This window comes from Halostagnicola sp. A56, assembly GCF_000691505.1.
Taxonomy (GTDB): Archaea; Halobacteriota; Halobacteria; order Halobacteriales; family Natrialbaceae; genus Halostagnicola.
On the sequence record NZ_JMIP02000015.1, the window covers coordinates 222,696 to 277,715 of the forward strand.

At 63.4% G+C, this 55,020-nt stretch carries 58 protein-coding genes, 1 tRNA gene and 1 pseudogene (2 of these 60 running past the window's edge); 35 read left to right on the forward strand and 25 right to left on the reverse strand.

Annotated elements, in window-relative coordinates; all coding sequences use genetic code 11:
• The 5 genes from dph2 to EL22_RS06495 all read left to right on the forward strand — a co-directional run.
• Window positions 1-170: the end of a diphthamide biosynthesis enzyme Dph2 gene (gene dph2, locus EL22_RS06475; RefSeq protein WP_050050714.1), read on the forward strand. 880 nt of this gene lie to the left of the window's left edge; only the last 170 of its 1,050 coding nucleotides appear in the window; its start codon lies off the left edge, out of view; the stop codon is at window positions 168-170.
• Between the two features lie 134 nt (window positions 171-304).
• The gene (locus tag EL22_RS06480) at window positions 305-1,015 is read left to right on the forward strand and encodes a hypothetical protein (RefSeq protein WP_050050715.1); all 711 of its coding nucleotides are present in this window, start codon (window positions 305-307) and stop codon (window positions 1,013-1,015) included.
• Between the two features lie 127 nt (window positions 1,016-1,142).
• On the forward strand, window positions 1,143-1,973 hold the full coding sequence (locus EL22_RS06485) for an MBL fold metallo-hydrolase (protein ID WP_050050716.1): 831 nt from the start codon (window positions 1,143-1,145) through the stop codon (window positions 1,971-1,973).
• A gap of 141 nt (window positions 1,974-2,114) precedes the next feature.
• On the forward strand, window positions 2,115-4,016 hold the full coding sequence (locus EL22_RS06490; protein ID WP_082146695.1) for a hypothetical protein: 1,902 nt from the start codon (window positions 2,115-2,117) through the stop codon (window positions 4,014-4,016).
• Between the two features lie 56 nt (window positions 4,017-4,072).
• Window positions 4,073-4,996: a hypothetical protein gene (locus EL22_RS06495; protein ID WP_050050718.1), complete on the forward strand. Its 924-nt coding sequence runs from the start codon at window positions 4,073-4,075 to the stop codon at window positions 4,994-4,996.
• Between the two features lie 46 nt (window positions 4,997-5,042).
• Here EL22_RS06495 and hpt read toward each other — a convergent pair whose 3' ends face one another.
• Window positions 5,043-5,639, reverse strand: a complete 597-nt coding sequence (hpt, locus tag EL22_RS06500) for a hypoxanthine/guanine phosphoribosyltransferase (RefSeq protein WP_050050719.1) — start codon at window positions 5,637-5,639, stop codon at window positions 5,043-5,045.
• A gap of 175 nt (window positions 5,640-5,814) precedes the next feature.
• Here hpt and EL22_RS06505 point away from each other — a divergent pair, with 175 nt between their 5' ends.
• On the forward strand, window positions 5,815-7,197 hold the full coding sequence (locus EL22_RS06505) for a uracil-xanthine permease family protein (protein WP_050050720.1): 1,383 nt from the start codon (window positions 5,815-5,817) through the stop codon (window positions 7,195-7,197).
• A 76-nt stretch (window positions 7,198-7,273) separates the two neighbouring features.
• Window positions 7,274-7,654, forward strand: coding sequence for a Rid family detoxifying hydrolase (locus EL22_RS06510; RefSeq protein WP_050050721.1), 381 nt, complete (start codon window positions 7,274-7,276; stop codon window positions 7,652-7,654).
• A gap of 6 nt (window positions 7,655-7,660) precedes the next feature.
• Here the strand turns inward: EL22_RS06510 and EL22_RS06515 are convergent, their stop codons facing one another.
• Window positions 7,661-8,989: a 5'-deoxyadenosine deaminase gene (locus EL22_RS06515; protein WP_050050722.1), complete on the reverse strand. Its 1,329-nt coding sequence runs from the start codon at window positions 8,987-8,989 to the stop codon at window positions 7,661-7,663.
• Window positions 8,990-10,787: 1,798 nt separating this feature from the next.
• Between EL22_RS06515 and EL22_RS17935 the strand changes: the two genes are divergently transcribed.
• A complete protein-coding gene (locus tag EL22_RS17935; RefSeq protein ID WP_197075860.1) occupies window positions 10,788-10,946 on the forward strand; it encodes a hypothetical protein in 159 nt (52 codons plus the stop codon).
• Window positions 10,947-11,176: 230 nt separating this feature from the next.
• Here the strand turns inward: EL22_RS17935 and EL22_RS06520 are convergent, their stop codons facing one another.
• Together EL22_RS06520 and EL22_RS06525 are read right to left on the reverse strand one after the other, a co-directional pair.
• A complete protein-coding gene (locus EL22_RS06520) occupies window positions 11,177-11,548 on the reverse strand; it encodes a 30S ribosomal protein S8e (RefSeq protein ID WP_050050723.1) in 372 nt (123 codons plus the stop codon).
• Window positions 11,549-11,683: 135 nt separating this feature from the next.
• Window positions 11,684-13,939 (reverse strand): NADP-dependent malic enzyme, encoded by a 2,256-nt coding sequence (locus EL22_RS06525; RefSeq protein ID WP_050050724.1) that lies wholly within the window; start codon window positions 13,937-13,939, stop codon window positions 11,684-11,686.
• A gap of 141 nt (window positions 13,940-14,080) precedes the next feature.
• Between EL22_RS06525 and EL22_RS06530 the strand changes: the two genes are divergently transcribed.
• Window positions 14,081-14,554 carry a phosphopantetheine adenylyltransferase gene (locus EL22_RS06530; RefSeq protein WP_050050725.1) on the forward strand — a complete coding sequence of 158 codons (474 nt, stop codon included), beginning with the start codon at window positions 14,081-14,083 and terminating at the stop codon, window positions 14,552-14,554.
• 146 nt (window positions 14,555-14,700) lie between these two features.
• On the opposite strand, the gene EL22_RS06535 is transcribed toward EL22_RS06530, so the two are convergent.
• Complete coding sequence (locus tag EL22_RS06535; protein ID WP_050050726.1) at window positions 14,701-15,009, reverse strand: cyclin; 309 nt, start codon at window positions 15,007-15,009, stop codon at window positions 14,701-14,703.
• Between the two features lie 284 nt (window positions 15,010-15,293).
• Between EL22_RS06535 and EL22_RS17940 the strand changes: the two genes are divergently transcribed.
• From EL22_RS17940 to EL22_RS06545, 3 genes are all read left to right on the forward strand, one after another.
• Window positions 15,294-15,470, forward strand: a complete 177-nt coding sequence (locus EL22_RS17940; protein WP_175507110.1) for a hypothetical protein — start codon at window positions 15,294-15,296, stop codon at window positions 15,468-15,470.
• Window positions 15,471-15,540: 70 nt separating this feature from the next.
• A tRNA-Leu gene (locus tag EL22_RS06540) sits at window positions 15,541-15,625 on the forward strand.
• Window positions 15,626-16,096: 471 nt separating this feature from the next.
• Window positions 16,097-17,083, forward strand: a complete 987-nt coding sequence (locus tag EL22_RS06545; RefSeq protein ID WP_050050727.1) for an aldo/keto reductase — start codon at window positions 16,097-16,099, stop codon at window positions 17,081-17,083.
• 40 nt (window positions 17,084-17,123) lie between these two features.
• Here EL22_RS06545 and EL22_RS06550 read toward each other — a convergent pair whose 3' ends face one another.
• Window positions 17,124-17,594, reverse strand: a complete 471-nt coding sequence (locus EL22_RS06550; RefSeq protein WP_050050728.1) for a hypothetical protein — start codon at window positions 17,592-17,594, stop codon at window positions 17,124-17,126.
• Window positions 17,595-17,704: 110 nt separating this feature from the next.
• The gene (locus EL22_RS06555) at window positions 17,705-17,956 is read right to left on the reverse strand and encodes a hypothetical protein (RefSeq protein WP_050050729.1); all 252 of its coding nucleotides are present in this window, start codon (window positions 17,954-17,956) and stop codon (window positions 17,705-17,707) included.
• Between the two features lie 137 nt (window positions 17,957-18,093).
• Between EL22_RS06555 and dacZ the strand changes: the two genes are divergently transcribed.
• Together dacZ and EL22_RS06565 are read left to right on the forward strand one after the other, a co-directional pair.
• Complete coding sequence (gene dacZ, locus EL22_RS06560) at window positions 18,094-18,906, forward strand: diadenylate cyclase DacZ (RefSeq protein ID WP_050050730.1); 813 nt, start codon at window positions 18,094-18,096, stop codon at window positions 18,904-18,906.
• Between the two features lies 1 nt (window position 18,907).
• Window positions 18,908-19,672 (forward strand): mechanosensitive ion channel domain-containing protein, encoded by a 765-nt coding sequence (locus EL22_RS06565; protein WP_050050731.1) that lies wholly within the window; start codon window positions 18,908-18,910, stop codon window positions 19,670-19,672.
• A 33-nt stretch (window positions 19,673-19,705) separates the two neighbouring features.
• Here the strand turns inward: EL22_RS06565 and EL22_RS06570 are convergent, their stop codons facing one another.
• Entirely contained in the window at window positions 19,706-20,527 is an 822-nt protein-coding gene (locus EL22_RS06570; protein ID WP_050050732.1) for a nucleoside phosphorylase, read from the reverse strand.
• 59 nt (window positions 20,528-20,586) lie between these two features.
• On the opposite strand from EL22_RS06570, the gene EL22_RS06575 reads away from it, so the two are divergent.
• Both EL22_RS06575 and EL22_RS06580 read left to right on the forward strand, forming a co-directional pair.
• Entirely contained in the window at window positions 20,587-21,015 is a 429-nt protein-coding gene (locus EL22_RS06575; protein ID WP_082146696.1) for a DUF488 domain-containing protein, read from the forward strand.
• A 290-nt stretch (window positions 21,016-21,305) separates the two neighbouring features.
• Entirely contained in the window at window positions 21,306-22,148 is an 843-nt protein-coding gene (locus EL22_RS06580; RefSeq protein ID WP_231587898.1) for a DUF6498-containing protein, read from the forward strand.
• A 63-nt stretch (window positions 22,149-22,211) separates the two neighbouring features.
• Here the strand turns inward: EL22_RS06580 and cdd are convergent, their stop codons facing one another.
• From cdd to EL22_RS06595, 3 genes are all read right to left on the reverse strand, one after another.
• The gene (gene cdd, locus EL22_RS06585; RefSeq protein WP_050050734.1) at window positions 22,212-22,604 is read right to left on the reverse strand and encodes a cytidine deaminase; all 393 of its coding nucleotides are present in this window, start codon (window positions 22,602-22,604) and stop codon (window positions 22,212-22,214) included.
• 83 nt (window positions 22,605-22,687) lie between these two features.
• A complete protein-coding gene (locus EL22_RS06590; protein WP_050050735.1) occupies window positions 22,688-22,876 on the reverse strand; it encodes a hypothetical protein in 189 nt (62 codons plus the stop codon).
• Window positions 22,877-22,908: 32 nt separating this feature from the next.
• A complete protein-coding gene (locus EL22_RS06595) occupies window positions 22,909-24,312 on the reverse strand; it encodes a phosphomannomutase (RefSeq protein ID WP_050050799.1) in 1,404 nt (467 codons plus the stop codon).
• Between the two features lie 327 nt (window positions 24,313-24,639).
• On the opposite strand from EL22_RS06595, the gene EL22_RS06600 reads away from it, so the two are divergent.
• Both EL22_RS06600 and EL22_RS06605 read left to right on the forward strand, forming a co-directional pair.
• On the forward strand, window positions 24,640-25,290 hold the full coding sequence (locus tag EL22_RS06600; RefSeq protein WP_050050736.1) for a proteasome subunit alpha: 651 nt from the start codon (window positions 24,640-24,642) through the stop codon (window positions 25,288-25,290).
• 2 nt (window positions 25,291-25,292) lie between these two features.
• On the forward strand, window positions 25,293-26,063 hold the full coding sequence (locus EL22_RS06605) for an archaeal proteasome endopeptidase complex subunit alpha (RefSeq protein ID WP_050050737.1): 771 nt from the start codon (window positions 25,293-25,295) through the stop codon (window positions 26,061-26,063).
• Window positions 26,064-26,186: 123 nt separating this feature from the next.
• Here the strand turns inward: EL22_RS06605 and EL22_RS06610 are convergent, their stop codons facing one another.
• Window positions 26,187-27,236: a helix-turn-helix domain-containing protein gene (locus EL22_RS06610; protein ID WP_231587899.1), complete on the reverse strand. Its 1,050-nt coding sequence runs from the start codon at window positions 27,234-27,236 to the stop codon at window positions 26,187-26,189.
• A 135-nt stretch (window positions 27,237-27,371) separates the two neighbouring features.
• Window positions 27,372-28,076: a MaoC family dehydratase gene (locus tag EL22_RS06615; RefSeq protein ID WP_050050738.1), complete on the reverse strand. Its 705-nt coding sequence runs from the start codon at window positions 28,074-28,076 to the stop codon at window positions 27,372-27,374.
• Window positions 28,077-28,402: 326 nt separating this feature from the next.
• On the opposite strand from EL22_RS06615, the gene EL22_RS17945 reads away from it, so the two are divergent.
• Window positions 28,403-28,741, forward strand: coding sequence for a hypothetical protein (locus EL22_RS17945; RefSeq protein ID WP_050050739.1), 339 nt, complete (start codon window positions 28,403-28,405; stop codon window positions 28,739-28,741).
• A gap of 180 nt (window positions 28,742-28,921) precedes the next feature.
• On the opposite strand, the gene EL22_RS06625 is transcribed toward EL22_RS17945, so the two are convergent.
• The 5 genes from EL22_RS06625 to EL22_RS06645 form a co-directional block, all read right to left on the reverse strand.
• Window positions 28,922-30,460: a hypothetical protein gene (locus EL22_RS06625; protein ID WP_050050740.1), complete on the reverse strand. Its 1,539-nt coding sequence runs from the start codon at window positions 30,458-30,460 to the stop codon at window positions 28,922-28,924.
• Window positions 30,461-30,575: 115 nt separating this feature from the next.
• Complete coding sequence (locus tag EL22_RS06630; RefSeq protein WP_050050741.1) at window positions 30,576-31,328, reverse strand: ABC transporter ATP-binding protein; 753 nt, start codon at window positions 31,326-31,328, stop codon at window positions 30,576-30,578.
• Window positions 31,329-31,561: 233 nt separating this feature from the next.
• The gene (locus EL22_RS06635) at window positions 31,562-32,500 is read right to left on the reverse strand and encodes an alpha/beta fold hydrolase (protein WP_050050742.1); all 939 of its coding nucleotides are present in this window, start codon (window positions 32,498-32,500) and stop codon (window positions 31,562-31,564) included.
• Window positions 32,501-32,609: 109 nt separating this feature from the next.
• Entirely contained in the window at window positions 32,610-33,713 is a 1,104-nt protein-coding gene (gene meaB, locus EL22_RS06640; RefSeq protein ID WP_050050743.1) for a methylmalonyl Co-A mutase-associated GTPase MeaB, read from the reverse strand.
• Window positions 33,710-34,126, reverse strand: a complete 417-nt coding sequence (locus EL22_RS06645; RefSeq protein ID WP_050050744.1) for a cobalamin B12-binding domain-containing protein — start codon at window positions 34,124-34,126, stop codon at window positions 33,710-33,712. The genes meaB and EL22_RS06645 overlap by 4 nt, the downstream gene beginning before the upstream one ends.
• 225 nt (window positions 34,127-34,351) lie before the next feature.
• On the opposite strand from EL22_RS06645, the gene EL22_RS06650 reads away from it, so the two are divergent.
• From EL22_RS06650 to EL22_RS06670, 5 genes and pseudogenes are all read left to right on the forward strand, one after another.
• Window positions 34,352-35,026, forward strand: a complete 675-nt coding sequence (locus EL22_RS06650; protein ID WP_050050745.1) for an HD domain-containing protein — start codon at window positions 34,352-34,354, stop codon at window positions 35,024-35,026.
• A gap of 184 nt (window positions 35,027-35,210) precedes the next feature.
• A complete protein-coding gene (locus EL22_RS06655; RefSeq protein WP_050050746.1) occupies window positions 35,211-36,191 on the forward strand; it encodes a transcription initiation factor IIB family protein in 981 nt (326 codons plus the stop codon).
• 22 nt (window positions 36,192-36,213) lie between these two features.
• Complete coding sequence (locus EL22_RS06660; protein WP_156184068.1) at window positions 36,214-36,459, forward strand: MarR family transcriptional regulator; 246 nt, start codon at window positions 36,214-36,216, stop codon at window positions 36,457-36,459.
• Between the two features lie 158 nt (window positions 36,460-36,617).
• A pseudogene (locus tag EL22_RS06665) lies at window positions 36,618-37,522 on the forward strand (SDR family oxidoreductase).
• A 74-nt stretch (window positions 37,523-37,596) separates the two neighbouring features.
• The gene (locus EL22_RS06670) at window positions 37,597-38,802 is read left to right on the forward strand and encodes a bifunctional oligoribonuclease/PAP phosphatase NrnA (protein WP_050050748.1); all 1,206 of its coding nucleotides are present in this window, start codon (window positions 37,597-37,599) and stop codon (window positions 38,800-38,802) included.
• 88 nt (window positions 38,803-38,890) lie between these two features.
• Here the strand turns inward: EL22_RS06670 and EL22_RS17950 are convergent, their stop codons facing one another.
• Window positions 38,891-39,061, reverse strand: coding sequence for an HVO_0758 family zinc finger protein (locus EL22_RS17950; RefSeq protein WP_197075861.1), 171 nt, complete (start codon window positions 39,059-39,061; stop codon window positions 38,891-38,893).
• Between the two features lie 113 nt (window positions 39,062-39,174).
• Between EL22_RS17950 and EL22_RS06675 the strand changes: the two genes are divergently transcribed.
• The 5 genes from EL22_RS06675 (at window position 39,175) to EL22_RS06695 (ending at window position 44,291) form a co-directional block, all read left to right on the forward strand.
• Window positions 39,175-40,392 (forward strand): MFS transporter, encoded by a 1,218-nt coding sequence (locus tag EL22_RS06675; RefSeq protein WP_082146697.1) that lies wholly within the window; start codon window positions 39,175-39,177, stop codon window positions 40,390-40,392.
• 142 nt (window positions 40,393-40,534) lie between these two features.
• On the forward strand, window positions 40,535-41,659 hold the full coding sequence (locus EL22_RS06680; RefSeq protein ID WP_050050749.1) for a glycosyl transferase family 2: 1,125 nt from the start codon (window positions 40,535-40,537) through the stop codon (window positions 41,657-41,659).
• A 94-nt stretch (window positions 41,660-41,753) separates the two neighbouring features.
• Entirely contained in the window at window positions 41,754-42,257 is a 504-nt protein-coding gene (locus tag EL22_RS06685) for a hypothetical protein (RefSeq protein ID WP_050050750.1), read from the forward strand.
• A 4-nt stretch (window positions 42,258-42,261) separates the two neighbouring features.
• Window positions 42,262-42,849: a CoA pyrophosphatase gene (locus tag EL22_RS06690; RefSeq protein ID WP_050050751.1), complete on the forward strand. Its 588-nt coding sequence runs from the start codon at window positions 42,262-42,264 to the stop codon at window positions 42,847-42,849.
• Between the two features lie 233 nt (window positions 42,850-43,082).
• Entirely contained in the window at window positions 43,083-44,291 is a 1,209-nt protein-coding gene (locus EL22_RS06695) for an FAD-binding oxidoreductase (protein ID WP_050050752.1), read from the forward strand.
• 134 nt (window positions 44,292-44,425) lie between these two features.
• On the opposite strand, the gene EL22_RS06700 is transcribed toward EL22_RS06695, so the two are convergent.
• Window positions 44,426-44,938, reverse strand: a complete 513-nt coding sequence (locus EL22_RS06700) for an Hsp20/alpha crystallin family protein (protein ID WP_050050753.1) — start codon at window positions 44,936-44,938, stop codon at window positions 44,426-44,428.
• Between the two features lie 184 nt (window positions 44,939-45,122).
• The gene (locus EL22_RS17955; RefSeq protein ID WP_197075862.1) at window positions 45,123-45,281 is read right to left on the reverse strand and encodes a hypothetical protein; all 159 of its coding nucleotides are present in this window, start codon (window positions 45,279-45,281) and stop codon (window positions 45,123-45,125) included.
• A gap of 147 nt (window positions 45,282-45,428) precedes the next feature.
• Between EL22_RS17955 and EL22_RS06705 the strand changes: the two genes are divergently transcribed.
• Together EL22_RS06705 and EL22_RS06710 are read left to right on the forward strand one after the other, a co-directional pair.
• On the forward strand, window positions 45,429-47,180 hold the full coding sequence (locus tag EL22_RS06705) for a radical SAM protein (protein WP_050050754.1): 1,752 nt from the start codon (window positions 45,429-45,431) through the stop codon (window positions 47,178-47,180).
• A 230-nt stretch (window positions 47,181-47,410) separates the two neighbouring features.
• A complete protein-coding gene (locus EL22_RS06710; RefSeq protein ID WP_050050755.1) occupies window positions 47,411-47,815 on the forward strand; it encodes a TRAM domain-containing protein in 405 nt (134 codons plus the stop codon).
• A 214-nt stretch (window positions 47,816-48,029) separates the two neighbouring features.
• Here EL22_RS06710 and EL22_RS06715 read toward each other — a convergent pair whose 3' ends face one another.
• The 3 genes from EL22_RS06715 to EL22_RS06725 all read right to left on the reverse strand — a co-directional run bounded on the left by EL22_RS06715 (window position 48,030) and on the right by EL22_RS06725 (window position 50,129).
• Window positions 48,030-48,782 carry a YkgJ family cysteine cluster protein gene (locus tag EL22_RS06715; protein WP_050050756.1) on the reverse strand — a complete coding sequence of 251 codons (753 nt, stop codon included), beginning with the start codon at window positions 48,780-48,782 and terminating at the stop codon, window positions 48,030-48,032.
• Window positions 48,783-48,867: 85 nt separating this feature from the next.
• Window positions 48,868-49,674, reverse strand: a complete 807-nt coding sequence (locus tag EL22_RS06720; RefSeq protein WP_050050757.1) for an MBL fold metallo-hydrolase — start codon at window positions 49,672-49,674, stop codon at window positions 48,868-48,870.
• A 173-nt stretch (window positions 49,675-49,847) separates the two neighbouring features.
• Window positions 49,848-50,129: a helix-turn-helix domain-containing protein gene (locus EL22_RS06725; protein ID WP_050050758.1), complete on the reverse strand. Its 282-nt coding sequence runs from the start codon at window positions 50,127-50,129 to the stop codon at window positions 49,848-49,850.
• A 137-nt stretch (window positions 50,130-50,266) separates the two neighbouring features.
• Between EL22_RS06725 and EL22_RS06730 the strand changes: the two genes are divergently transcribed.
• The 3 genes from EL22_RS06730 to EL22_RS06740 all read left to right on the forward strand — a co-directional run bounded on the left by EL22_RS06730 (window position 50,267) and on the right by EL22_RS06740 (window position 52,608).
• Window positions 50,267-50,668, forward strand: a complete 402-nt coding sequence (locus tag EL22_RS06730) for a PPOX class F420-dependent oxidoreductase (RefSeq protein ID WP_050050759.1) — start codon at window positions 50,267-50,269, stop codon at window positions 50,666-50,668.
• A 237-nt stretch (window positions 50,669-50,905) separates the two neighbouring features.
• On the forward strand, window positions 50,906-51,613 hold the full coding sequence (locus EL22_RS06735) for a class I SAM-dependent methyltransferase (RefSeq protein WP_050050760.1): 708 nt from the start codon (window positions 50,906-50,908) through the stop codon (window positions 51,611-51,613).
• Window positions 51,614-51,705: 92 nt separating this feature from the next.
• Window positions 51,706-52,608 (forward strand): glycosyltransferase, encoded by a 903-nt coding sequence (locus EL22_RS06740; RefSeq protein WP_050050761.1) that lies wholly within the window; start codon window positions 51,706-51,708, stop codon window positions 52,606-52,608.
• A gap of 30 nt (window positions 52,609-52,638) precedes the next feature.
• Here the strand turns inward: EL22_RS06740 and EL22_RS06745 are convergent, their stop codons facing one another.
• Window positions 52,639-53,460, reverse strand: a complete 822-nt coding sequence (locus EL22_RS06745) for an amidohydrolase family protein (protein WP_050050762.1) — start codon at window positions 53,458-53,460, stop codon at window positions 52,639-52,641.
• A gap of 189 nt (window positions 53,461-53,649) precedes the next feature.
• Here EL22_RS06745 and thsA point away from each other — a divergent pair, with 189 nt between their 5' ends.
• On the forward strand, window positions 53,650-55,020 hold the 5' portion of the coding sequence (gene thsA, locus EL22_RS06750) for a thermosome subunit alpha (protein WP_050050802.1). Its footprint extends 174 nt past the window's final position; 1,371 of the gene's 1,545 nt are visible here — the first part of the coding sequence; it begins with the start codon at window positions 53,650-53,652; its stop codon lies off the right edge, out of view.

Below are 55,020 nucleotides of genomic sequence, written 5' to 3' on the forward strand. Positions count from 1 at the left end.
TCCGGAACTTCGACATGGACGCCTTCGTCAACACCGGGTGTCCCCGGATCACGACCGACGACGGCCCGCAGTTCCACAAGCCGATGCTCACCCCCGGCGAGTACGAGATCGCCGTCGGCCACGAACCGCTCGACAGCCTCGAGTTCGATACGTTCCACGGCACCTGGTAATCTCCTGTGAACACGCGTTTTGCTGGATTCGCAGATATCACTGGGAGAAGCGTTCTATTCCCGTGACTGTCCGCTCTCACAGTCCTAAGAGGTTTGGGAACGCGCTTAATGAGATCGCGCGCCCAGAGCAGGTAATGACGAACTATGCGTACGGTCCGACGAGTAAACCCGCAACTGGCGACGAGAAACGCCTCGATGCGACGCTCGAGGCCCTCGCCGACCCCGTTCGACGCCGTCTCGTCGCGTTCGTACTCGAGGCTCCGCGATCGACGCGGACGGCCGCGGAACTCGCGAACCGACTCGAGGGTATCGACGGTCTTCCTGTTGCCTCCTTCGAGACGCTGCTCCTGGATCTGCACCACCGCCACCTTCCGATGCTCGCCGACGCGGGGGTGCTCTCCTACGATCCGGAAACGAAACGTGTCGACACAGCCATCGGCGCTGCAACCCTCGAGGAGAAGACGCCCGACGCGTTCGAATCGGGACTCCTCGAGCACCTCGAGGGTCTGGATCGGAACGCCGACGAGACGGACGCGCTGTTCGAGGCGCTCGCCGATCCGCGCCGGCAACGGATCGTTGAGACCCTCGCCGACCGCTCGCACGCCGTCACAGTCGAGTCGATCGCGATGGATCTCACCCGGGAACCGAACCACGGGAACACCCGGTCGGTCGCGCCTGGCGACTGGCGACACGTTATGGGAGCCATCGTACACACCGATCTGCCGCTCCTCGAAGACGCCAGCCTAATCGAGTACGACCCCGACGAAAGCAGCGTTCGCTATCGAGACGGGGCAGGCCGAGACGACGAGACCGCCGCTATCGTCGAACTCTCGGCTTCGTGTTGAGGTCTGGATCTCGAGTATTCTGATTCGTCGTCGTTTTGGTCTCGGTCACACACCGCGTTTCGCGCCGGCTCTCACGGTTTGAGGCGAAACGGTAACACTTACCCGCACACTCCGAGCACCCACACGTATGACAACGAGCGACTGGGGCGAGTGGCTTGTTCGCGCGATCGAAGACGCCGAGCCGGACGGCGTCGCCGTCTGGTACTTCGGCTGTAACGGCTTCGCGTTGAAAGGCAACGAGGGAACGACCGTTTTCATCGATCCCTATCTCGGAACGGGGAGTCCCCCGCGGACGATACGCATGATCCCCGTTCCCTTCGATCCGGCGGACGTCACCGAAGCGGACGCCGTGCTCGCGACCCACGAGCACACGGACCACGTCGACGGCCCGAGTCAGGCCCCGATCCTCGAGACCACCGGGGCGACGATGTACGGCCCCGACGACAGCCTCGCCGTCACTCGAGAGGAGGGCTGGACCGACGAGTGGGGCCTCGCAGACGACCAGTTCGAGGAGGTGTCCGAGGGCGACACGTTCGAAATCGGTGAGTTCACCGTCAACGTTGAGCCCGCGAACGACGCCGACGCGACCCATCCCGTCAGCTACGTCATCGAACACGACGCCGGGACGTTCTTCCACGGCGGCGACTCGAAACCCGCCGAGGAGTTCGAGCGAATCGGCGCGGAGTACGACATCGACGTGGGCGTGCTCGCCTTTGGAACCGTCGGAAACGTCCCCGATAAACAGACCGGCGAACCGAAGCGAACCCGCTGGTACAACGACGAGAACCAGATCGTCGAGGCGGCGAACGCGCTCCGACTCGAGACGCTCTGTCCGAGCCACTGGGACATGTGGAAGGGACTGACAGCCGACCCGAAGGCGCTCTCTCACCACACGAATAGTTTCGAGTATCCGATAAATCTCGAGATCATCGAAATCGGGGACCGCGTCGACCTCTAGGAACCGCCGACCAGCCCGAGGTGGGCGCGTTCAACCGCTTGCTACTCCCGTTATCGGGGTCATACGAGCCTGTACGGCGTTCGATAGGCGTGTTGGAAACTGCCGTGCATTTTATAGTAATGGTAAGTTAATACTGCGCTTATGAGTTCAGCCGCCGACACAGATCAGGTAATTGAAGCCAGTGCTGACGGGGTGACAGTTCGGAAGCTCTTTGCCGCCGACGAGTTCCCGGTTCCCGCAATTCGGTTCGAAATCGACTCGAGTCGCGACGAAGCGGTGACCGTCACCGTCTCCGAGACCATCCCCGAATCGTTCCCGATGGACGGCGTCGGCTTTCATCCGAACTACTACAGTGAGAACTGGACCGCGTTTCAGGACCACCACGTCGAATTCACCCGGACGCTCTCCCCGGAGGAAACGCTCGTCACCGTCTACGGCATCCGAATCGGTGACGATTCCGAAGCTGCGCCGTTTCTGACCGACTCGATCTCCGTCGAAGTCGAACTGCCGGCGGATAGCGAAGACGACGGATCGGCCGACGACGGAGAGACTCAGGAAACGGGGGCAGACGCCGTCGGCACGTCGGGGACCGAAGTCGACGACACCATGATCGACGAGATCATCACCGACGACCGAAACCAGGTCGTCAAAGACATGATCGCCGGCGAATCCGACTCGGTTCCCGGCCTCGACGCGGATACCGCACAAACCGATTCGGCCGAGGACGAAACGGCCGAAGCCGAGACGACCGGCGAGGACGCCGACGATCTCGGTCTCGATCGGGCGGCCGATACAGACGAATCGGACAGTGAGGGGGATGTGCTAGCGGACAACACGGAAGACGATGTGGCGGCCGAGTCCGACGGCGTCGACCTCGAGTTCGAGGAAGACGACGTTCCCAACTCCGAAGACGAATCGGCGGTCGACGACGCCGACGACCTCGGCCTCGGTCCCACAGATACGACCGAAGATGACAGCGAGGAAGACGGCGGTGAGCTAGACGCCGGGACCGCAGACGACGGCGACGAACCAGCCGATACCGACGAACCAGACGCTGATTCGGACGACGGCGACGAATCGGCCGCTGAACCGGATTCGGACGACTCCGAGAACGATGTCGGCGTCGATACCATCCCCTCGTTCGAAGGCGAGGGGGGCGTCGACGACGCCAGTTCGCTTAGCACACGACTCGCGGCCGAACTCCGTTCTGGATCGGTCAGCGACGAAGATCTCGAGGTCCTCCGGTCTGAACTCGATGTCGAGATGAACGGTCCCGACCTCGCGCGGGTCGATCACCTCCAGTCGCGGGTCGAAGAGGTCGCCGCCTACTCCGGGGCGATCGAATCGTTCCTCGACGAGTACGGAACCGGCGAACAGATCATCGAGCAGTTCCGATCCGAACTCGAGAGTGTCGAATCCGAACTTGACTCGATCGATACGCGGATCGATGCGACCGAGTCGGAACTCGAGTCCGTCGTCGCGGACGTCGATCATGTCGAGTCGGAGACGGCACTGTTCGGCGAAGAGTTACACTCGGCGACGGATCGACTCGACGAGGTCGCCGACGACGTCAAGGGAATCGACAGCAGATTCGAAGCCGTCGAATCCGAGATCGGCGCGGCCCACACCGTCGTCGAGGACCTTGAGGAAACGGTCGAAACGAACACGTCCGATATCGACGACCTCGAGAGCGAGGTCGACGGCGTCACCGAGGATGTCGAAACCGTCGAAGCGACCGTCGAGACGGTCGAAGAAACCGTCGGGGACGTCGAAGTGTCCGTCGAAGGAGTCGAAACGTCCGTCGCCGAAGTCGAGGAGACGGTCGCAACCGTCGAAGAAACCGTTGGCGCGGTCGAAGGGACCGTCGACGACGTCGAAAGTACGGTCTCTGCGGTCGAGTCGTCGGTCGAGGACGTCGAGGAGACCGTCGACGATGTCGAGCAAACGGTTTCGGACGTCGAGGCCGAAGTCGAGACGCTCTCTGCGGAAGTCACTGATCTGAACGAGTGGCGCGACGAGCTGGGTTCGATGTTCTCGAACTAACTCGCGAGCGCGACGAAACGCAACTCGTTTAGTTCTCGATTGCTGTTTTTCGGTCAATGGGCGAGACGATCCCGATCGCGATTCCTCGAAAAGGACGGCCACTCGAGTCGGTCCTCGACCGATTGGCGGACCAACTGGGGATCGACGACCTCGCGGACGACATCAGTTCGACGCTCCGCCACGAGAAGGCGCTCACGAAAGGGTCGCTCTCGAGCGATCGCGATGTCTACCATCGTCTCGCAGCCTACAGTAACGTCGACGAGCCGACCGAGCCGGAGTACACGCTGTTTCGCGACGACCGAGCCGGCAAGCCGCGGCGGATCGTCTTCGATAGCGTCACCATCCCGCTCGAGGGCGTCGACGCCGTTCCCGACGGGACGTCGATCCAGCTCGTCGGGCGAGAGGAGCCGTTTCGGGCCCTCCGAACCCACGAGTTCGCACTCGGGTTCGACAGCGCCGACCTCGTTCTCGAAGAGGTCGTCGAACTGCGCCCGGACCCCCTCCACCGAATCGCAGACGTCAACGCTCGGATCGATCCGACCGACACCGACGTCAGGGTCGTCACCGGGCTCGGCGATACGGTCTATCACACGCTGATGGCGACGCCGGACGCGACGCCACCGTCCGAATCGATCGACCGGGCGTTCCTCGAGGAGTACACCGGATCGCTCTGTATCGTTCCACGATACGAGCGACTCGTGCAAGCGGTTCTGGGCACGGACATCCTCGACGGTATCGAGTTCGAGTATCCGACTCCCGCGGTCGAAGAGGAGGCCGCTATCGCCGACGCGGGCGTGGGGGTGTATCTCACCGTGACCGGATCAACCGCTCGAGAGCACGGGCTCTTGCTCGGCGAGCAACTGTTCCCGAGTGAGACGGTGCTGATGGAAAACGCGGCGGAAACGACAGCGCCGATCGACGCCGTCCGAGCGCTACTGGCCGACGGCGAAACCGAGACCGAACTCGCGCTCGGTCGATAACGGACCGAATCGCAGTTCTGGTCACACCGCAGTCGAAGTTTCCTCGCTACTCGTCGAACTGCTCGGTAACAAGCTGTCGCTCTTCCTCGTCGCGGATCACCGTGACTTCGCCGTCGCGGACGACGATATCGAGCAGCGACGACACGTCGTACTCGCTGTCGACCATCGCGTCGCCGCCGTCGACCTTTCGCATCGCAACGACGATGTCGACGATGTTCGTGCCGATCGACTCGAGCGCCTCGGTGATCGCCCGGAGCGTCCCGCCGGTACTGAGCATGTCGTCGAGCAGGAGGACGTTGTCGTCCTGGTCGACGTCGTTGATGTACATCTCGCTTTTCGAGTACCCGGTCTCCTGCGTCAGCGAGACTTCGCCCTCGAGCCCGTACTCGCGTTTTCGGATGACGACGAGCGGGATATCCGTCGTCAGCGAAACCGCGGTCGAAATGTGAATCCCCATCGCGGCGGGGGTCACGATCTTGTCGACGTTCTCGAGGTCCGCGGCACGGACGATCCGAGTGACGACCTCGCGCAGCAGGCTCGGCTCGAGCACCGGGACGCAGTTGCTGATCGGGTGGACGAGATACTCGTAGTCGTCTTTCTCGATGATCGGCGCGTCGTGGACCGACCGCTCCAGTTGTTCCATGCCGATACTTCTTGTGGCGCGAATAAAAGCTATTGATCGATGTTCGGTTCAGGTATTTCTTGGTATCATGGGTTCATGCCCCTTGACGTCGCCGTTTCGGGCGTTCTCGAGCCTCGTCTTTTCTCGAGAAGACAAGGTATAAATGGGAAATTCGAGAGGTGAGAGACAACGCTTCATGTCTGGACAGAGGGACAGCGAAATAGAGCTCGCGTACGAACTCGACGAAAAACCGCCGATATCGGAGGCGGTTCCGCTCGGCATTCAACACGTTCTGGTAATGATCGTTCCGTCGACCGCAGTCGCGTTTCTCGTTGCCGGCGAGGTCGGATTGGGGGCCGCCGATACGGGGTATCTCGTCCAGATGGTCCTTCTGTTCTCCGGACTCGCGACGATCGTTCAGGCGTACACGATCGGTCCGGTCGGTGCCAAACTCCCGATCGTTATGGGCACGAGCTTTACGTTTTTAGGGGCGGCGAGCGCCATCGGAAGCCAACAGGGATTGGCGGCCGTCTTCGGTGCGGTACTGGTCACCGGACTCATCGTCGAGGGACTCATCGGCTGGCAGTTCAGACGCATTGAGCCGTTTTTCCCGCCGCTGGTAACGGGGCTCATCGTGATCATCATCGGATTGTACCTCATCCCGACGGGGATGGAGTACGTCGGGGGCGGCGATCCGACCGCGGCGAGTTTCGGCTCCGTACAGAATCTCGGACTCGCGGCGCTCGTGTTGCTTATCGCGGTGTTGTTCAACCTCTTTCTCGAAGGCGTGGCGCGAATCCTGAGCGTCTTCATCGGGATCGCCGTCGGCTACGCGGTCGCGATCGCGTTCGGCGTCGTCGACTTCAGTCCGATCGCCAACGCGTCGCTGGTCGAGGTCCCGACGCCGGGCGAGTTCGGGTACTCGTTCGATCCCGTCGCGATCGTCACGTTCGCGTTCCTCTTTCTCGTCTCGGCGATGGAAACGGTGGGAGATATGTCCGGCATTACCGCCGCTGAAGGCCGAAACCCCGACCAGGAGGAGTTCCGCGGTGGCATCTTCGCAGACGGACTCATGAGTTCGATCGGCGCCGTCTTCGGCTCGTTTCCGGTGACCTCGTTCTCGCAGAACGTCGGTATCGTCAATTTCACGGGCATCATGAGCAGGCACGTCGTCGGGGTTAGCGGCGTCTTCCTGACGATCATGGGGCTGAGCCCGATCGCCGGAGCCGTCGTGACGACGATTCCGGAACCCGTGTTCGGCGGTGCCGTCCTCGTGATGGTCGGCATGGTCGCCGCGAGCGGAATGCGCTTGCTGTTTTTGAACGTGGAGATGAACCGGCGGAACATGGTCATCGTCTCGACGTCGCTCGGCCTCGGTCTCGGCGTCGCGGTCGTCCCCGAAGCGCTTCAGGGGCTGCCGAGAGCGGCACGGACGTTCTTCGGCGAAGCGGTCATCATGACCGGCCTGTCCGCACTCCTTTTGAACACGTTCGTTCCGGGCGACTCGAGTCCGCTGTTCGACGATCCGGACGAGACCGCCGATCAGGCCGGCGAAACGGCCGCGATCAGCGACGACTGACCGGACGACGGGTCCACAAACGGATCTCCGGCTCACGGTCGCCAATAATTAAGCGACCCGCCGAGAACGACTACTCGTGAAACGAATTATTAGCACGGATAACGCACCGGCCGCTGTCGGCGCGTACAGCCAAGCGACGACGAACGGCGACCTCGTCTTCACCGCCGGACAGATCCCGTTGACACCCGACGGCGAGTTGCTCGCGGACGAACCGATCACAACACAGACAGAGCAGAGCCTCACCAACGTCGAGCAGGTGTTAGCCGAGGAAGGCCTCGAGATGAGCGACGTTCTCAAAGTCACCGTCTATCTCGACGATATCGAGTCCTTCGACGAGATGAACGACACGTATGCGACGTACTTCGACGAGGAGCCGCCGGCCCGAAGCGCCGTCGAAGTCGCCGCCTTGCCCAAAGGCGTCGGAGTCGAAATCGAAGCGATAGCCGCGACAGAATAACGGCCGTTACGGGCGGGCTTCGTCGGGCCCATCTCGAGCGCCCTCGAGGTCCCGTGCGATTTCGGCCGCCGACTCGCGAATCTTCTCCGCGTCGAGCGAGCGAACGTCGCCGTTGTCGACGAGGACGGTTCCGTCGACCATGGTGAACTCGACGTCGTCGCCGTGGGCCCCGAAGACGAGATGAGAGATCGGATCGTGGACCGGCGTCGCGCGCGCTTTGTCGGTGTCGATGCCGATGACGTCCGCGCGCCATCCAGAACGGAGTTTCCCGAGTCGATCGAAGCCGGCCGCCTTCGCGCCGTTGACCGTGGCCATCTCGAATATTTCTTCGGCCGGGATGGCGACCGGATCCAACCGATCGACCTTCTGTAACAGGCTCGCCTGTCGCATCTCCGTAAACGGATCGAGCGTGTTGTTACACGGCGGGCCGTCGTTTCCGAGCGCGACCGGAATTCCGCGCTCGAGGTACTCCATGATCGGCGCGACGCCGCTGGCGAGTTTCATGTTCGAGGACGGACAGTACGTGACGTGGGTTCCGGTCTCGGCGAGGATCTCCCGCTCGCGGTCGTTCGTCCAGACGCAGTGGGCGAGGACCACGTCCTCGCCGGTGAGTCCGACCTCGTCTAGCCACTCGATGTTTCGCATACCGGTATCTCCCTCGACGGTTTCAATTTCGCCTCGATTTTCGCTCGCGTGCGTGTGAATCCTGACGCCGTCGTAGGCGTCGGCGAGTGCTCTGGCTCCCCGCAGACACTCTTCGGTACACGAGACGGCGAACCGCGGCGTGACCGCGTACCGAATTCGGTCGTCGAACGATCCGTGGTAAGCCCGGATCAACCGCTCGGATTCGGCGAGGGCGTCTTCGGTGTCCTCGAGCAGGCCATCCGGCGAGCGCTGGTCCATCATCACCTTCCCGAGAACGCCGCGAATCCCACTCTCCCCGGCGGCTTCGAACGCGCGCTCGGCGTGGTTTACCGACAAGTGGTCGATGCAGGTCGTCGTCCCGCTCTGGAGCATCTCGAGGTACCCGAGTTTCGCTGCGACCTCCATCTCCTCGCCCGACAGCGACGCCTCCATCGGGAGCACGTACTCGAAGAGCCACTCGAGGAGTTCCGAGTCGTCCGCGATTCCGCGGCCGAGACTCTGGACCGAGTGGATGTGACCGCCGACGAGACCGGGGGCGAGGAGGTCGTACTCGCGCTCCTCGAGATCGGGATATCGATCGCGAATCGCTGTGCGTTCGCCGACGGCGGCGATCCGTGAGTCCTCGACGACGACCGCCCCGTCGTCGAAGACCGTCCTCGAGTCGGCGATAACCGTTCCGGAGAGTAGCATCTATCCGCTAAATTCGCGTCCGGGGCCAAAACGATTTGTGTCCGTGATGGGGTGCCAGCGCTGTCAGGAAGAGCCGACATTCCATATAGCAGTATGAGATTTATTTGTCCGCCAGCAGCCATCGATCACATACCATCAATTACTATTCCATATTGATGTTTTCTGGATGGACAGAGATCGTGTGCGATAGAGCGACGCTACGGACGACTACGACTCTTTGTTGGCTGTCCACTCGGACATAGTCTCTCGTCGGTACGAGACCATCCGATTGAACGTGTGGCCAGACGTATCTCACTGGCGTTCACACAGCCGACCAGGACACAGAGCTATGGCCACCAGGCCCTCCTCGGGTGGCTGTCCGTCGTCTGTCTACGAAAGAGAGAACGATTTGAAACCGCTCGAGTCCATCGCGCAGTATTCAGTTTACACACGGCCGTTCGACCACTGTGGAAAATTCGAGGCAATATCGACCGGTGGCAAGCACAGAACGTCGCAGCGCGGGAATCGACGAGTGAACGCGCCAGTTTTAGATTGGACCTGCTACGACACTATCAGACTAGTTTGGGGACTACCCTCGTTCGACTGGGTGGTTGAAGTGGCTGCCATGAGATACGGAATTCGATCTCTGAGACGCTGAACGAGGGCGAAAGCATACACCGGGATGGGCTGTCTAGTTCAGTATCCGCTTATTCTGTATCGCGCGTAGCGTATGGCCACTTTCTCTCATTATCACCTTTGATCTGCTTCTCGTCGAGTGCAGCTTACGGCAGCTGTCCCGTCGCGGGTCGCTCTGTGCGTTATGCGTCCAGTCCAAATCGGGCCGTGAGATCGGCCAGTACCGAGCGATTCGAGGACTTCAACGATAGCTCGAGCCGACAACTCCATCGAATAGAGACGGACCCCGATACCCGTCTGGGTGTTTACGGTGCACTCGTCCACCCAAACTCCATCATATCAACGCCTACTGCTCTCGGAGCGGGTCATCGCGTTGCGTAGGTACTTACCACGCAGCCATCCCTCGACCCGCATCTACACAGTGCTCACTGGGCCGGCCACAGGGCCGACTCGGCGCGCCTCGAACGCCGTAAGATACGTGCAATACGAACCGTTCAACGCCGCTGAGCGGTTCGTGTGCGCGCTTTGTTCGTTCGTGTGGCCAAACTCATTTGCTCGCGATGGAAGCCGAAATAGCCGTCGAACGCCCCGAAAGAGTCCGCTGGATACTGCAGACTCGCGAACTACGCGAAGATCGGTCGGTACCGTGCGATGGGGGCCCCGCCGCAGACCAGGTTCGACGGTGGAACCGATGGTTCCCGTTGGCACTCGCGATCGGGATGGTCGATCCTCGATCGGCCACCGCTGTTACCGAACCGCAAAACTCTCGTCGGAAACGCCGCATTCGGTGACGGTTCGTTCGACGCTTCCCGCGAGGAAATAATACCTGCTCACAATATCTATGGAATGTGTTATCTACAGCGAATGTGTCGATGGGTCGAAGCGTGGGGCGGATGATCGTGATCTCGAGCGAGAGGTTAGATCTCAACTCATCACCCTAGAGACGACATTAATCTAGAATAGAAGGACTAGAGATAGCGCCAATAACGACATAGTGATCGAGATAAGATCACTTAGCTCGAAATATGGGGTACTTTGAAGGTCCTGACAGATGCCGTGGAAAGACGCGCTCACGCGCTGATTTGCTCGCCAATTCCGCGAACTCACGCTCGATCCGGTCGATTGTCGGGAAACAAATGTGAACACCGGCAGATTCATTTCCGTGTGTTGAGTTAGCCGAGCTATGGTCGAAACACTACTGCACGCTGGGCAAGGGCACGTAAACCTCCTGTGGATACTCGTTCCGAGCTATCTGACGTTTATGCTCGGTATCGGCGTCGGAGTGTACTCCGATCGATTGCGCGAGCTCGTCACTGGACAGGAGGTCGAAGCGGCCGAATAACGGGTTCGACTCGAACGCTATGGAATGCCGACCGCTTTGAATCGGTCGATCTGCCGTCGATACCGAGACGCTGTTTTCGCCGTTTGATACGGGAGAGCCGCTCGAGGGATTTCGATTCGCGTTTCGACAACACTGGTTCGACCGTCTCTGCACCCGGTCCGAATTTCAAAACTATAGAGCGATCGCTCTCGGTCGTCGCACACGGTCGTCCGAAAGAAACGAAATCGGCGTTAGTCGAGGAGAACGGCGTTGACCTGGCCGGTCTGTCCCGGACGGGAGGTGACTCGAGCGGTGCCTTCGTCGGTGTCGATGATAGCGCCCTTCGTGATGATGTTCCGTCGGACGTAGTTGGGGTTCGCGTCGTTTTCGACGACGTCGTTGATCTCGGTCGTGATCGTTTCGCCGCCATCGTTGACGTTTGCGACGTTCGTCGCGAGCGCGCGGGTCTTTTCGCCGTTCCCTCGGACGTCGATGGTTCGGTAGCGCGGTTCGCCGACTTCGGTCTCGGTTGGCAGTCGGCCGAGTTCGTACTTTCGTCGGTTTCGGATGTGCTTGAGTCGTCCGCCGGTTCGCTTGCGAGTAGAACGGCCCTGATCTTGCATACCCGTTGAAACTCCGGGCGGATACTTGAATGCAACCTTTTCGCCCGGCAGGTGGCAACCATCGGGTCCGGTGAGTGGCCATCGTACGGGCGGCCCGCGTTCGATACGTCCGTCCTCTCCGAGAAGGGGAATTCGTTATTCCTGCTGTGCGTCTACGACGGCCACGCCAGCCAGATTGACGATGTCTTTGACCTCGTCGCCCCGCTGGAGGACGTGGACGGGTTTGTCCATGCCCGTCAGCATCGGTCCGATGGCGTCGGCACCGCCGAGGCGTTGGAGCAGTTTGTAGCCGATGTTACCCGACTCGAGGTTCGGGAATACGAGCACGTTCGCCGGTTCCTCGAGTTCCGAAAAGCCGTACGTGCCCTCGAGGATGTCCTCGACGACGGCCGTATCGGCCTGCATCTCGCCGTCGACGGGGAAGTCGACTTCGGGATCGTCCTGCAGTTTCCGGGCCGCTTTGCGCGGTTTGATGGTGTCTTCGTTCGTGACACTGCCGAAGTTCGAGTACGAGAGCAACGCGGCGCGGGGCTCGACGTTGAACCGTCGCGCGAGTTTGCCGGTCTGTCTGGTCACCTCGGCGAGCACGTCCTCGTCGGGCGATTGATTGACCGTCGCGTCGGCGATGAAGATCACGCGGTTCTTGAACGTGAGCATGTAGACGCCGGCGGCGTACTCGACGTCCTCGGCGGTGCCGATGACCTGCAACGGCGGGCGAAGCGCCGAGGGATAGTGATGCGAGAGGCCGGTGAGGAAGGCGTCCGCGTCGCCTTCTTCGACCATCACGCTCCCGAAGTAGTTCGTGTCGCGGCGGACGAGTTCGCCCGCTTCCGTTCGGGTGATTCCCTTCCGTTTTCGGAGTTCGTGCAGCCGTTCGGCGTACCGCTCGTAATCGCCCGCGTCCGGGTCGGCGACCTGCGGTTCGAAGTCCAGCCCGAGGTTCGCCGCGGTCGATTTGATCTCGGTCTCGTCGCCGATTAGGATCGGCAGGGCGATACCCTGTTCCTGGAGCTGGTAGGCCGCCCGGATCATCTTCTCGTTTTCGCCCTCGGCGAGCGCGACCGTCTTCGGGTCGGTCTTTGCCTTGTTGAGGACCACGCGCATCATCTCGCGAGACTTGCCGAGTCTGGCCTCGAGTTGTTCTTCGTACTCGTCGATATCGATCTCCGTGCGAGCGGCTCCGGACTCGATCGCGGCCTCCGCGACGGCGGGGGCGATCCGGAACAGTACGCGCGGATCGACCGGTTTCGGAATGATGTACTCGGAGCCGTACTGAATTGGGTCGTCGCCGTAGGCTTTGACGACCGCGTCGGGGACGTCCTGGCGAGCCAGCTCCGCGAGCGCGCTGGCGGCGGCGACTTTCATGTCCTCGTTGATCTCGGTCGCGCGGACGTCGAGTGCGCCCCGGAAGATGAACGGGAACCCGAGGACGTTGTTGACCTGATTCGGGTAGTCAGAGCGACCCGTGGCCATGATGACGGTGTCGTCTCGAGCCGCTTTGGCCTCGGCGTAGCCGATTTCGGGGTCGGGGTTTGCCATCGCGAAAATGATCGGGTCCTCGGCCATCGAGCGAACCATATCCTGCGAGACGATGCCGGCGACAGAGAGTCCGACGAAGACGTCTGCGCCCTCCATCGCGTCCGAGAGGTCGCCCTCGGGCACGTCGCGTGCGAACTCCCGTTTGTACTCGTTGATGTCGTCGGCCGTCGCGCGGGCCTCCGTGATGATTCCCGAGGAGTCACACATGACGATGTTCTCCGGGTTCGCCCCGAGCGAGACGTAAAACTTGGCGGTCGCGAGCGCGCTCGCGCCGGCACCCGAGAAGACGATCTTCATGTCTTCGATCTCCTTGTCGGCGATGTCGGCCGCGTTGAGCAACGCGGCCCCGGAGATGATCGCCGTGCCGTGTTGGTCGTCGTGGAAGACGGGAATGTCCATCTCCTCGCGCAGGCGCTCTTCGATGACGAAACAGCCGGGGGCTTTGATGTCCTCTAGGTTGATCCCGCCGAACGTCGGCTCCATCATCTTCGCGGCCTCGATTATCTTCTCGGGGTCCGCGTCGTCGAGTTCGATGTCGAACACGTCGATGTCCGCGAACCGCTTGAAGAGGACGCCCTTCCCTTCCATGACCGGCTTTGATGCCTGCGCACCGATATCACCGAGTCCGAGCACCGCGGAACCGTTCGAGAGGACGCCGACGAGGTTTCCCTTGGCGGTGTACTGAAAGGCCTCGGATTCGTCCTCGTCGATCTCGAGACACGGGGCGGCGACCCCGGGCGAGTACGCGAGCGAGAGGTCCCGCTGCGTATTCGTCGGTTTCGTCGTCGAAATCTCGAGTTTTCCCGGCGGATCGATGCGATGGTACTCCAGTGCGTCCTCGTCTAATCCCATAGGGGAGTCACTAACGTGGACCACTAAAAACAATGCGAAGGCGCAGTTCGACTATCGACGAACTATCCATCAGTTCGCGCCCGACACGACCCGGTTCGACGATTCGACCCTTTTATACGGCCCGCGACAGTCCAATCGGATATGGATGTCGCGCTTGGTGGGACGTTCGACCCCGTTCACGACGGCCACCGACGGCTGTTCGAACGGGCGTTCGAACTCGGCGACGTGACCGTCGGGCTAACGAGTGACGACCTCGCGCCGAAGACCCGCCGCGAGGATCGACCCGTCCGATCGTTCGATCGACGAAAGGCTCGTCTCGAAGACGAACTCGAGCCGTTCGCCGAGGAGCACGATCGATCGTTCGAAGTCCGCCCGCTCACGGAGCCGACCGGCATCGCCACCGAGCCACCGTTCGATTACCTCGTCGTTTCACCGGAAACCGTCGATGGGGGCGAGAAAATAAACGAAATTCGGCGGGATCGAGACCTCGACCCGCTCGAGGTGGTCGTCGTCCCGCACCTGCGAGCCGAAGACGGGGACATCATCTCGAGTACGCGAATCGTCAACGGCGAGATCGACGAGCACGGGAACGTACTCGACGAAGACGACGAATAGTCCGCGGGCGCGATCGACGCTGTTTCACTGATCGTCTTCGAGACGTTTGCACCGGTTCTTACCGCTGGATACCGTTTCATCACCGTAGCTGGCACTTACGGGAGGCAGACGCGAAGAAATCGATCGATGGCAATTCTTGCGTGGTCTTACCATCGAGGCGGCTCGAGTCCCGCCGTCTCAAGGAGGTCCTTCCAGCGCTGTTGGATCGATAGCCGCGAGACGCCGGCGGCGTCGGCGACCGTCCCCTGCGTGCGGCCGTCGCCGGCGACTAACGACCCGGCGTAGACGCTCGCAGCCAGGACAGCACGCTTCGATCGGTCCGATTCCGGTACGTCGGTGAGAAAGAGGTCGCCCGCGTACGAGCGGGCGTCACTCGAGAGGTCGAGCCGATCCGCGACAGCCTCGAGTTCCTCGAGCCAGGCCTCGTGCTCGACGCGATCGCGCGCACTGTGCATACGGCATCTGTTCGGCGGAATAGGGATAAATCCACGGACGGCGCCCGCTCCGCCGGCGTTCGTAAACTCACCCGGCTGTCGCCTACTCGGAGTTACGGACGGCGTGAAGGGTCTCTGGGAATGGATACTCACTGCAATAGGTGGCTGTATCGGGCAACGTTCAGCTACGAACGACTAGTAAAACTGGCCGTTTGGGTGCGATCGTATAGGTCACGATTACTAAAGCCGGATACACGGGAAGGTACCATCGACGCCCGTCGCTCCCCCGCGACCCGCGTCTCACCATGAGTACCGAACCAACTTGCAAACTCGTCTGTACCGGCTGCGGCCTCGAGATGCCCTACCGAGACCGATCGCTGGCCGAACAGGCGGCGGAGCTACACCAGTTGCGGGACTCGGAGCACGTGACCTTCATCGTTCCACCGGATTGGTCCCCCGAAGAGCCGCTGATTCACGACTGAACGGGATCGGCGACCGGAGACTCGATGGGATCGACAGGTTCTTACTCGAATCGTGGGAACGGTAGCCTGCGCGCGGGTAGCCAAGCTAGGCCAACGGCGCAGCGCTTAGGACGCTGTCCCGTAGGGGTCCGCCGGTTCGAATCCGGTCCCGCGCACTGAACGAGTTTTCGAGCGCAGCGAGAAAACGAGTGAGGGAGCAGGAGCGGATTCGAAGTAGAGAAGTCGCGCGCAGCGTAGCGAGCACGTCTTCGCGTGGTTCGAATCCGGTCCCGCGCATTGTGCCGCGAGTGAATTCGCGAGCGGCAACAATCGAATTGCCGGTTCGCGCCAGACGAGTCGCAGCCCGGAATGGCCGAGCGAAGCGAGGCCACACGCCCGGACCGTCTCGGCGAGGTTCGAATCCGGTCCCGCGCATGCTACTCCGAGCAGTTTCTCGAGCGATAGGCGTCACCGGAGCCACCACACCAGTGGCAAACACAGCCAGTGCCCTGGGTAGTCTCAAACTCGAGGGGTTCGCGGACGGACAGACGGTGAGCCGAGTGAACCGTCGTATTCTGGTTCGATAGGCCCCATCACGCTGTCGGCGAGTCAAACAGAGTCAAATACCTCCTTGCCAACGAGTGGATATGGAACGACGACTCGGTTCGACGGATCTGGATGTAACGGAAGTCGGCCTCGGAACGTGGAACATCGGCTCCGACTGGGGCGAGGTCTCGAGCGAGCAGGCCCGAACGGCGGTCCGGACGGCTCTCGAGGAGGGCGTGACGTTTCTCGATACCGCCGATGTCTACGGCGATGGCGCGAGCGAGCAGTATATCGCCGACGTACTCGAGGAGTGGGACGACGCTGAGGACGTGACCGTGGCGACCAAAGTCGGCCGTCGGATCGATCCCCACGAGGTCGCGGGCTACACCGCCGAGACCCTCGAGGAACACGTCGATCGGTCGCGGGAAAACTTGGACGCGGACACGCTCGATCTGGTCCAGCTCCACTGCCCGCCGACGCCGGCGTACTACCACCCGCGCGTGTTCGACGCGATGGAAGCGCTCGTCGAGGACGGAAAAATCGACCACGTCGGCGTGAGCGTCGAGACGGTCGAGGAGGCGCTAAAAGCGATCGAGTACCCCTGTGTCGAGACGATCCAGATCATCTTCAACCCGCTCCGACAGCGCCCCGCGGAGCTGTTTTTCGAGGAGGCCAAACGGCGCGATATCGGAGTTATCGTTCGCGTGCCGCTGGCCTCCGGACTGTTGACCGGCGCGCTCTCCGCAGAGACTGAGTTCGACGAGAGCGATCACCGAAACTTCAATCGCGAGGGCGAGGCGTTCGACCGCGGCGAGACTTTCAGTGGGCTTCCGTTCGAGCGAGGGCTCGAGGCCGTCGACCGGATCGAAGAATACGTGCCGGCCGAGATGACGACCGCGCAGTTTACCCTCCGCTGGATCCTCGACCACGACGCCGTCTCGACGGTTATCCCCGGCTCGAGTTCGCCCGAGCACATTCGGGACAACGTCGCGGCGTCGTCGCTCGACTCGCTTTCGAACCAGACCCACGGCGCCGTTCGCGACATCTACGAACGGACGGTCTACGAGCACATCCACCATCAGTGGTAACTCGGGACTGCAGAATCGAGTAAAACACGACCGCAGTCGGCTATCGTCTCTCGGCGTACTCGTCGGAATCGACCGGCTCCTGGCTGATCTCGTCGGAAATCCCGATTCCGCTCGCGCCGTTCGAGCCGTCGTCGCTCGAGGAGATCCCCTCGCCTGCGTCGCCGTTATCAGTGTCAGACGCCGAGTCGCCGTCCTCGCCCGAGTCGCGATCATCGCGAGCCGTCCCTGCGCCAGCGAGCGTGTGCGGGTCCGCCGGCTCGTCACTGTGTCTGGTGTCGTCCCGTTCGAACGCGTAGAGGGTCGGACCCAGGAGGAGGATGACGAGCAGTCCGGGAATCGGTATCGACGGCACGAACATGAAGAGTCCGAGGCCCGTCATTCCCGTCAGGAACATGACCACGGCCCAGACCGGGGGCCAGGCGACGCCGACTCGCCTCGCGTCCCAGTAAACGAGCACTGAGAGGGCACCGATCACGACGGGGCCGAGCGCCGCGATGATGAGATCGATCATACGAAACGTTTGCGCGCGGCCGGGAAAAAGGGTTCTGAGATCAATTCGCCCGACTCCGAATACCTCTCACAGTCGGCCGTTCGGACGACTGGCTCTGTACCGAACCACTCTCACTCGAGGCCTGGAACGCCGTTGGCCTCGAGGGACTCGAGGAGTCGAACCGTCGCGAGCCCGCCGACGATGAGACAGAAGCTCGTTCCGGCGATCATCGCGATGGATTCCGGGTTGCCGGTCGAAAGCGCGATCAGTGACGCCGCTCCGAGGACAAGCGAGATCGCGATCAGCAACTCGAGGGATCGATCACGAATCGTCGACCAGGTCGACGGCGGCACGAGCCGCTCCGATCGATACGTGTGGACCATACGGCATACTGTTGGCCGTTTATCATAAGTGTTTTCCACGGTTTCTCGATACGCAACTCCGCCCGGAACGTATGTCGACTATTCTCACCCGTTCAAGCCCACAACGTTTATTCGATCACGAACGACTTCTAGGAGTAATGGACGGACTTGACGACGTGTTCGGGGACATCTTCTCGGGTGTCGATGCCGTCGTGCTCTTCGGGCCGAGCGGGTCGTACTACGAGCGCTTTTCGTCGATCGATGATGTGGACGTCATCGTCGTCGGCACGGAAAACGTCGTGAGTGCGGAGACGTTCGTCGAACTGCCACTTGAGTTCGAAGACGTCACGGAGCGGATCGCATTCGGTCTCGAGGGCGCGTTAGAACAGGGAATCATCGAGGACGGGGACGTCCTCGCATGTGCGACGAGCGTCTTCGGCGACGGTATCGACACCGTCTCGCGCGTCCGAGCAGATGCAGACTCGAAGATGGGTATCTATGACCTGTTTTCGCGGTCACGCGCGGATCCGGAGGTGATCAAAGCGGTGCTCGAGCTCGCGATCGAACTCGGCAAGAAAGGCCAGAAGGGCAAGCCCGTCGGCGCGTTGTTCGTCGTCGGCGACGCCGGCAAGGTGATGAACAAGTCCCGACCGCTTTCGTACAACCCCTTCGAGAAGTCCCACGTCCACGTCGGTGACCCGATCGTGAGCGTCATGTTGAAGGAGTTCTCCCGTCTCGACGGCGCGTTCGTCATCTCCGATTCGGGCAAAATCGTCTCGGCCTATCGGTATCTCGAGCCGTCGGCGGAGGGCGTCGACATCCCGAAAGGACTTGGAGCCAGACACATGGCCGGCGGTGCGATCACCAGGGATACGAACGCGATCGCGATCGCGCTTTCGGAAAGCGACGGCATGGTACGGGCGTTCAAAGGTGGCGAGTTGTTGATCGAGGTCGATCCGGAGGCGTACTGATATGGAGTTGCAGACGTTCATCGACCAGCCGGCGATCATCGCCGTCGCAGTGCTCGCGCTCGGTCTCGTCGTCGGGTACCTCGTCGGCAAACTCAACAAAGAACTACTCGGGGCAGCGGGCGTCACCGACGCCGTCGAAGGAACACCGTTCGAGCGGACGGCCCAGAGCCTCGGCACGTCGACGGTCGAAATCGTCGCGCGAATCAGTTCGTGGTTCATCTACGGCATCTCGGTCCTTACCGCGATTCACATCGCCGAACTGCTTTCGACCGACGCGTTCTGGGCGAGCATCATTCGATTCATTCCGCAGGTGTTCATCGCCGTTTTCGTGCTGATTCTCGGATTCATCATCGCCGACAAGGTCGAGTTAGTCGTCAGCGAATACCTTCGCGGCGTCAAACTCCCAGAAGTGGCGATTATCCCGAAGGTCGTGAAGTACTCCGTACTGTACATCGCCTTCATCATCGCGCTGGACCAGATCGGCGTACACGTCTTCGCTCTGCTCATCCTGCTCGCCGTTTACACCGTCGGAATCGTCATCGTCGGCGGGTACGCGTTCAAAGACTTCCTCGTCTCGAGCGCCGCGGGTATCTACCTCCTGTTGAACCAACCCTACAGCATCGGCGACCGGGTGCGGATCGGCGACCAGTCCGGCATCGTCCAAGAGGTCGATCTGTTCGTCACGAAGATCGAAGACGACTCCGAGGAGTTTATCGTGCCCAACAGGCGGGTGTTCGAGGAAGGTGTCGTCCGAATCCGAGGCTGAGCAGGGTTGATATTAGCCCTCCCGCGTTCGAGACTACTCGAGGCTGAGCCCTGCGTGCCATCGATCCGCACCAACTTCGCGTTTCACCGCGTCCATTTTCGCCAGCAGATGCGTCGCCAGCGAAGCCGTTTCGGCCGATCGGGACTCGCCTTCGGTCCGGAACTCGCCGGTCTCCCGATTGGCGTAAACTGAACAGACGGCTCCGGCGCGGAGGCCGTAAATCGAGGCGATGGTCATGATCGCGCTGGCTTCCATCTCGATGTTTTTCACGTTCGCGTCCCGGAGTTCGTCGACTAACTCCGTCGAGCCGGCGGCTTCGAAGCCCTCGAACCCCGGTCGGCCCTGTCCCGGGTAGAAGGCGTCGGCGCTCATCGTGACGCCGGTGTGGTAGTCGTAGCCGAGTCGCTCCGCGGCGGCGACGAGCGCGCAGACGACCTCGTAGTCGGCGCTCGCGGGGTAGTCCTCGCGGACGTACTCGTCGCTGGTGCCCTCCTGGCGAACGCCGCCCGTCGTGATGACCAAGTCGCCGACCGCCATCTCCTCTTGTAACGCGCCGCAGGAGCCGACCCGGATGAACGTATCAGCGCCGACGCGGGCCAGTTCCTCAACCGCGATCGCCGCCGACGGTCCGCCGATCCCCGTCGAGGTCACCGAAATCGGTGTCTCCTCATAGGTGCCGGTCGCGGTCCGGTACTCCCGGTGAGACGCCTGCTCCTCGTACTCGTCCCAGTGGGCGACGATCTTGTCGATCCGCTCTGGATTCCCGGGAAGCAAGACGGTGTCGGCGATGTCCGCCGGTCCGACCTCGAGGTGGTACTGTTGATCCGCGTTCGGGTCCTCGCTGTGACCTGCCATGAGGTTCGTGTGATTCGATCCGACGGCGTATATAAATGCCGGGAGGCCCAATCGGGCGTATGGCCAGCGGTCACCTCGCGGACACGTACGTCGCCGCGTTGCAACACGATCTCGAGGAACTCGACCCGGACACGACGCTCGTCGGCGTGGTCAGGAATCCGACAGGCTGGTTTCACGCCGCCGTCGACGAGAACGTCCCCGAACTCGGGCCGCCGGAACCGCTGCTCGAGTCGGCAAAATCCGCCGAGGAGGCGCTGAAGATGCGCGGCTTTTGTGGCGAGGGCGCACACAACGCCGCCTGGGAAGAGGTCGGCTTCGAGGAGACCTATCGCGCGCATCTCGAGGAATCCGCGAGCGCACAGGACGCACTCGAGAGCCTCGAGGAACGACTCGAGGCCGGCGAGTCGCTCGCGCTCGTCTGCTTCGAGAACACGGCGAAAAAACGGTGTCATCGGACGATGCTGCGGGAGTATCTCGAGAACGCGTAAATGTCGGTCTCGAAGTGAAGTACCTCGGGGACAAGCCTCGAGATACCCTCGTTGTATTTTCGTAGAACGCGTGGTTTCTGCGCCGAGTCTCCGCACAATTCACCGGGGATACGTCGCGAGTATGGTCCGTGAGAAGTCGATAACAGACGCCCTGTGTGGTCATGTGTCGCTCTATCCGTTTGCGAGTCGGTTTACCCGATAGCGGGTAATCTCATCTGGTGCCGAATACCCTCTCGGAGGCGATATACTATGGAGCTTATTAATTCTTGGCTACCAAGTCCCTCTGTCTCATGGGAGAGCGTCCATCGGAACGAAACGAGACGACTGCGTTCGTTCTCGTTGGCGTTGCCAACGCGCTCCCGGTAGCGGGGTACTTCCTGCTCGGTTGGTCGTTCACTACCGTCGCGTTGCTCTTCTGGCTCGAGGCGGTTACGATACTCCTGTTCTACGCGGGTCTGGCGATGTTGGCCACACCGGAGTCGCGAATCGGGGAACGCGAACGGATCGCTCCCCTGGGACCGATCGGCGGCCGATACTTCAGCGAGAAGCCTCGACGACCGGTCTCATTCATCCCACCGATCTATCCGAAGAACCTGCGGTTCGTCGTTCCGACGACGGCTATTGGAATGCTGATCGCGACTGGTGCAGGGGGTGGTGTGACGGTATGGGGTGTCGGCAGAGGGAGTCCGTTAGGCGGAGACGTGACGGACTTTTTCGCGCTGTTCACCGCACTGGCGAAACCGCCCGTGCTCGTGGTTGGGCTGGCAATCGTGGGTGCGCACCTCGTACCGCTCTCTCGATACTACTTCGCCACCGGCAGATATCGGGACCTGACTGCGCACATGGCCCTCGAAACTCAGGTGAAGTACTACGCGGTGTACCTGTACTTCTTTCTGGCACTGACCCTCTATGCACTCGTGACGTTTTTCGTGATCGGGCTCGCGCACCCTGTCATCGTGTCCGACTCGACCAGTCTAGTAATCTGGAAAGGAGTGGTGGCCGGGACGTTCCTCGCGCTCAAACTGGCGTTCGAACGGAGCCGGATTCGAGGCGAACGACGACCGTCTCTCGACGACGATAGCTTTACTGCGAACTTCTCGCCGACGCCACCACCCGCCGAAAGCAGGAAGTAGTACTGTCTGATTTGTACCGCCTCCGGATTGCTCGTTTCCGCCCGTACTGATCGAACCGGGATCTCACTCGAGCGTCTCTTCGGTGATCGTGTCGGGGAGTAACTCGCCTAAGGTGTACTCGGTCGTCGACTCGCCCTCGTCACAGATCACGCGAAGGTCGTCCCCGCAGAACTCGGCGAGCGTCTGTCGGCACATTCCACAGGGGGTAACGCCGTCGCGTCGACCCGAGCTAACGGCGATGCGTTCGAACTCGGTCGCGCCGTTCTTGATCGCCTCGGCGATGGCGACCTCCTCGGCGTGGAGGCTGTTGCTGTAGTTCGCGTTCTCGATGTTACAGCCGACGTAGATATCCCCTGTCGCGGTCTCGAGGGACGCACCGACCCGATACTCGGAGTAGGGAACGTGAGCTTGGGACTGAACGTCTCGCGCCATCTCGACCAGTGTTTCGTCGTTCATAACTATCGATACCGCAACTGTTGGCAAGAAAGCACCGACCGCCCGGACCGTTGGCCGGTTTGCCAGCCGTAATTACCCGAACGCTACGTATCGGGTCGTTCCATCCCACTCGATGTGTCCTCGAGGTTTGGGCCTCCGTTTTTGGCGGCCTCGAGAACCGCACCCGTGTGCTCGCCGCGGTCTGTCAGTCCCTCCCGACCGGTCGACCCGTCAGCGGCGATCGGCGGGACAATTCCGGGGCAGTCAGTCCCCGCTTGCGCCCGGCGGACCATCCGACAGACATCGATCCGTGGAGGCGACGGTTTCAGTCCGCGTTCGCAATTGCCGTCTCGACTACCTCTCGGGCGTCCGTCACGAGCTGGTCAACCCCATCGCTTTCGGCGTAGATTCGAACGTACGGTTCGGTGCCGCTCGGACGAACGAGTACCCACGAGGCGTCGGGGAACTCGAGGCGCACGCCGTAGTCCGTGTCGACCTCGGCGTCCGGAAACGCGTCCGGAAGCGCGGTCTCGAGGGCGTCCATCGCCGGCTCTTTTACCGCCTCGGGACAGTCGACGCTCACCTTCCGGTAGGGCCGTTCGCTGACGGGGTCGCGGAGTTCGTCGGTACCGCCCGCTTCGCGGGTCAACGCGGCGGTGATTCCGGCGCTCGCGACGCCGTCGATCCAGCCACCGAAGCGGGTGTGGATGTGCTTCCACGGCTCGGCTGCGAAGACGACCTCGGTGCCGGCCTCGCCCCGTTCGCGCTCGCGGGCGATTCCTTCGTGAAGAGATCCCAGCCGAACGCGTTCGACGCGGCCGCCCGCGGCGCGAACCCGTTCATCGATCCGCGCGGAGGCGTTCGGCGTCGTCACAACGACGGGATCCGAACCGTCTGCTTGCCGCGTGTAGTGGGCTGCGACGACCGCCAGAATCGTATCCTCGTGGATCACCTCGCCGTCCGGACCCAGGACGACGAACCGGTCGGCGTCGCCGTCCTGCGCGATTCCGAGGTCGAACGATCCGGACTCGAGAAACGCCGAGAGATCGGTGAGCGTCTCGGGCGTGGGTTTGCTCTCTCGAGCCGAGAAGTGGCCGTCGACGGTGGCGTTTATCGCGGCGACACGAGCACCGAGTCGCTCGAGGATCTGTGGCGTCGCGAGCGCGCCGACCCCGCCGCCGCAGTCGACGGCGATCGAGAGTCCCTCGAGCGGCCGCGATTCTACTGTGGGGGTTTCAGCGCCGTCGGCGTCCGACAGGGTCGGGAACTGCTCGCGGACGTAGGCCGTGACGGCGTCTCGATACGTCTCGAGTATCTCGAGGGAAGCCGATTTGCCCCACTCGTCCCACCGCACCGATTCGGGCGCGTCGACGGCCGCTTCGATCGCCAGTTCGGCGTCGCGGTCGTACTCGACGCCGTCAGCAAAGAGCTTGATTCCGTTGTCCTCGGGGGGGTTGTGACTCGCGGTCAGCATTACGCCGCGACGTCCCTGCGAGGCGAACGCGAGCGCCGGCGTCGGGACCGGCCCGAGACGTAGCACGTCGGCACCCGCGCTCTCGAGGCCGGCTTCCATCGCCGCGGCGAGCGCGGGCCCCGTTTCGCGCCCGTCGCGCCCGACGACGAACGTCGCACCCGGTTCACCGGCGGCCTGTCCCACCGACAGCGCCAGCGCCGGTCGGACGGTGTCCTCGACCGGCCCACGAATTCCCGCCGTCCCGAACAGCGTCATGACCGAACGTTTCGCGAGCAGCCACTTATGCATTGATAGCTCTACTGCCGAGGGCGAATCGCTCGTCGGGCGAGCGTTTCTACACCGCCCGAGCTAAAATATATTTTAGCTATCACTTAACCACTCGAGGCGGCTACCTCCGATGATGAGACGACTACCGACCAGCGATCGATCGAACCGCCTCGACCGAGCGCTCGGCGGGCCGGGTGGACAGATCCGCGACGGGAATGGACAGTTCCGCGAGACGAACAATCGGCGGTCTGATAGCGGAGAGAAACGGGCCTCGAACGATCAGCCACTGGCGTCGTCAAAACCGGAACGACGACGATCGGTGCCGTCGGGTCCGACGGCGTCGTCCTCGCCGCGGATGCGCGTGCGAGTCTCGGCGGCCGATTCGTTACCAATCAACGGATGCGAAAGATCGCTCCCGTCGACGACCGAACGGCCGTCGCCTTCGCGGGCAGCGTCAGCGACGCGCAAGCGTTCGTCCGGCGACTGCGTACCGAATTGCGTCTGTACGAGATGCGCCACGGGAGTCCCGCCTCGGTCGAGACTGCGGCGACGACTGCGGGCGACCTCGTTCGTCGCGGTCCGTACCGGGTTCTCGACCTCGTGCTCGGCGGCGTCGACGAGGAACCGTCCGTCTACGATATCGGGCAGGGCGGCGGCGTCATGCAAAGCGACTACGCCGCGAGCGGGAGCGGTATGCAACTCGCCTACGGTACGCTCGAGGGGGCGTACGAGTCGGATCTGCCGGTGGCTGAACTCGCGACGGTCGTCTCGGCGGCCGTTCGAAACGCGACCGAACGCGATACCGCCAGCGGCGACGGGATGACGGTCGCGACTATTACGGATGAAGCACTGGACATCGACGCTTACGACGGCGTCGATTCGGCGATGGCCTCGATCACCGATTCTGCATCCGAATCCGGGGCCGGTCCGATCGGTAACGAGGAGTCGAACGGGGAGGTGGTCTGACGATGGATTCGAACGCACACCAGCAGGCCTACGACCGTGGGAGCACCATTTTCTCACCCGACGGTCGACTCTACCAGGTCGAGTACGCCCGCGAAGCCGTCGAACGGGGGTCGCCGAGCGTCGGCGTTCTGACCGAAGCCGGGGTCGTTCTGGCCGCGCGAAAGCGACTCCGCTCGCCGTTGCTCGAGTCGGATTCCGTCGAGAAGATTCACCGCGTCGACGACCACCTCGCGGTCGCGACGGCCGGACACGCCGCCGACGGGCGGACGCTCGTGGAGTTCGCACGGAACGCCGGGCAGCGCCACCGACTGCGATACGGGGAGCCGATGGGCGTCGAACCCCTCGCGAAATCGATCGCGGATCACGTCCAGGAATCGACCCACACGGGCGGTTCGCGACCGTACGGTTCAGCGCTGCTCGTGGCCGGTATCGACGAGGAGCCACCCGCTCGCGGCGGGACCCGACCGCGACTGTACGAGGTCGATCCGGGCGGAACGGCGTCCGGCTGGCAGGCGGCCGCGATCGGCGACGGATCGCAGGCTATCAGGGCGACTCTCGAGGACGAACTGCTCGAAGACGATGCTGCCGACAGCGTACGCCGGAGCGACCAACATCAAGGGACGGTCACGGCCCTCGAGGCGCTAGAGACGACGGCCGAGGAGTCCCTCGAGCCGGCCGAACTGACCGTCTTGACGATCGGTTCGGAGCCCACGACGATCGACCGACTCTCGACTGGCGAGGTCGAATCCGCGCTGGCAGAAACGACAGCGTGAGCCGCACTCGCTCGCAGGCTGCTCGCGGAACGCGCCGGTGACCTCCCGAGGGCCCCTTAGTTATAGACGAAATGATGTCTTCTGTGTTGCCGGTCTGTCGACGACTTCTGTGTCACCGATAGCTTACGCGGCGGCGTCGGTCGTTCCCTCGGAAGCCGCCGCGTTGGTTTCGGACCGCTGTACGTCGACGACCTCGAGTCCTTCGTCGACGTAGAGCGCGAGCACGTCGCCCTCGAGTTCGACGACGACGCGTACCGCGAGGGGCTCCTCCGAGAGGATCGTTTCGGTCCACTCGTGGCCGACGTTCCAGATCGGGCGGTCGCGGATGTTTCGCCCGTGGTCGTGGTACAACGAAACGACCACGGGACGGTCGAGAAATGCGAGCGAAACCGGACAGCGAACGTCGAGTCCACAGAGATCGCAGTTGAACGCGGCCTGGACGTGTTCTTCGAACCCCGGAGGAAGCGCGTCGTCGGTCGACGACGCCGTCCTGACCAGCTCCGAGGAGATTTCGCCGCTGCACTCCGGACAGACGCCCTCGGCCATGAGTCCGAGCCGGTGGCGGTGATGTCTATCGAACGCTTCGGGGAACCCCTCGCCGTGGGACTCGAGCCCCGACGGGGGAAACCCGAGGCGCAACAGCGATCGGCCGCAGTTCTCGCAGGCGACCGCGACGATGTTGTCGGTCGACTGTGCCGTGAGCGACTGCTCGCTACAGAACGGACACGACTCGGCCAGTGAAACCGGCGGGTGATCGACGCGTCGAGTATAAGCTCCCGTCGCGATAGCGCGTGCGATCTTCCGTCCCGCGTAGGTGAGTTCGTAGTGTTCGTCCCCGTCTTTCTCGAGGTACGGCCCCACGAGTTGCTCAAGGTGATACGCAAAGCCCGCGGAGGTGTCCGCAGCCGACGCCTCGAACAGTTCGGAGAAGGTGACGCCCGTTTCGGTTTCGTCGGCCCGCTCGAGCATCGTCTCGAGGATACCCATCCGCGTTTCGTTGCCGAGCGCCTGAAAGGCGTCGCTCGGGTCGGAAACGATCTCGGCTGACGCCGTTTCGGATCCGCCTGTCGTCTCCTCAACAGCCGGGCTCGACACCGGTTCGACGGTCGTCTCCGGAGTCGATTGGAGGCGGCTCCGGCGAACGGACTCGTCGGATTCGTCCTCTATCGTCATGTTCGGTGTTCGGACCGCAGAAAAATACGTCTTCGTTTCGGTGTCCCTGTCTTCCGCAACGAGGAGAATTACCCGCTCGCAACCGCCACAGGCCGCACGAATTCGAACGTCGTCCCGGCGTCCGATCGAACCGCGTTAGCTGTTCGTGGGAAACTCGTCGATGAGGACGACGGCTTCCCCCTCGACGACGGCCTCGTCCGCGTCCTCGTCGCGAACGAGCGTCTCGAGTCGGTACTGGTCGTTGCCGAGCGCGTCGACGACCTCGACGCGCGCGGAGACGCGATCGTCGATCCCGACGGGGCCTCGAAACTCGAGGTCCTGCGAGAGGTAAATCGTGAGCCCGGGGAGTCGGGCGAGCGCGGCGCTGATGAGGCCGGAGACGAGGGTTCCGTGGACGATACGGTTCCCAAAGCGCGTCTCGGCTGCGAATTCGTCGTCGAGATGGAGTCGGTTCGTGTCGCCGCTGCTGTGAGCGAACGCGTGTACGTCCTCGTCCGTGAGCGTTTTCTCGAAGGTGACGCTGTCACCGACGGTGATGTGAGCCGGATCGTCGACGGTGCGTTCGAACTCCCAGTCGAGATCCGAGTAGTCGACGGACTGGATCGGGGCCGAGACGACGTCCGTGGACGTGCCGGCGGACTCCGAACCGTCCGAGTGTCGATCGGCTGCCGGCGTCCGACTCGAGTCGTCGTTGGACTCGGTCGCTTCCATCGCCGGAACCATCGCGGAGACCGCGGCGCGGTTGGCCGCAGCCGTAGTCCGAATGATGCTCTGGGTCATCGTCGACCAGGCGTCGGTCATGGCGGAAAAGTCCGGTTTCCCCGAATTCTGTTGGGACATTTGATACGATACCCGTACGTGCGTCGCGGTTAAGTCTCCTTTGGCTCTACTTGGAATCGTTTTAACAACTCGAGAACCGACCTCACGGCGTATTTCAGGACATCTGTAGTGTATTTAAAATTCTGGGTGCGTCATGATCGACGTCGAATTGTGAATTCTCGGACCGTAGGTGAACAACTATGTACTCCGCTCAATGGATCGGTTGCCATGATTGGATATCTTCTCCGCGGGCTTAAACATCCCGTCCGACAGACGAATCGAAGTCGACTACCACTACTGACCACACCACCAACCAGAGCACACGCACTCGAGGGTGAGCCAAACCGATGAGCCCGCCCACGGACAGTCTGGTCCTCGACATCGTCCGCACGCTTGAGAAACAGGGCGTCCCTCGAGATTCGTATCAGCTCGCCAGCGAGTTCGATCCCGAGGCGCTCGCCCGACTGCTCGAGACCGGCGGCAGTTCGGTCGAGGTCCGCCTCGAGATCCGCGACGTGTCGCTGGTCGTGACGAACCTAGGCGCTCGAGTCGCCGAATCGGGTCTCTCCTCCCAGCCCGAGTGTCCACACTGCGGGCTCCCGGTCACCGCCGTCGTCCAACTCGTTCCGAGCCACCACACCGCCTATCCTTGCGGGTGTCGGGTTCGGGGTGATCTGCTCGAGTAGTGGCCTCGCCGCTGGGTAGAATCGTTATCCCGTAGTCGTCCGTACGAAGCGACCCAAATCCTCTCTATCGCATGAGCCTCCGTACCGTTTGCGCGACTCCTAGAGTCTTTGGCTTGCTCGCTCCAATCGCTCGCGGTGGGTGTGCTCACTCGACCGCCAGAATTGAACGAGTAAACGCAATTAGGAGACTGTATACTGGCGGAACCGTTTCACGGCAGTGCTATAACTCAATCTCGCGATCACCAATCCAATACCCAGTCCGCCCGTGACGCCACCCGTTCGCAGTACCTCGGTAGAAACGCCACTGGCGATACTAATCTGAGAGCCGTTTGCTGGTGCTAACAGTGCGAAGACGAGAGCGCCACCGAGTACCCAAATTCCGAGCGAATAGAGGACAAGTGCGGTCATGCTCGGCGGTACAACATCACTGCTCTGGCCGATGGTCATCGCGCTAAACCTGGGAAACAGCATGCCGACCGCTGGCGCGAGGCAAACCGCAACCACCGTCAGCACCGCACCAATTACGACGAGCCACGCCTGGACACCGATTGAGTATGGGCTTACAACGCCCCCGATGAGCGTAGACAGTATCGTCAGTGGAAGCCCATACAGTAGCCCCGGTACCAGTAAACCGCGAACGAACTGCCGCCCGGAAATCGAGGACGTAAGCGTGGCAGGGAGAACGTTCCCTTCATCGCCGAGCGGATTCAACCCGAATACCGCCCCCACAAACCAGGGAACAAACAAGACACAGACGACCGGTGCAACTGACATCGGGGCGTTGGATTGAACCGAAAGAACGCTAAGATAGATTCCGAGGGAGAGACTGGTCGTGGCGAGAAGTAACAACCGTCGAGGTGCTCGCCGCAGTCGAAGCACTACCATTTGAGCCACACACTGTGATGGCCGTCCCACGAACCGAGGAATGATAACCGGTGAAACAGCGGCAGCTAACGTCCCGTCGCCGTGCTTTTGCTTCTCTCGGGCGGTATTATTCGTCCCATCGGCAGTACTGATTGGACGGGCGACCCAGTATTCGCGCGCGAGTCGTTCGACGAGCAGCCCACCGCCACCAACCACCAACAGACAGCCACTCACGCCCGCCAGCACGCGGATTGAAGCGGACGTAACGGGTGTCCCGAAGACGGCGATATCGATGAACCAACTCGTCGGAAGCCACTCGAGCGACACTACCTCCCAGATCACGGGTACGTCGGTACTGAGGACCACCACGACGTACCCAACCACGATGAGCGACACGGCATGGACGATCAGTTGACCATGTTGGGTGCGCTGCCAACGAGAGCGAGCGGAGACAATCATATAGGTGAAGCCAGCGACGTAACCCGTAACAACCGCGCTTGCTGTGAACAGCCCGACGGCGAGCGGAACCAACAGCAAGCTTCCGGGCGAGAGAAACCCGTATCCGACGATACCAACGAGTAAGACTGTCAGCGGAGCGAGAACCAGACAGGCGGATAGAAACTCAGTGAGCAACATCCCGACGGTGGCCGTTCGGATTGAGACGGTCGTCAGGACGAACGATTTCGCTCTCGGGGTTCGCCAGTGTAAGAGCGCCCGCTGCGCGAGAAACCAGACAGCGAATATCCACAGCGCACTCACACCCACCCGAACTGAACCGGGGACAGAGAGCGGACCTGAGAGTGATCGCAAGAGGAGCGCATAGAGGATTCCCATCCCGCCAAACCAGATCGCCATTCCGACGGCGGAAATTCCAAGCAAATAGAACCGGTACCGATTCCGCCGAAGTCCACGAATCGTTCGGCGGGTTCCGACAATCCCCAACTGAACGCCATGATGCAGCCAATTCGGTTCAGTCATTTGCTGCTTGCTCTGTGTTGGGTTCCTCACTCGTTAGCTCGAGGAATGCCGCTTCGAGTGTCTGGTGGTCTCCGGTTTCGGCGCGATGTGTGAGATCGCTCGGTGTACCCTCTGCAACGAGTCGTCCGTCGTATAAGACACCAACTGTATCAGCTATCTCCTCGACGATGGAGATGATATGCGTCGACAGAAACACCGTCGTTCCGCTGGCTGCATGTTCGACGATCAATTCACGGAGTGTGCGAGCGGCTCGTGGATCGAGTCCGGCCGTCGGTTCGTCCAAGAACAGGACAGCAGGGTCGTGGAGGATGGCCTGAATGAACCCCATCTTCTGTCGCATGCCTCTCGAGAAGTCCGCGATTTTGGTCTGAGCGTCCTCGCGGAGATCGAGACGGTCGAGTAACGATGTGATTCGCTCGGACGCCGGGGATGCTGAAAGATCCCGTAAGCCAGCCGCGAGGTCAAGTTGCTCGAACGCGGTGAGTTCAGAGTAGAGTGGCGGTACTTCCGGGAGATAACCGATCTGACGCGTTACCGCCGTTCGGTTGGCAATCGGTGTTCCATTGATAGTGGCAGTGCCACTTGTCGGTTGGGCGAGTGTCGTCAGTATTCGCATTGTCGTCGTTTTTCCGGCCCCGTTCGGTCCGAGAAACCCGTAGACGACTCCGTCTGGGACGCTGAGGTCGAGTGACTCGATAGCGACCGTCTGTCCGTAGTGTTTCGTCAAGCCAGTCGCCTCTATCATTAGTAAGTAATTGTGAACGTGTTCGGTAAATCCATCGCCTATAGTGGACCAGACCAACGCGAGGAAAACAGATAATTCTACTCGTCTCGAGTCGTCGCCTCGAGCAACATGACCACTCCTCCGAGCAAAGTCACGGTTCGCAGGAAGTTGAACTTGTTCGCCTGCCGTTACTCGCCTTCCATGAGCCAGCAGTCGCGGATCGACGGCGTCGTCCCAGGAGGTCCAACCGGCGGTTACTTCTCGAGAGCGGGCAGTTCCGCGGTGAGGTACTCCACGAACTTCTCGGGGTGTTCGGCGTGGGGCAACAGCGTCGAGTAGTCGACGACGACCAGATCCAGATCGGCCGCTTCGGCGAGATTTCGGCCGTCTCGCAGGGGGACTAACTCCGCGTCCCGGCCCCAGACGAGCGTCGTTGGCGTCTCGAGGGCGGCGAGTTCGGTCTGGAGGTCGAACGAGTCGTCCGGATCGAGCGTGCCCGCCGCGAAGGAGCCGGGCGCGTACCGCGCGCCGGGCTGGTGGGCGCTCTGCCAGGCGTAGGAGACCTGCTGTTCGTCGATGTTCGCCGGATCGTAGTAGCCGTCGCGGTCGTAGAAGTATCGGATCGAGGGCTTGCTCGAGAGCATGTTAAAGAGCGTCGTGCCCACGACCGGCGTTCGAAACAGCGTCCGGAGCCACGGCCGTTCGGTCCCGGTATCGGCCGTCGGGCAGATGAGAACGAGTCGCTCGAAGTCGCCGTCTTCGGCCGCCTGCACCGCGAACGAGCCAGTCAGCGACGACGCCACGACGACAGGAGAATCTGTCACGTCGGCCGCGAACTCGCGGACGAAATCGGCGTACAGACGGGCTGAGTACTCGAGCGGCGGCCGATCCGATCGGCCGAACCCGGGGAGGTCCACGGCGAAGACGTGGTAGCTCTCCGCGAGTCGCTCGAAGATCGGCTCGAACTCGTTCGCGCTCCCGGCCGCGTGAACGCCGTGACAGAGGAGCATGTCCGGGGCGTCCGGGTCCCCGGCGACGGTGTAGGAGACATCCATCCCGCGCCACCGATAGGTGCGTTCGACCCCCGGCAGCGGGTTCTCGAGGTCGCCCGCCCGTCTCCTGAGCAGGCGGTTTCCGAGGACGGCTGCGCCAGCGGTTCCCAGCGCTCCGGCGGCTGCTGTTCGAAGTTTCATAGCCGGTAATTCGTCGTCGACGCCCTTCAACCTGCGGCCGTTCGGGAACTTCTCGAGCGCACCACTCCGGTCGCTATCGTCGAGACGGCCGCGGCGGGCTCGGAGCCGCCTACCGCGACCGGTTGCCCGCCATCCGCTCGGTCTCGAGGCGCTCGAGACAGTCTTCGACCGGCTCGAGGAGTTCGTCGGCAACCGCGTACGGGTCCGTCTCGCCGGTTCGAACCGCTTCGGCGACCGCTTCGATCCCGCCGGCGCGTTGCAGTTCGTCCTCGAGCAGCGAGTTCGCGTCCTCCCTGAGCAGGGTCCGGATCTCTTCGGCGTAGCGCTTGCGGGCGTGTTCGGCCCGCTCGCCGGACTCCTCGAGGTACGTCTGATGGTTTTGAAACTCGCTCAGCAGGTCGTCGATCCCCTCGCCTTTCGTGGCAACGGTCTCGACGATCGGCGGTCGCCAGGGCGTCTCGCCACTCGAGTCGTCGTCGTCGCCCGCCGGTTCACCGCTCCCGTGGTCGGTCGCGCTCCCGGCGTCCGGCCCGTGGTGGCCGTCTCCGCCGCCGAACCCGCTCCCCTCGCCGAGGTCGATCATCTCTCTGAGCTCTTTGACGGTGCGGTCGGCGCCCGGTCGGTCGGCTTTGTTGACGACGAAGACATCGGCGATCTCGAGGATGCCGGCTTTCAGCGTCTGGATCGAGTCGCCCGACCCCGGCGGGACGAGTACGCCGACGGTGTCGGCGGTGCGGACGATGTCGATCTCGTTCTGGCCCGCGCCGACGGTCTCGATGATGATCTTGTCCTTGCCGAAGGCGTCCATCGCCTTGACGGCGTCCGCCGTCGCGGTCGAGAGCCCGCCGAGCGTGCCCCGAGCGCTCATCGAGCGGACGAAGACGTCCATGTCGCCGACCGTCGAGGCCATCCGGATGCGGTCGCCGAGCACCGCGCCGCCGGTAAAGGGCGAGGAGGGATCGATCGCGATGATGCCGACCGTTTCGCCGCGCTCGCGGTAGGTTTCGGCGAGTTTGTCCACCAGCGTCGATTTGCCGGCCCCGGGGCTTCCCGTGATGCCGATTACGTCCGCCTCGCCCGTGTGCGCGTACAGTTCCGAAACGAGGTCCCGGTAGCCCGGCGATCGGTTTTCGATCTTCGAGATCGTCCGCGCGAGCGCGCGGTGTTTCCCCGACAGCAGCCCCTCGAGCAGTTGCTCGTCCGGCTCGGTCATCGTTGCGGGGCGTTCTCCCGGACGAAGTCGATCGTCTCCTCGATCGAGGTGCCGGGACCGAAGATGGCGGCGACGCCCGCTTCCTCGAGTTCCGGCCGGTCCTCGTCGGGGATCACGCCGCCGACCAGCACGAGCGTGTCATCTTTGGCGTCGTACTCCTCGAGGCCGTCCATAATCTTCGGGACGAGCGTGTTGTGAGCGCCCGACAGAATAGAGATCCCGAGCACGTCGACGTCCTCTTGGACTGCGGCCTGAACGATCTCGTCCGGGGCCTTGTGCAGTCCGGAGTAGATGACCTCGAATCCGGCGTCGCGGAATGCCCGAGCGATGACGTGTGCCCCGCGGTCGTGTCCGTCGAGTCCGACTTTCGAGACGAGACACCGAATCGACTCCGCTTCCTGTTCGCTACTCATGCCAGTACGTTTCCCAGCCGTCTGTTTGACTTTAACGGTCGTTCCTGAGGATGTGTCAGTCTCTAGCGTACAGTTGGGACGGAGCCGACGAACCGCCCGCCGTCCCGCCGTTGGCCGACCGGGTCCATCGCTCGCCACGAAACTGGACCGAACCAAAGGCTAAAGAGCGAAACGACCGTATATTTCGGTAATGATTAGCATTCGTTTACTGCGGAGGGATCTCTCGTGGGCGTCGAAATAAAAGAAACCAGGGTCACCGACGCCGAGTTCGAATCGATGAAGCGGTTCGTCTTCGAGTATCTGGCAGCCAGCGTCGCGAAGGAAGACGAGGGCGGCCGGATGCGGTGGTACCCGTGGCACTCGGCGGAGTACCGCCACAACCACATCCTCAACGTGGTCGCGCTCGCCGAGGAGATCGCGGAGAAAGAGGGTGCGGACGTCGATGTCACGCGCGTCGCCGGACTCTTTCACGACGTGGCCAAACTCGAGACCGATCAGGAACTCCACGCCGAGGCCGGCGCTCGCGTCGCTCGCGAGTACCTCGAATCGCGCGGCGAGTACCCCGAATCGTTCGTCTCGCAGGTGTGTCGGGCCATCGAGTACCACTCCTATCAGGGAGACTTAGACGACCTCGCCCTCGAGACCCAGTGTCTCATCGAGGCCGATCTACTCGATAAGGTCGGCGCGAACGGAATCGCGCTGATGCTCCTGCGCATGGGTTACGAGGCTCGAACCCACATGGATTCGGAGGAGATGGTCGACCGCGTCTTAGAGCGCGGACTCGAGGCCGCAAACCGCGTCGAGAGCGACGCCGCAGAGAGCATCGCCCACCAGCGACTCAAGCGCGTCCGCTGGTTCAGCGACTGGCTCGAGGACGAAATCGCGGCGATCGGCAGTTAGCGCCGCCGTTTCTCGGATCTTTTTCGCCCGGTTGGAGGCCGCTGTAGCGATTTCGCCGCGAATCGCTCCCGCGAACCGACCGGATTCCCAGCGAGTAGGAATCCGCCGCCCGCACTTACCTACCGAACCGAATGTGCTAGTCGATTACAACCTCTCGGGCTCGCAATCGAAGCCCTGCAAATCCATGCACGAGATACGAACCAGCCCGTCCGAAACCGCCGATGCGCGCGACGCCGCGGAACGACAGGAATCAGTCGATTCGCGGACCGACTGTCCGGAGTGTGGCGGCGACCTGCGCCGCGACGGCGAGCGGGGCGAAACCGCCTGTGGCGAGTGCGGACTCGTCGTCGACGAGCGCGCGATCGATCGCGGGCCGGAGTGGCGCGCGTTCACCAGCGACGAGCGCGAGTCCCGCAGCCGCGTCGGCGCGCCGATGAGCGAACTCAGACACGACAACGGCCTCAGCACGCGAATCGACTGGCGAAACCGGGACGGCTACGGGAAGAAACTCTCCGCGAGAAAACGAAAGCTGTTCCAGCGATTACGGACCTGGGACGAACGGTTCGTTACCAAGGACGCTCGGGAGCGAAACTTAAAGCAAGCCTTCGGCGAGATCGACCGGATGGCCTCGGCGCTCGGCCTCCCGAAACCCTGCCGAGAAACCGCTGGGGTCATCTACCGACAGGCCGTCGAGCGCGACCTGCTGCCCGGTCGGTCGATCGAAGGGATGGCGACGGCCAGTCTGTACGCCGGCGCGCGAAAGCAGGGAACCCCGCGGACCCTCGTCGAGTTCGAGACGGTGAGTCGCGTCGAAAAGCTCCGCATTCAGCGGGCCTATCGCTACCTCTCGCAGGAACTCGACCTCCGTCTCGAGCCTGCGGATCCGCTCCAGTACGTCCCGCAGTTTTCCTCGGCGCTCGAGTTGAGCGACGAGGCCGAACAGCGCACGCGCGAACTGCTCGAGGCGGCCAAATCCGACGGTCTCCACAGCGGGCGAAGCCCCGCGAGCATCGCCGCCGCGGCGCTGTACGCGGCCGGCCGATTGACGAACGAGGGAATCACGCAGGACGCCGTCAGCGACGCCGCTCACGTGAGCTGTGTGACTATTCGAAAACGCTACACTGAGATACTCGATGTCTACGAAGCGCACCAGAACGGCCGATGAAAGCGAGTTCGTGGAGCACCGAATGACGACTGAACGCCGAATACTCCGACACCTCACAGAGCGGGGACCGCTCGACGTCGTCGAGCTCGCGACCGCGCTCGAGACACATCCGATGACGGTCGAACTCGCCTGCGAGCGCCTCCACGAGAACGAACGCGTTCGGCTGGTCGGCTCGAGTCGGTACCGACTCGTCGACGGCGAGCGCGCCGGCGGAGCCAGAATCGACTCAGAGCGCGACGACGGTATCGGTACTGACTCCGAGCGGTGACGATCTGGGCGGCGGCGGTGACAGTGCAAACGCTCAACGGTGGCGGTGCGAGCGGCCGGCGCTGACAGTCCGCACGGCCGGCGGTCATTGTGGACGGCGTCGATAGTCGAACGGGTAGCCGGCGGTGGCATTATGGGCGGCCGGTTCCGAGTACGCGTATGCGCGTTGCAATTCTGGGCTGTGGATACGTCGGCTGCGAACTGGGCCGACAACTCCGCGAGCGCGGCCACGACGTGATCGGCGTACGGCGCTCCGAGTCGGGCATCGAGACGATCGAATCCCTCGGCCTCGAGGCCGTTCGGGCGGACATCACCGACGCGACGACCTCGAGTCGGTCCCGTCGGTCGACGCCGTCGTCTTCGCCGCGAGCAGCGGCGGTCGGGGCGCGAGCGCCGCACGAGCGGTGTACGTCGACGGGCTCGAGACGGCTATCGACACGTTCGGTTCGCGCGCGGATCCGCCAGACCGGCTGATCTACACCTCCTCGAGCGGCGTTCACGGCGACCACGACGGCGACTGGGTCGACGAGGAGACGCCGATCGATCCGACCACCGAGAAGACGGCGGTGCTCGCCGACGCCGAACGCGTCGCCCTCGAGACGCCCCCCGAGTACGAGTTCGAGGGGACCGTCGCCCGGTACGCGGGGCTGTACGGACCGGATCGGTACCGACTCGAGCGCTACCTCGAGGGGCCGGTCACGGCGGGCTACCTGAACATGGTCCACCGCGACGACGCGGCGGGCGCAGTCAGGTACCTGCTCGAGGAAGATCTCGCTCGCGGCGAGGTCGTGCAGGTCGTCGACGACGAACCCGCCGACAAGTGGGAATTCGCAGACTGGCTCGCGGACGAAGCGGGGATCGACGACCCGCCAAAGCAGACGAAATCCGAACGCCTCGAGGACGGCGACCTCTCGGCGGCCGCCCGGCGTCGGATTCGAACGAGCAAGCGATGCTCGAACGAGAAGCTTCGCGGGCTCGGCTACGAGTTCGCGTACCCGACGTTTCGAACGGGGTATCGCGACGCGATAGACGCATATATTGCCGGAACCTCGTCGAACGACTGATAGTTCTGGTATGTTTTGCCTTCGTACCAGTCGGAGGGGGGAAAATTCTTGGTGGCTCGATTTAACAGTGGGGTATGAGCTATCAGGGAGTCCGTTCGGTGGGAAACGCGCTCGGTGGTGACCGCGCGTTGGTGATCGACGACGCCGTGGATCTCGCCGTCTCGACGGACCCGCTCGTCCTCTCGCTCGTGGTTCTCGCCGTTCTCGGTGCCGTCTTCGGTGGGTGGTGGCTCGTCCGCTGGGTTCGACGACCGCCCGGAACGCGTCTCAAGCGCGTCCTCGCCTCCTACGACGACGTGGCGGTGTTGATGCATCCGAATCCCGATCCGGACGCGATGGCATGTGCGATGGGCGTCGCCGAGATCGCAGACACGGTCGAGACCAGTGCTACCCTCCAGTACTCCGGCGAAATCCGACATCAGGAAAACCGCGCGTTCAGGACCGTCCTGGATCTCGACCTCGAGACGGTCGAATCGAGTTCCGATCTGGCCGCAGACGCCGTGGTGCTCGTCGATCACAACACGCCGCGCGGATTTACGGGGGCACAGACCGTCGAGCCGGTGGTCGTCGTCGACCACCATCCCGGAAACGGCGCCGGAACGGCGTTTACGGACGTTCGGCCCGACTACGGCGCGGCGTCGACGATCATCGTCGAGTATCTAGAGGACATGGACGCGACGATGGCCGACGACGACGACGATGAGTCGGAGGGCGGCTTCGAGATATCGTCGGACCTCGCGACGGGGCTGCTCTATGGCATCCAGTCCGATACGAACAACCTGACGAAAGGCTGCTCGAAAGCGGAGTTCGATGCCTGTGCGTTTCTCTTCCCCGGCATCGACGAGGACGATCTCGACCGAATCGCCAACCCGCAGGTCAGCGACGACGTGTTACAGATCAAAGCCAAAGCGATCACCGAAAAGCGCGTCGAGGGGTCGTTCGCCACCTGCGACGTCGGCACGATCAGCAACGTCGACGCGATCCCGCAGGCGGCAGACGAACTCATGCACCTCGAGGGGGTGACGGCCGTGGTCGTCTACGGCGAGAACGACGGTACGTTACACCTCTCGGGCCGATCTCGAGACGACCGCGTTCACATGGGTGAAACGCTTCGCCACGTCGTCAGCGACATTCCGATGGCAAACGCCGGCGGCCACGCTCGAATGGGCGGCGGCCAGCTATCGGTCGAACACATGCGCGGGATCGGCCCCTCGGACGGGCTCACCTGCGTCGAACTCGAGGATCGGCTGTTCGCCGCGATGGCTGGCGATCGGTCCTGACTCGGTGTAATCGGCGGCGTTCGGAGAAAATACGTCGGCGGAGGGCGGACGAACGGAGACAAGCGAGGGGGTCGGACGGGTCGGTCGATCAGCGGATCTCTTTCCACTTCGTATCGCAGTCGGGGCAGATGCGGATCGTCTCGATCAAGTCCGGATCGTTCTCCGTCTTGAGAGGCTTTTCGCAGTCAGCGCAGACAACTCGCTCGTAGGTGTCCTTGTTGAGGTCTCCCGTTCGAAGTGCCTTCCGGATTGATTGCATAGACGCCCCTACGAAGGTCGGGGAGAAAAAGACACGGGCTGTTATTGTCTCTATAGCTGTCAATTAGCGTTTCGATTCGAAAGCATGACTTGCGAGCGACCAGCAGTTGGCGTATGAACTTCCCGGTGACCCGACGCGTCGGCGGTCGGACTGCGGTCTTCGGGTCACTGTGCGGACTCGTCTTTCTGGTCAACCTCGGGCGGATGATCTACGCGCCCTTGCTCGAGCCCTTCAAGGCCGAGTTCGCCGCGAGCACGGGAGCCGTCGGCCTGCTGGCGACGCTCGCGTGGGCCGGCAGCGCGGCCCCGCGACTACCGACGGGGTACCTGTTGACAAAGGTGGCGCGACGGTGGGTGGTGCTCGGGACCGGACTCGTCCTCGCGGGCGGGTCGGCGTTTGCGTCCACCGCGAACTCGTTGAGCGCCCTCTACGTCGGTGCACTGTTGATGGGCATCGCCAGCGGCGTCTACTACGTTTCCGCGATGCCGCTGGTCAGCGAACTCTTTCCCGAGCGGCCCGGGCGCGCGATCGGCATCAACGGCATGGCGAGCCAGCTCGCGGCCGTCGCCGCCCCGCTGCTGGTCGCCGGCTTCTACGCCATAACGGTGCTCCCGATCGAACCCTGGCGACTGCTCTTTCGCCTGCTGGCGGTCGGGGCGGTCCTCTCTGCGGTCGCGTTCTACCTGACCGCTCGCCGAGTCGATCTCCCCGGCGGGGAACGCGAGGACCTGAACCTCACCGAGGCGCTGTTCGCCCAGTGGCGGGTCATCCTCACGGGAATCGTCGTCGCCGGCCTCGCGGGGCTGGTCTGGAACGGCGTGTTCAACATGTACGTCACCTATCTCAACGAATCGAAGGAGTTCTCTCAGGGACTCGCACAGATCATGCTCACAGTGGTCTTCGCGACCGGCGTTCCCGCGTTCTGGCTCACCGGCGTCATCGCGGACCGGGTTCCGTTCGTCCCCCTCATGCTCGCCGTACTGGGCAGCTTCGTCGTCTGTCTCGTCGGGTTGATCCTCGCCGAGAGCGTCGTCGCCGTCTTCCTCGTCTCGGCGGTGACCGGATACGTCATGCACAGCCTGTTTCCCGCGACCGACACCTACATTCTGGCGTCGCTACCTAACACCCACCGCGGGAGCGGCTATGCCATCTTCAGTAGCGCGATGATGCCGCTGCAGGCCGTCGGCAGCGTCTTCGTCGGCGGCCTCGTCGACGTCGGCTTCAGCTTCGATACGATCTTCACCGGGCTCGCGGCCGGACTCGTCGTCCTGATCGGCGTCCTCGTCGCACTCTGGTCGGCCGGGGCGCTCCCGGACAGTCAGGCACGGTGATTTCTCCCACCGCGCGGTGAGTCGGTTTCGACGACTCCCCCACGCGCCGGTCGCCGACTCAAGCCGATCGACAGCCGGCTCCCGATCGGCGCGACTCGCCGGAGTCGTGGCCGTTTTGAGGGTTCGCCCGAAGTATCCATCGATGGAATACGTCCAGGAGCGGATCGCCACGCTCCACGAGTTCGGCTCGACGCCGCAGGTCGAGGACGTCGAGGGCGCGCTCGCGGAGACGGCCGTCGTCGTTCCGATGACCGCTCGAGAACACGGACATCCCGCCGCCGAGCGCGTCTTCTCCGAACTCGAGGCCGTCGATCCAGCCGCCGTCTTCGTCCCGGTTCGCGCGCCGGCGGGTCGGATCGGCTCCGTTCGAAGCTGGCTCGAGTCGTTCGACCTCACTCTGACCGTTCTCTGGTGTGGTGCCCCCGCCATCGAGGAGCTGTTGGCGACCGCGGGACTCGACGACGGCTTCGGCAAGGGGCGTGACGTCTGGCTGGCGCTCGGGCCGGCGGCCCAGGCCCACGAGTACGTCGTCGTCCACGACGCGGACGCGCGGAGTTACGAGAGAGAACACGTCGCGCGCCTGCTAGCGCCGCTGACCGACGGCTTCGAGTTCGCGAAGGGCTACTACGCCCGAGTCGAGGACGAAACCCTCTACGGGCGGCTGTTCCGGCTGTTTTACGAACCGCTCGTTCGTGCGATAGCGCGCCGCCACGACGAGCCGATCGTCTCGTACCTCGAGTCGTTCCGGTACGCGCTGGCCGGCGAGTTCGCCGCGTCGGCCGACCTGATAAACCGGCTTCGACCGCCGCGGGCCTGGGGTCTCGAGGTCGGCACGCTGGGCGACGCGTTCGAGTACGCGGGCTTTGCGGGGACCGCACAGGTCGACCTCGGCCGGCACGAACACGACCATCGCTCGGTCGCCGGCGACGACGGGCTCGAGGGGATGAGCCGGGAAGTCGCCGCCGAACTGCTGCGCGTGTTCGAAGAACGCGGCGTCGATCCGACGTACCGAACGCTTCCCCGGCGGTACGTCGAGAGCGGTCAGCGGCTGATCGCCCAGTACGAGGCCGACGCGCGCTTCAACGGTTTTTCCTACGATTCCGACGCCGAGCGCGACCAGCTCGAGCGCTACGCTGAGGCGATCGAGCGACCGGGGCCGGACCGGCGACTCCCACGGTGGGTCGACGCCTCGATCGACCAGTCGACCGTCCTCGAGGCGGCCCAACCGTCGCCCGCCGGGCGACTCGAGTCGGGAACGTCCGACTAACAGCTGCGATCGGGGCCGATCATGGCGGCCGTCGGTCAGCGATCGAACGGATCGGCTCGAAAACCCTATCAGACGACCCGCCGTTAGCCCGGGTATGGACGCGACGGCTGACGAACTCGCTGGCGTCGTCGACCTCTTCGGCGGGCTCTCGCGCGCGGAACTCGGGCGGGCGCTCTCGGAGGCCGCTTTCCGCGCGGACGGGGGTTCGATCGACGAGCGCGCACTCGGCGAGGCGATCGACGAGGGCCTCGAGTCGTTCACGCTGCTCGAGTGCTCCACCGAGTGCCTGGCGACGGACGCGCCGGCTCTCGACCCCGGGACCGCCCTCTTCGTCTCCGGCCCGGCGGCGTTTCCCACGGTCCCGGAGTACGCGGAGGACGTGCCCCACATTCTCGACATCGAGCGCCGGCGGTTCGATCGCGACGCACTCGGCGTGACCGCTCGAGAACGGTTTGGCGATGCGATCGCTGCGGCCCGAGACGGGGACCTCGACGACGACCGGCTTCGGGACCTCCTCGAGGTGAGCTACGACATCGAGGCGTGGGGCCCGGTGGAACTGGACGACGAGCGCGCGCGGATCGAAGAGGGACTCGACTGAGCAGATGGCGCGACTCCGTCTCGAGGCCGTCGCCGATCACGCGCCGACCCAGATCGACGATCAGCCCTACGACGCCGCCGTCCTCGCGCCGGTCATCGACCGCGACGGCGAGGACTACTTGCTGTTTACCAAACGCGCCGACCACCTCGGCGAGCACCCCGGACAGATGAGCTTCCCCGGCGGTGGCGCGGAACCGGTCGACGACACCATCCTCGAGACCGGGCTCAGGGAGGCCAGAGAGGAGATTCGCCTCGAGGCCGAGGAGGCCGACGTGATCGGGCAACTCGACGACATCCGAACGGTCACGGAGTACGCGGTCACGCCGTTCGTCGTTCGCGTGCCCGACCGGGAGTACGATCCCGACGAACGCGAGGTCGCAGAAATCGCTATCCTCCCGCTGTCAGGTCTGTTAGACCCCGACAACTACGAGTACGAGCGCCGAAGCCACCCGGCCTACGGCGAGGCCGTCGTCCACTACTTCCACGTCGACGGCTACACCGTCTGGGGCGCGACGGGGAACATTCTGGTCCAGCTGCTCGAGCTGGCGGCCGATTTCGAACCCGGCGACCGACTGGAACAGTCGACGTTCTGAAGGGAACGGGAGTTTCGGCTCCTGCGTCGCGCGAGGCTCGAGGCCGAATCGCTCGACGCGCATCTGTCGTCCTCCCAGTGGTAATAAGGAGCCTCGATTCCGATTTTTCGGCATGATACGACGGATCGCCCGCACCCCTTCCGATGGTTGCGATCGCAGTTCCCTCCCGTTTTCGTCGAATCGTTCGCAACTCACCGACTCGCGGCCACGCCTCGGACCGGCGGTGATCGCGCGTGTCTGAGTCCGGCCTCGAGACCGATCTCGCCGTCGGAGCGGACGCGTTCGCCGACGTGGGGGCGGGCCTCGAGGTCGCGGTCGTCGGAGCCGGTGCGGTCGGCGCGACGACCGCTTACGACCTCGCCCGCCGGGGCGCGTCGGTGACTCTCTACGACAGCGGTTCGGTCGCCGGCGGCGCGAGCGGGCGAGCGGCCGGGCTGTGTTACGACGCGTTCGCGTCGGCCCTCGACGCCGAAATCGCGGGGGAGGCGATCGAACGGCTCCGTGCCGTTTCGGGCGACGAGACGTTTCCGTTCGTCGAGTGTCCATACGTCTGGTTCGCGCGGGAGGGTGACGAGGAGCGCGCGGCCGCCATCCGCGAGCAGGTCGATCGAATGCAACGCAACGGGGTCGTCGCCCTCGAGATGACCGGTTCGGAACTCGGCGAGCGGTTCCCCGCCCTGCGCGGCGACGACGTGGCGGTCGCCGCCGTCGCGGGCGCTGCTGGCTACACCGATCCCGCGCAGTACACGTCCTGTCTCGCGGCGGCAGCCGACAGCGCGGGGGCGGACCTCGAGCCGGAGACGCCGGTCGCCGTGTCCGTCGATCCGCCGCGAGTCGAACCGGTCGACGACACTCGCAGCGCCGCAGGTGAGCGCCACGTCGACGCCATCGTCGTCACCGCGGGCGCACACACCAAACGACTGCTCGCCGAGGCGGGCGTGTCGGTCGCGACGAAGCCCTACCGCGCCCAGGCGTTGATCGCGGACGCCGAACTCGCGGAACCCATGTGGTACGACGCGACCGACGGCCTGTACGCTCGCCCGCACCCGGAAGGTATCCTCGTCGGGAACGGCACCGAGCCGGTCGAAGCAGACCCGGACGCGTACGAACGGGCGGCTTCCGAGGCGTTTCTCGAGGGGGTTCCAGATCGCGTCGACGAACGGCTCGAGGGAACCGACCTCGAGGTCGACCGCGCGTGGGCGGGGCTCTGTACCGCGACGCCGGATCGGGACCCGCTCGTCGGCGAGGTCCGTCCAGGGCTGTTCGTCGCGACCGGGTTTCAGGGAGAGGGGTTCATGCGTGCGCCGGCCATCGGTGACCGACTCGCCGCGATGGTGCTCGGTACCGACGACGGCGGCCTCGACAGGTTCGATCCGACCCGCTTCGCGGGCGACGAGTCGTTCGACATCGTCGAGGGGATGGGCGTCGATTCGGAGAGGTGAGCGCTGTACGCCGTTGTCGGAGCGCCGTGCCGTTCGCGGTTGTGCCGTTACTCGAGGGCCTCGCCGTCGACTACGTCGGTCGAAAAAACGTCGCTGAACTCGAGTGTCGGCTCGCTGCCGACACGACTCCTCGATCAGCCGTCGATGGTGATCTCGTCGGCTTCCGTCGCGTCGATATCGCTCCTGTCCGCATCGTCGATCGGCCGATCGTCGTCGCTCGTTCCCTCGCCGACGGTGAGGGCGTCCGAGCGGTCGTCCGGGCCCGTCCCCGTTTCGTCCTTCGGAATCTCGACGTTGAGCGTGCCGACTTCGGTCAGCCTCGCCGTGCCGGCGTCCGGTTCGACGACGGCGTCGTCGGGAAGTTCGGCTTCCCCCTCGAGGGACATCGAGCGGCCGGGAAACAGCATGTCGAACCCGTCGTGGAACTCGCGAAAACGGTCGACGTGGACGCCCACCGTTCCCTCGAGGTATCGAACCTGTAGCTCGTCGGCGTCGGCCCCGGGCGCGTCGAAGACGACGAGATAAGACGTGTCGTTCTCGAGAACGTCCGACGGGAGCGACCGGGAGCGTTGGGTGTAACTGCTCACGCGACCGATCTGGCGATACAGCGCGTTTCCGACCGAACCGCCGATGTCTCTGAGCGTCACGCCACACCACCACGAGGGGAGATCACACACGGGGACTCGTTTACGTACATACCCACGACGGAGACTACGAGTCGCACGTTGATATTGGTTTTGCTGAATGGAAAATAACGTCTGACGCGATCCCGGCGCAGTCGGACCATACGGATCGGAAATCGCCAACGACTTCGACCGTCTGGGACGACGGCTACAGTTCGACGCGCTCGAGACAATCGGTCCCACCACAGACCGGACACGACAGCTCCGAGACGGAGTGGTCTTCAGGGACGTCGTAGGTGTAGTGGTTCTCGAACAGGTCGAGAAAGCAGTCGTCGTCGGTGCACGTGATCTCTTCAGTCGGTGGCATACGCCCACCTAACGCGAGTGCGAGTAAGAACCATTGGGTTACGGAACCAGGAGTCCGTCGTTCGCACACGAGAGGTTCATACCACCGCGACACGACCGTCGACTCGTGTAGTCACCGTTTTAGGCCTCGAGGCGCTACCACTGTGTCATGACTGCCCCCGAAACGCTCTCGGTGACGATCGTCGACGGCTACGTCGACGAACCCGCCCACTTCGGGGTCCCCCCGTACATGTCGACGTATCCGCGATACGCGGCCGGCGCACTGGTCGACGCGGGCGTCCCGCGCGAACGGATCACCTACCACACGATCGACGGCCTGCGCGACGGCCCCGACCGCTGGCGCGACGTCGACGAGGCCGACCTCCTCGTCTACCTCGGCGGGATGACCGTTCCGGGAAAGTACGTCGGCGGAACTCCCGCAGAGCCCGACGAGGTCCGCAAACTCGCCTGGACGGCCGGCGGGACGACCCTGATGGGCGGGCCGGTCAAGTTCGGCGTCGGCGAGGAAAACGCCGGCGCGACCGAGACCGAACGCCGCGATCTCGACTTCGACTTCGTCGCGAAAGGCGACGTCGAGGCGGCGGTCTACGACCTCGTCGAGAACGGCCTCGAGGGCTTTAACAACCGGATGCGAGACGTCGACGAGGTCTCCCGGTGGGCCCGGGAGGGCGCGTTCGTCGTCGAACAGCACCCGAACCATCCCGACCACCTGATCTGCGAACTCGAGACCTCCCGGGGCTGTGCCTACCGGTGTTCGTTCTGTACGGAGCCGCTGTACGGAAATCCCACGTTCCGACCGCCGCCGACCGTCGTCGGCGAGGTCGACGCGCTCTCGAACCACGGCGTGGCGCACTTCCGGATCGGTCGCCAGGCCGACATCCTCGCCTACGGTGGCGACGGCGAAGCGCCCAACCCCGAAGCGCTGCGCGAACTCTACGGCGGCATTCGAGAGGTCGCACCGGATCTCGAGACGCTCCACCTCGACAACATGAACCCCATTACGATCGTCAACTGGCCCGAGAAGAGCCGGGAGGGGATCCGGATCATCGCCGAACACAACACGCCGGGCGATACGGCCGCGTTTGGCCTCGAGTCGGCGGACCCGCTCGTACAGGAGGAGAACAACCTGAACGTCAGCGCCGAGGAGTGTTTCGAAGCGGTCAAAATCGTCAACGAGGAGGCGGGCTGGCGACCCGAGGGAACCTCGAAAATGGGGCGACCGACGGAACGCTCACAGACGGCGTCTACACCCGACGGCTCTCCGACTCGACTCCCGAAGCTACTACCCGGAATCAACCTCTTACACGGGCTCAAAGCCGAGCGCGAGGAGACCTACGAACGAAACCTCGAGTTCCTCAGACGTGTCTACGACGAGGGGTACATGCTGCGTCGAATCAACATCCGGCAGGTCATGTCCTTCGACGGGACGGAGATGTCGGACACCGGTGCGACCATCGCGAACGAGCACAAGGACCTGTTCAAACGCTACAAGGAGCAGGTTCGCGAGGAGATCGACAACCCGATGCTACGACGGGTCACGCCGGTGGGGACCGTCCTGCCGGACGTCCACCTCGAGTACCACCAGGACGGAACGACGTTCGGTCGCCAGCTCGGAACCTACCCGCTGCTCGTCGGCATCCCCGGCGAACTCGAGTTGGGTCGGACGATCGATGTCGCGGTTGTCGATCACGGCTATCGGTCCGTCTCGGGCGTGCCGTACCCGCTCGACATCAACAGCGCGTCGATGGACGAACTCGAGGCGATCCCGGGTATCGGCTCGAGTCGCGCGGGCGACATCGTCGTCGACCGCCCGTACGATTCCGTCGCCGAAGCCGAAACCGGCCCAGACGCGGACCTGACCCGGTTCGCGACAGTGAACCGACCGAATCAGGCTGACTGAGATCGTTCGGCTCGCTTCGAGTTCTCGCGGGCGATCGATTCGAGGGCGATCGACCGTTCCGATCGTGCGATTGGTGAACACTGACGCACTATCTCCCTCGCTGCTTGCGATTTCGCGAAACGAGTACGTCCGAACTCGCCGGAGTTGGCCGTCGACGGTCCAGAAAACGCGACCTGTGGTCGGTAGTTCTATTATGCATGCGATTCAGACAGAAACGTGAGGGTCTAACTGTGGAGATATCTGAAAAACTCCTGTGTCTGTTCAGTACAGCCGTTTCGGAAGAGGAGGATCGATACGTCATCGAAGTCCCGCGACAGGAAGTCGACACCGGCGGGGTCGAACCGGGGGAGATCTACAAGGTCGCGCTCATCTCTCGAGACGAGGCGGATACGGAGACGACGGTCGCGCCCGAGGAGTCGAGCGCGCCGTCCGAACCGCAGCCGCCGGTCGACGTCGGTGAAACCCGGTACGTCGAAATCGAGGACATCGGCAAGCAAGGCGACGGCATCGCTCGCGTCGAGCGGGGCTACGTCATCATCGTCCCCGGCGCGGACGTCGGCGAGCGAGTGAAGGTCGAAGTCAGCGAGGTCAAGTCCAACTTCGCCGTCGGCGAAGTAATCGAAGAAACCTTCTAACCGCTCGAGGGCGCCACCGTCCTCGCCCGAGGGCCGCCGATCGCCGTCCTCGTTCGAGGCCGTCGATCGCGTTCGCATCCGAGTCCCACACAGCGTCGGCTGGTTCGAGACTGTCGTTCGGGAATCGTCTCGAGGGAGGTCACGGGATCGTCGCGATAATATTCGCCTGCGCTATCGCGTTCGCCGCGCGCTGGAGAAGCGCACCCGGTCACAGTTACTCCTCGACCGGCGTCCCATCGGGGCGCTTCGCGCCTTCGGAATCGTGAACCACGACCCCGTCGCTGGCGGGCGATGCGGGCTCGTAATTGTCTCGGACGCCGATCGCTTCCTCGAGTTCTCGCACGGCGCGTTCTTTCAGCGCGGCGGCGAGGTCTTCCGCGTCTGCTCGAGAGATGTCTCGACCGAGCCCCTCGCACTCGTGGGCCCGAACGAGTCCTTCCTCGTCGACGGCCTCGCCCATCGGCTGGCTCGTGCCCGCCAGCGCGACGCTGAACGGATAGGTCCGGCAGATCAGGGGTCGGTCCTCGTGTGCGACGCACCCCCCGACTCCCTGCTCGTCTTCCTCGTAGAACACGCAATCGCCGCAGGCGGTCGTCTGCAGCGCCCACTCGAACGTCTCGCCCACAAGGTGGCCGTCCTCGCCCTCGGCCAGCCCGTACGGCATCGGGCGAGCGACATCTCGCCACTCGTCTGCGGTCGCGCCGTCGGCCGCCAGTTCTCGCGGCTCGTCGTCGAAGTCCTCCTCCGCACCCTCGAGCAGCGTCCTGACCTCGTCGGGAAACACCGTCGCGGTGTGGGCTTCGGTCGTCTCGGCGTCGGCGTCAGAATCCGCGCCGTCGTCGTTCGTTTCGGCGGTACAGCACGCGCCACAGCGCGTGCACTCGAACCCGATCGATTCGATCGCGTCCGCCAGTTCGCTCACCGAGAGTCCGCGGGCCTGCTCGAGTTCCGCTTCGAGAGACTGCACACCTCACACTCGTCGCCGAGGCGGAAAAGTCAGTTGCTGTGGGTGGCTGTCTGTACGAGTCGATCACTACTGTGCCTCGGTGCGATCACGCCGAGTTGGACGCCCGGGCACGCTCGCCGTCCCACTCGAGTCGTCCTTCGACCGCGAGTTTCTCGAGGTGGGCACGCACCGTCGCTCGAGCCATCCCTCGAACCCCTGTCAGATCCTTCTTGTAGGCGGCCTCGAGGATCTGCGAAAGCGTTTCGGCCCCGGAACCGACCGCCGCGAGCACGCTTCGCTCCCGTCGGTTTCGGTGTTCGAGCAGCCGCTCGAGCGTCGCTCGAGGCCGCTGGATGACCGGACCGTGGCCGGGGAGTAGCTCAGGCGGGTCGATCGCTCGAAGCCGTCTGAGCGTGGTCATGTACGCTCGCATGTCGCCGTCCGGCGCTCCGACGACGACGCTGCCCTCGGCCATCGCGCAATCGCCGCAGACGATCGGGCCGTCGTCGCCGACGACCAGCGCAACGTGGTCGCTCGAGTGGCCGGGCGCGTCGAGGACGGTAACCGCGTCGGTCGCTCCCGACCTATCGCCGATCGGGAGCGTCGTTCCCGGCCACAGCAGCCGGTCCGGATCGCGCCCGATCGCCCGGCGGAACCGGTCGACGTGAGCGCGGTGGGCCCAGAGCGCGGCGTCGGTTCGATCGGCGTACGCGGCCGCGGCTCCGACGTGGTCCGGATGGGTGTGGGTGACGACGACGTGTTCGACGGTGTGTGCCCCGACGAGTTCGTCGAGGTCGTCGGTCCGGGCCGCGGGATCGACGAGTACTGCGGGATCGGTGCCGAGAAGGTACGCGTTCGTCGTTCCGCCCGGCGCGGCCGTCTCGACGGACACCGAACGGCGGACGATATCCATACCCCCTGGTTCGCTCGAGGGAGAAAATGCGTATCGAAACGCCGGTGGCGTCCCAGGGGGCGATCAGCGACGAAAACTGTGAGGATTCTACGGGTCGCCCGATCCGCGGTCGTTCCGTCACTCAGTGGCTGAGATAGTACGAACGCCGATTCAGTGATTCAGAGAGTACAGACTCAGTGGTTGAGGGAGTACACTTGCTTTCGCGCGTCGCGGAAGCTGTATCGCGATTCGACGAGGTCGACGTCCTCGAGGCGGTTGAGGGCGTAGCGAACGGTTCGGTCGGGAAGTAGCGATTCCTCGGCGAGTTGTCCCTGCGAGAGGGGCGAATCGGTCTCGAGGACTTTCGCGACGAGTTTCGCGCTCGGGGGGAGATCGCGCAGCCGTTCTCTGTACTCGGTTTCGGTCAGTGGCTCCTCGGTGGCAGTCGCCTGCTCGTCGGCCGTGCTCGTGCTCATACGATAGTCGACCGAATGAGTGATGGTAAAGCTTCCCTATATGTGGATACGAATAATCCAGTTTATAATAGGTGTATTAGTGGCATATATATTCTCTTTGCAAACCGTTCTTCTCACTCGCAACCGTTCGGTTTCGTATGGAGTCCATCCCAGCGGCGTACGAAGATCTGTTCGACAAAGCAAGCATCGCCCACGTTTCGACGCTCATGCCCGACGGCACGCCACAGGTCACGCCGGTCTGGGTCGACGTCGACGACGAGGGCTACGTCTGCATCAATACCGTTCGCGACCGACAGAAGGCCAAGAACCTCTCGGAGAACCCGAAGGTGGGGCTGTCGATCACCGATCCCGATGACCCGTATCGGTACCTCTCGATTCGCGGCGCCGTCGAGGAGATGACGACCGAGGGCGCGGTCGACCACATCGATCGACTCGCGCGGCGGTACATGGACGTCGAGGAGTACCCCTACCACGACGACGAGGAGAGCGACCGGGTACTCGTCCGCATCCGTCCCGACCGAGTCATCGCCGGTCAGTGACGGCGGACAGATGTGGTCGAAGGGATTCGACGCTGTCTCCGTTCCATCTCATCCTATTCCATCCCGAGCGAGTCTACGCACCGAGTCCACGCCGTCGACTGACACTGAAGTGTCATTCGTCCGGTAGCGCCGCTCTCTCAGGAGTATTGACCGTTCGAACGCGACGTTGCCGCCTGCGTTCGGTTCCGACGCCTTCCAGTACCGTTTTATCCTCCCACTACTGTAGTTTCGCCCAGCGTGAAAGGACAGGAGTGGTACCAGGCCGACGATGTCGCCGAGGAGTACGACGACAAACGGTTCTCTCAGGGCGGTGAACTTATCGATCAGCGTGAAAAAGAGGCCGTACTCGAGGCGATTGCCCCCCTCGAGGACAAAGACGTACTCGAGATCGCCTGTGGTACCGGGCGATTCACCGTGATGCTCGCGGCACACGGTGCGAACGTCGTGGGACTCGATATTTCGGCTGCGATGTTACAGCACGGACGGCAGAAAGCAAAGCACGCGGACGTCGCCGGCGAGCTCGATTTCCTCCGCGGTGACGCGGGACGGCTCCCGTTTCCCGACGACCACTTCGACACGGTCGTCGCGATGCGGTTTTTCCATCTCGCCGACGACCCCGAAGGGTTCTTACAGGAGATGCGACGCGTCTCGCGCGATCAGATCGTCTTCGATACGTTCAACAGGTTCTCCTCGCGGAGCATCTACAACTGGGCGCTCCCGATGGGCTCGCGGCTGTACTCGAAAAGCGAAGTGAGCGTGCTGTTGGCAAAGGCAGGGCTCACGCTCGAGGGGGTCGAAGACGACTTCATCGTTCCGTACGGCTTCTATCGATCGATGCCCAATGCCCTCGCCGCGCCGATCCGACGACTCGACTCGCTCGTCGGCGAGCTTCCGGTTACCGATCACCTCTCGTCGGTCTCCTACTGGAATACGCGAATCCGATAGTCGACGGTCGACTCCTGACCTGTCACTTCATCTGACATGGGGCGAGAAGAACCCCATTCTATTTTTACTATCGGGTGACTCTACGTATTCGTATGGAGCTCTCGGTAGTCGTCTCGACGCTCAACGACCGGGAGCAACTGCTCTCCAGTCTGGACGCACTCGGCGATCGAACGCCGGAGACGACCGAGATCGTCGTCGTCAACGGCCCGTCGTCGGACGGAACGACCGGGGCCGTCCGCGAACGCGCGGATGTCGACGTGCTGGTCGAGATCTCGGAACGAAACACGAACGTCTCCAGAAACGCCGGCCTCGAGGTCGCCTCGAGCGACGCCGTCGCGTTTCTGGACGGGAAATACGTTGTCGGAGACGACTGGTACGATGCGATCGAACGCGCGATCGGAACCGGCGATGACGTCGTCGCCGGTCCGGTGGCGGGCCGCCCAGACGGAAAGTTGAACTCGTCGCAAACGATCGACGGACGCGCGGTGACCCCGTTCGACTGCGACAACGTCGCGTTCGATTCGACCGTGCTCGAGGCGCTCGACGGGTTCGACGAGTACCTCTCCGTCGACGGCTCTCGAGACTGCGCCCATCGCGTCGACGCGCTCGGGTTCGACGTGAGCCGGGACGACGGCATGGCGACGCGCTGTGACGTCGAAACCGACGGCGGCCGCCGCGAGTGGGGGGCGACCTATCGCTCGCTCGCCTACCGGCTGTCGAAGAACTACGGGCCGCGGCCGTCGGTCGCGGGACGGGTCGGTTGCAGCGCGATCCGGGACGGCGTCGCGGCCGTTCGAGCCATCGTGGCCGGCGAGACGACGCCGACCGGCTGGTTCGACGACGGACTCGCCGTGACGAAGAACCTGCTGCGCGGCTTCGCGGACGGCGTCCGCGCTCGGTACGCCGACCGGTCGCCGCGCCGGAACCCACACGGGATTTCGGTGCGACACGATCGCGCGGTGCAGGTCTACGACAGACGCGGTTCGTCGGAGTAACGCTCCGGCGTAAACGAGGGTGGCCGATTCTCAGTCGTGATCCGGTGCGAGCGCCTCGATGACGCGACAGGTGTTTTTCGAAAAGGCGCGCCAGAGTTTGTCCTCGGAGACGTCGAGGGTCAAAATCTCCATCACGGCGACGTCGGGGTGACAGTCCGGTGCGCCGCTGCCGAACAGGACTCGATCGGGGTGTTCGAGCAGCGCGCGCTCGAGAACGTCACGATATCTAACGAAACTCGTCTCGAGATAGCACTCGTCGTACGTTTCGAGGAGGTCGATCATCTCGTTCATCAGGTCGCGGTCGAGCGGGTGGCCGCCGAAGTGCGAGACGACGACGGGAATCGAGCGCTCGAGGAACGCCGCTGCGATCCGGGCCGGAGGGGCGTTCCGTCCGCCCGAGACGATGATCGGGTGGCCGACATCCTCGAGCACGTCGAGAACTGCCGGATCCGGATATCCGTCGGTGGCCGGATCGAGGACGAAGCCGTGAAAGCGGTCGTCGTAGGCGTACTGCTCGATGTCTTCCGGCGTCGTGTGGAACGACTTCCGGCTGGAGACGGCGTTTCGGAGTCGGCTCGTGGCCGTCGACCCGTCCTCTTCGGAGCCGTTGATTCGGGCGAACGCGACGAAGGGCCTGTCGACGCTCCGACGGGCGACGCCGTTGTTCGCGGCGACGTAGCTCGTCTCCGGCGTCGCGCGGGGAAAGACGACCGCTCTCGTGATCCCGGCCTGGTGCATCTCCCGCTCGAGGCGGTCCGGCGAGATCTCCCGCGGTCCCCCACTCGGTTCGCCACCGGGCGTCAGTCGCGTGTAGACGTCCACGATGCGAAACCCGTGTTCCAGCTCCAGCATCCCTGCCCGTAGTTGTCGACCGACCCATATTTTCCTATCGAAAGAACGTTTCTGGCGTGTGACTCGCCCTCGCACAACCAATCGCCAGAGGGGAGCGATGTTGGAGGGAAAAGTTTATATAGAAGTGCTGATGACATAGGTAGTGAGGATTCAACTATGGCACAACAGCGACGCATGGGCGGACAGCCGATGTTTGTTTTGAGCGAGGATAGTCAGCGAACGCAGGGCCGCGATGCCCAGTCGTCGAACATCATGGCCGGCAAAGCGGTCGCCGAGTCGGTACGGACGACACTCGGCCCCCGCGGCATGGACAAGATGCTCGTCGGCTCGAGCGGCGACGTGGTCATCACGAACGACGGCGCGACCATCTTGAACGAGATGGACATCGAGCACCCGGCGGCACAGATGATCGTCGAAGTCGCCGAGTCCCAGGAGGACGAGGTCGGCGACGGCACCACGACGGCGTCGGTGCTCGCCGGAAACCTGCTGGGCGAGGCGGAGGATCTCATCGAACAGGACGTCCACGCGACGACCATCGTCGAAGGGTACCACGAGGCCGCCCGCATCGCCCTCGAGGCGATCGACGAGCAGGTAAGCGAGGTCGCCGTCGACGACGACATTCTCGGCCAGGTCGCCGAATCGAGCATGACCGGCAAGGGAACCGGCGGACTGACCGCCGCGGAACTGGGCGAGACCGTCGTGGAAACGATTCGACACGTCGAAACCGACGACGGCGTCGCTCGCGAGAACGTCTCCGTCCACACCCAGGTCGGTGCCTCCTCGAACGCGACGGAACTCGTCCCCGGCATCGTCATCGACGAAGAGCCCGCCCACGACGCGATGCCGACGGACGTCGAAGACGCGTCGATCGCGCTCTTAGACGTCGAACTCGAGCTTCAGACCGGCGAGGTCGACGCCGAGTACGCGATCGACTCGATCGATCAGCTCAACGCCGCGATCGACGCGGAGGAGGGTGAACTCGACAGCTACGCCGATACGATCGTCGACAGCGGCGTCGACGTCGTGTTCACGACCGACGGCGTCGACGACCGCGTCGCCGCCAAACTCGCGAACGAAGGCGTCCTCGTCTTCGAGAACATCGGTAGCTCGGACGCGAAAAACGTCGCATCCGCGACGGGTGTCAGCCGCGTCGGCGCGCTCGAGGACCTCGAGGAGGCCGACTTCGGCCACGCAGACCACGTCCGAACCGAGAGCTACAACGACGACGAACTCGCGTTCATCGAGGGCGGTTCGGCCGCCGAATCGGTCACCGTCTTCGTCCGCGGGGGAACTAAACACGTCGTCGACGAACTCGAGCGCACCATCGGTGACGCACTCGACGTCGTCGCGACCGCACTCGAGTCCGGGGAGGTCGTCCCCGGCGCGGGCGCGACCGAGATCGCCATCGCGGACAAGATCCGCTCGGAGGCTGCCGGCATCGAAGGCCGAAAACAGCTCGCGATCACGTCGTTCGCCGACGCAGTCGACATCGTGCCGCGCACGCTCGCCGCGAACACCGGCCAGGACCCGATCGATTCGCTCGTCGATCTGCGGGCCGCC

Excerpts from the sequence above, each read along its gene's own strand:
- EL22_RS06480 (WP_050050715.1), top strand. The coding sequence starts at position 305 with ATGACGAACTATGCGTACGGTCCGACGAGTAAACCCGCAACTGGCGAC.
- EL22_RS06485 (WP_050050716.1), top strand. The coding sequence starts at position 1,143 with ATGACAACGAGCGACTGGGGCGAGTGGCTTGTTCGCGCGATCGAAGAC.
- EL22_RS06490 (WP_082146695.1), top strand. The coding sequence starts at position 2,115 with ATGAGTTCAGCCGCCGACACAGATCAGGTAATTGAAGCCAGTGCTGAC.
- EL22_RS06495 (WP_050050718.1), top strand. The coding sequence starts at position 4,073 with ATGGGCGAGACGATCCCGATCGCGATTCCTCGAAAAGGACGGCCACTC.
- hpt (WP_050050719.1), bottom strand. The coding sequence starts at position 5,639 with ATGGAACAACTGGAGCGGTCGGTCCACGACGCGCCGATCATCGAGAAA.
- EL22_RS06505 (WP_050050720.1), top strand. The coding sequence starts at position 5,815 with ATGTCTGGACAGAGGGACAGCGAAATAGAGCTCGCGTACGAACTCGAC.
- EL22_RS06515 (WP_050050722.1), bottom strand. The coding sequence starts at position 8,989 with ATGCTACTCTCCGGAACGGTTATCGCCGACTCGAGGACGGTCTTCGAC.
- EL22_RS17935 (WP_197075860.1), top strand. The coding sequence starts at position 10,788 with ATGGTCGAAACACTACTGCACGCTGGGCAAGGGCACGTAAACCTCCTG.
- EL22_RS06520 (WP_050050723.1), bottom strand. The coding sequence starts at position 11,548 with ATGCAAGATCAGGGCCGTTCTACTCGCAAGCGAACCGGCGGACGACTC.
- EL22_RS06525 (WP_050050724.1), bottom strand. The coding sequence starts at position 13,939 with ATGGGATTAGACGAGGACGCACTGGAGTACCATCGCATCGATCCGCCG.
- EL22_RS06530 (WP_050050725.1), top strand. The coding sequence starts at position 14,081 with ATGGATGTCGCGCTTGGTGGGACGTTCGACCCCGTTCACGACGGCCAC.
- EL22_RS06535 (WP_050050726.1), bottom strand. The coding sequence starts at position 15,009 with ATGCACAGTGCGCGCGATCGCGTCGAGCACGAGGCCTGGCTCGAGGAA.
- EL22_RS17940 (WP_175507110.1), top strand. The coding sequence starts at position 15,294 with ATGAGTACCGAACCAACTTGCAAACTCGTCTGTACCGGCTGCGGCCTC.
- EL22_RS06545 (WP_050050727.1), top strand. The coding sequence starts at position 16,097 with ATGGAACGACGACTCGGTTCGACGGATCTGGATGTAACGGAAGTCGGC.
- EL22_RS06550 (WP_050050728.1), bottom strand. The coding sequence starts at position 17,594 with ATGATCGATCTCATCATCGCGGCGCTCGGCCCCGTCGTGATCGGTGCC.
- EL22_RS06555 (WP_050050729.1), bottom strand. The coding sequence starts at position 17,956 with ATGGTCCACACGTATCGATCGGAGCGGCTCGTGCCGCCGTCGACCTGG.
- dacZ (WP_050050730.1), top strand. The coding sequence starts at position 18,094 with ATGGACGGACTTGACGACGTGTTCGGGGACATCTTCTCGGGTGTCGAT.
- EL22_RS06565 (WP_050050731.1), top strand. The coding sequence starts at position 18,908 with ATGGAGTTGCAGACGTTCATCGACCAGCCGGCGATCATCGCCGTCGCA.
- EL22_RS06570 (WP_050050732.1), bottom strand. The coding sequence starts at position 20,527 with ATGGCAGGTCACAGCGAGGACCCGAACGCGGATCAACAGTACCACCTC.
- EL22_RS06575 (WP_082146696.1), top strand. The coding sequence starts at position 20,587 with ATGGCCAGCGGTCACCTCGCGGACACGTACGTCGCCGCGTTGCAACAC.
- EL22_RS06580 (WP_231587898.1), top strand. The coding sequence starts at position 21,306 with ATGGGAGAGCGTCCATCGGAACGAAACGAGACGACTGCGTTCGTTCTC.
- cdd (WP_050050734.1), bottom strand. The coding sequence starts at position 22,604 with ATGAACGACGAAACACTGGTCGAGATGGCGCGAGACGTTCAGTCCCAA.
- EL22_RS06590 (WP_050050735.1), bottom strand. The coding sequence starts at position 22,876 with ATGGTCCGCCGGGCGCAAGCGGGGACTGACTGCCCCGGAATTGTCCCG.
- EL22_RS06595 (WP_050050799.1), bottom strand. The coding sequence starts at position 24,312 with ATGACGCTGTTCGGGACGGCGGGAATTCGTGGGCCGGTCGAGGACACC.
- EL22_RS06605 (WP_050050737.1), top strand. The coding sequence starts at position 25,293 with ATGGATTCGAACGCACACCAGCAGGCCTACGACCGTGGGAGCACCATT.
- EL22_RS06610 (WP_231587899.1), bottom strand. The coding sequence starts at position 27,236 with ATGACGATAGAGGACGAATCCGACGAGTCCGTTCGCCGGAGCCGCCTC.
- EL22_RS06615 (WP_050050738.1), bottom strand. The coding sequence starts at position 28,076 with ATGTCCCAACAGAATTCGGGGAAACCGGACTTTTCCGCCATGACCGAC.
- EL22_RS17945 (WP_050050739.1), top strand. The coding sequence starts at position 28,403 with ATGAGCCCGCCCACGGACAGTCTGGTCCTCGACATCGTCCGCACGCTT.
- EL22_RS06625 (WP_050050740.1), bottom strand. The coding sequence starts at position 30,460 with ATGGCGATCTGGTTTGGCGGGATGGGAATCCTCTATGCGCTCCTCTTG.
- EL22_RS06630 (WP_050050741.1), bottom strand. The coding sequence starts at position 31,328 with ATGATAGAGGCGACTGGCTTGACGAAACACTACGGACAGACGGTCGCT.
- EL22_RS06635 (WP_050050742.1), bottom strand. The coding sequence starts at position 32,500 with ATGAAACTTCGAACAGCAGCCGCCGGAGCGCTGGGAACCGCTGGCGCA.
- meaB (WP_050050743.1), bottom strand. The coding sequence starts at position 33,713 with ATGACCGAGCCGGACGAGCAACTGCTCGAGGGGCTGCTGTCGGGGAAA.
- EL22_RS06645 (WP_050050744.1), bottom strand. The coding sequence starts at position 34,126 with ATGAGTAGCGAACAGGAAGCGGAGTCGATTCGGTGTCTCGTCTCGAAA.
- EL22_RS06655 (WP_050050746.1), top strand. The coding sequence starts at position 35,211 with ATGCACGAGATACGAACCAGCCCGTCCGAAACCGCCGATGCGCGCGAC.
- EL22_RS06660 (WP_156184068.1), top strand. The coding sequence starts at position 36,214 with ATGACGACTGAACGCCGAATACTCCGACACCTCACAGAGCGGGGACCG.
- EL22_RS06670 (WP_050050748.1), top strand. The coding sequence starts at position 37,597 with ATGAGCTATCAGGGAGTCCGTTCGGTGGGAAACGCGCTCGGTGGTGAC.
- EL22_RS17950 (WP_197075861.1), bottom strand. The coding sequence starts at position 39,061 with ATGCAATCAATCCGGAAGGCACTTCGAACGGGAGACCTCAACAAGGAC.
- EL22_RS06675 (WP_082146697.1), top strand. The coding sequence starts at position 39,175 with ATGAACTTCCCGGTGACCCGACGCGTCGGCGGTCGGACTGCGGTCTTC.
- EL22_RS06680 (WP_050050749.1), top strand. The coding sequence starts at position 40,535 with ATGGAATACGTCCAGGAGCGGATCGCCACGCTCCACGAGTTCGGCTCG.
- EL22_RS06685 (WP_050050750.1), top strand. The coding sequence starts at position 41,754 with ATGGACGCGACGGCTGACGAACTCGCTGGCGTCGTCGACCTCTTCGGC.
- EL22_RS06690 (WP_050050751.1), top strand. The coding sequence starts at position 42,262 with ATGGCGCGACTCCGTCTCGAGGCCGTCGCCGATCACGCGCCGACCCAG.
- EL22_RS17955 (WP_197075862.1), bottom strand. The coding sequence starts at position 45,281 with ATGCCACCGACTGAAGAGATCACGTGCACCGACGACGACTGCTTTCTC.
- EL22_RS06705 (WP_050050754.1), top strand. The coding sequence starts at position 45,429 with ATGACTGCCCCCGAAACGCTCTCGGTGACGATCGTCGACGGCTACGTC.
- EL22_RS06720 (WP_050050757.1), bottom strand. The coding sequence starts at position 49,674 with ATGGATATCGTCCGCCGTTCGGTGTCCGTCGAGACGGCCGCGCCGGGC.
- EL22_RS06725 (WP_050050758.1), bottom strand. The coding sequence starts at position 50,129 with ATGAGCACGAGCACGGCCGACGAGCAGGCGACTGCCACCGAGGAGCCA.
- EL22_RS06730 (WP_050050759.1), top strand. The coding sequence starts at position 50,267 with ATGGAGTCCATCCCAGCGGCGTACGAAGATCTGTTCGACAAAGCAAGC.
- EL22_RS06740 (WP_050050761.1), top strand. The coding sequence starts at position 51,706 with ATGGAGCTCTCGGTAGTCGTCTCGACGCTCAACGACCGGGAGCAACTG.
- EL22_RS06745 (WP_050050762.1), bottom strand. The coding sequence starts at position 53,460 with ATGCTGGAGCTGGAACACGGGTTTCGCATCGTGGACGTCTACACGCGA.